Annotated in this window: 56 protein-coding genes (1 of these 56 cut by a window edge); 5 read left to right on the top strand and 51 right to left on the bottom strand. The window is 42.7% G+C overall.

Features of this window, described 5'->3' with window-relative positions; all coding sequences use genetic code 11:
- Positions 1-44: 44 nt before the first annotated feature.
- The 32 genes from J7I90_RS13730 to J7I90_RS13885 form a co-directional block, all read right to left on the bottom strand.
- Positions 45-521, bottom strand: a complete 477-nt coding sequence (locus J7I90_RS13730) for a NuoB/complex I 20 kDa subunit family protein (RefSeq protein WP_170946902.1) — start codon at positions 519-521, stop codon at positions 45-47.
- A 26-nt stretch (positions 522-547) separates the two neighbouring features.
- The gene (locus J7I90_RS13735) at positions 548-922 is read right to left on the bottom strand and encodes an NADH-quinone oxidoreductase subunit A (protein WP_057278185.1); all 375 of its coding nucleotides are present in this window, start codon (positions 920-922) and stop codon (positions 548-550) included.
- 340 nt (positions 923-1,262) lie between these two features.
- Complete coding sequence (locus J7I90_RS13740; protein ID WP_034315803.1) at positions 1,263-1,664, bottom strand: F0F1 ATP synthase subunit epsilon; 402 nt, start codon at positions 1,662-1,664, stop codon at positions 1,263-1,265.
- A gap of 25 nt (positions 1,665-1,689) precedes the next feature.
- Positions 1,690-3,087 (bottom strand): F0F1 ATP synthase subunit beta, encoded by a 1,398-nt coding sequence (atpD, locus tag J7I90_RS13745; protein WP_214772353.1) that lies wholly within the window; start codon positions 3,085-3,087, stop codon positions 1,690-1,692.
- Positions 3,088-3,174: 87 nt separating this feature from the next.
- On the bottom strand, positions 3,175-4,035 hold the full coding sequence (locus tag J7I90_RS13750) for a F0F1 ATP synthase subunit gamma (protein WP_034315808.1): 861 nt from the start codon (positions 4,033-4,035) through the stop codon (positions 3,175-3,177).
- Between the two features lie 37 nt (positions 4,036-4,072).
- Positions 4,073-5,581: a F0F1 ATP synthase subunit alpha gene (atpA, locus tag J7I90_RS13755; protein WP_034315812.1), complete on the bottom strand. Its 1,509-nt coding sequence runs from the start codon at positions 5,579-5,581 to the stop codon at positions 4,073-4,075.
- A 24-nt stretch (positions 5,582-5,605) separates the two neighbouring features.
- On the bottom strand, positions 5,606-6,142 hold the full coding sequence (locus tag J7I90_RS13760) for a F0F1 ATP synthase subunit delta (RefSeq protein ID WP_214772355.1): 537 nt from the start codon (positions 6,140-6,142) through the stop codon (positions 5,606-5,608).
- Positions 6,139-6,657, bottom strand: coding sequence for a F0F1 ATP synthase subunit B (gene atpF / locus J7I90_RS13765; protein ID WP_057278186.1), 519 nt, complete (start codon positions 6,655-6,657; stop codon positions 6,139-6,141). The genes J7I90_RS13760 and atpF overlap by 4 nt, the downstream gene beginning before the upstream one ends.
- A gap of 150 nt (positions 6,658-6,807) precedes the next feature.
- Positions 6,808-7,032 carry a F0F1 ATP synthase subunit C gene (gene atpE / locus J7I90_RS13770; RefSeq protein WP_034315818.1) on the bottom strand — a complete coding sequence of 75 codons (225 nt, stop codon included), beginning with the start codon at positions 7,030-7,032 and terminating at the stop codon, positions 6,808-6,810.
- A gap of 73 nt (positions 7,033-7,105) precedes the next feature.
- The gene (gene atpB, locus J7I90_RS13775; protein WP_034315819.1) at positions 7,106-7,822 is read right to left on the bottom strand and encodes a F0F1 ATP synthase subunit A; all 717 of its coding nucleotides are present in this window, start codon (positions 7,820-7,822) and stop codon (positions 7,106-7,108) included.
- A 22-nt stretch (positions 7,823-7,844) separates the two neighbouring features.
- Positions 7,845-8,213 carry an ATP synthase subunit I gene (locus J7I90_RS13780; RefSeq protein WP_214772357.1) on the bottom strand — a complete coding sequence of 123 codons (369 nt, stop codon included), beginning with the start codon at positions 8,211-8,213 and terminating at the stop codon, positions 7,845-7,847.
- A 285-nt stretch (positions 8,214-8,498) separates the two neighbouring features.
- Positions 8,499-10,724 (bottom strand): S8 family serine peptidase, encoded by a 2,226-nt coding sequence (locus tag J7I90_RS13785; RefSeq protein WP_285289430.1) that lies wholly within the window; start codon positions 10,722-10,724, stop codon positions 8,499-8,501.
- 86 nt (positions 10,725-10,810) lie between these two features.
- Positions 10,811-11,953: a non-hydrolyzing UDP-N-acetylglucosamine 2-epimerase gene (gene wecB / locus J7I90_RS13790; protein ID WP_214772359.1), complete on the bottom strand. Its 1,143-nt coding sequence runs from the start codon at positions 11,951-11,953 to the stop codon at positions 10,811-10,813.
- Positions 11,954-11,976: 23 nt separating this feature from the next.
- The gene (gene upp, locus J7I90_RS13795; RefSeq protein WP_034315825.1) at positions 11,977-12,606 is read right to left on the bottom strand and encodes a uracil phosphoribosyltransferase; all 630 of its coding nucleotides are present in this window, start codon (positions 12,604-12,606) and stop codon (positions 11,977-11,979) included.
- Positions 12,607-12,839: 233 nt separating this feature from the next.
- Positions 12,840-14,081 (bottom strand): serine hydroxymethyltransferase, encoded by a 1,242-nt coding sequence (locus tag J7I90_RS13800; RefSeq protein WP_053536892.1) that lies wholly within the window; start codon positions 14,079-14,081, stop codon positions 12,840-12,842.
- 362 nt (positions 14,082-14,443) lie between these two features.
- Positions 14,444-15,037, bottom strand: a complete 594-nt coding sequence (locus tag J7I90_RS13805) for a TIGR01440 family protein (RefSeq protein ID WP_214772361.1) — start codon at positions 15,035-15,037, stop codon at positions 14,444-14,446.
- Positions 15,038-15,096: 59 nt separating this feature from the next.
- Positions 15,097-15,543, bottom strand: a complete 447-nt coding sequence (gene rpiB, locus J7I90_RS13810) for a ribose 5-phosphate isomerase B (protein ID WP_034315832.1) — start codon at positions 15,541-15,543, stop codon at positions 15,097-15,099.
- A gap of 333 nt (positions 15,544-15,876) precedes the next feature.
- A complete protein-coding gene (locus tag J7I90_RS13815; protein WP_214772363.1) occupies positions 15,877-16,320 on the bottom strand; it encodes a low molecular weight protein arginine phosphatase in 444 nt (147 codons plus the stop codon).
- Positions 16,321-16,463: 143 nt separating this feature from the next.
- Positions 16,464-17,030, bottom strand: a complete 567-nt coding sequence (locus tag J7I90_RS13820) for a manganese efflux pump MntP (protein ID WP_214772365.1) — start codon at positions 17,028-17,030, stop codon at positions 16,464-16,466.
- A 74-nt stretch (positions 17,031-17,104) separates the two neighbouring features.
- The gene (locus tag J7I90_RS13825) at positions 17,105-18,154 is read right to left on the bottom strand and encodes an L-threonylcarbamoyladenylate synthase (RefSeq protein ID WP_214772367.1); all 1,050 of its coding nucleotides are present in this window, start codon (positions 18,152-18,154) and stop codon (positions 17,105-17,107) included.
- Positions 18,155-18,443: 289 nt separating this feature from the next.
- Entirely contained in the window at positions 18,444-19,328 is an 885-nt protein-coding gene (gene spoIIR / locus J7I90_RS13830; RefSeq protein ID WP_214772369.1) for a stage II sporulation protein R, read from the bottom strand.
- Between the two features lie 150 nt (positions 19,329-19,478).
- Complete coding sequence (gene prmC, locus J7I90_RS13835; RefSeq protein WP_214772371.1) at positions 19,479-20,333, bottom strand: peptide chain release factor N(5)-glutamine methyltransferase; 855 nt, start codon at positions 20,331-20,333, stop codon at positions 19,479-19,481.
- 7 nt (positions 20,334-20,340) lie between these two features.
- Positions 20,341-21,411: a peptide chain release factor 1 gene (gene prfA / locus J7I90_RS13840; RefSeq protein ID WP_048683507.1), complete on the bottom strand. Its 1,071-nt coding sequence runs from the start codon at positions 21,409-21,411 to the stop codon at positions 20,341-20,343.
- A gap of 164 nt (positions 21,412-21,575) precedes the next feature.
- A complete protein-coding gene (locus tag J7I90_RS13845) occupies positions 21,576-22,025 on the bottom strand; it encodes a hypothetical protein (protein WP_214772373.1) in 450 nt (149 codons plus the stop codon).
- 188 nt (positions 22,026-22,213) lie between these two features.
- Entirely contained in the window at positions 22,214-22,819 is a 606-nt protein-coding gene (locus tag J7I90_RS13850; protein ID WP_034315845.1) for a thymidine kinase, read from the bottom strand.
- 138 nt (positions 22,820-22,957) lie between these two features.
- Positions 22,958-23,158, bottom strand: a complete 201-nt coding sequence (gene rpmE, locus J7I90_RS13855) for a 50S ribosomal protein L31 (protein ID WP_034315847.1) — start codon at positions 23,156-23,158, stop codon at positions 22,958-22,960.
- A 149-nt stretch (positions 23,159-23,307) separates the two neighbouring features.
- The gene (gene rho / locus J7I90_RS13860; protein WP_034315849.1) at positions 23,308-24,597 is read right to left on the bottom strand and encodes a transcription termination factor Rho; all 1,290 of its coding nucleotides are present in this window, start codon (positions 24,595-24,597) and stop codon (positions 23,308-23,310) included.
- A 321-nt stretch (positions 24,598-24,918) separates the two neighbouring features.
- Positions 24,919-25,881 (bottom strand): class II fructose-bisphosphatase, encoded by a 963-nt coding sequence (glpX, locus tag J7I90_RS13865; RefSeq protein WP_034315852.1) that lies wholly within the window; start codon positions 25,879-25,881, stop codon positions 24,919-24,921.
- A 99-nt stretch (positions 25,882-25,980) separates the two neighbouring features.
- The gene (locus tag J7I90_RS13870) at positions 25,981-27,264 is read right to left on the bottom strand and encodes a UDP-N-acetylglucosamine 1-carboxyvinyltransferase (RefSeq protein ID WP_034315853.1); all 1,284 of its coding nucleotides are present in this window, start codon (positions 27,262-27,264) and stop codon (positions 25,981-25,983) included.
- A gap of 208 nt (positions 27,265-27,472) precedes the next feature.
- Positions 27,473-28,123 carry a fructose-6-phosphate aldolase gene (gene fsa / locus J7I90_RS13875; protein WP_034315855.1) on the bottom strand — a complete coding sequence of 217 codons (651 nt, stop codon included), beginning with the start codon at positions 28,121-28,123 and terminating at the stop codon, positions 27,473-27,475.
- Positions 28,124-28,284: 161 nt separating this feature from the next.
- Entirely contained in the window at positions 28,285-29,142 is an 858-nt protein-coding gene (locus J7I90_RS13880; protein ID WP_048683519.1) for a class II fructose-bisphosphate aldolase, read from the bottom strand.
- Positions 29,143-29,389: 247 nt separating this feature from the next.
- Entirely contained in the window at positions 29,390-29,761 is a 372-nt protein-coding gene (locus J7I90_RS13885; protein WP_034315860.1) for a response regulator, read from the bottom strand.
- A 311-nt stretch (positions 29,762-30,072) separates the two neighbouring features.
- On the opposite strand from J7I90_RS13885, the gene J7I90_RS13890 reads away from it, so the two are divergent.
- Positions 30,073-30,603 (top strand): DUF2529 domain-containing protein, encoded by a 531-nt coding sequence (locus tag J7I90_RS13890; protein ID WP_063595704.1) that lies wholly within the window; start codon positions 30,073-30,075, stop codon positions 30,601-30,603.
- Positions 30,604-30,857: 254 nt separating this feature from the next.
- On the opposite strand, the gene J7I90_RS13895 is transcribed toward J7I90_RS13890, so the two are convergent.
- The 10 genes from J7I90_RS13895 to J7I90_RS13940 form a co-directional block, all read right to left on the bottom strand.
- Complete coding sequence (locus J7I90_RS13895; RefSeq protein WP_214772375.1) at positions 30,858-32,465, bottom strand: CTP synthase; 1,608 nt, start codon at positions 32,463-32,465, stop codon at positions 30,858-30,860.
- 411 nt (positions 32,466-32,876) lie between these two features.
- A complete protein-coding gene (rpoE, locus tag J7I90_RS13900; protein ID WP_214772377.1) occupies positions 32,877-33,464 on the bottom strand; it encodes a DNA-directed RNA polymerase subunit delta in 588 nt (195 codons plus the stop codon).
- A gap of 205 nt (positions 33,465-33,669) precedes the next feature.
- Entirely contained in the window at positions 33,670-33,840 is a 171-nt protein-coding gene (locus J7I90_RS13905; protein WP_214772379.1) for a hypothetical protein, read from the bottom strand.
- A gap of 138 nt (positions 33,841-33,978) precedes the next feature.
- Entirely contained in the window at positions 33,979-37,245 is a 3,267-nt protein-coding gene (icmF, locus tag J7I90_RS13910; protein WP_214772381.1) for a fused isobutyryl-CoA mutase/GTPase IcmF, read from the bottom strand.
- Between the two features lie 30 nt (positions 37,246-37,275).
- Positions 37,276-37,908: a TetR/AcrR family transcriptional regulator gene (locus J7I90_RS13915; protein ID WP_095396251.1), complete on the bottom strand. Its 633-nt coding sequence runs from the start codon at positions 37,906-37,908 to the stop codon at positions 37,276-37,278.
- A 108-nt stretch (positions 37,909-38,016) separates the two neighbouring features.
- Positions 38,017-39,156 (bottom strand): acyl-CoA dehydrogenase, encoded by a 1,140-nt coding sequence (locus tag J7I90_RS13920; protein ID WP_034315870.1) that lies wholly within the window; start codon positions 39,154-39,156, stop codon positions 38,017-38,019.
- A gap of 26 nt (positions 39,157-39,182) precedes the next feature.
- Entirely contained in the window at positions 39,183-40,319 is a 1,137-nt protein-coding gene (locus tag J7I90_RS13925) for an acyl-CoA dehydrogenase (protein WP_214772384.1), read from the bottom strand.
- 35 nt (positions 40,320-40,354) lie between these two features.
- Positions 40,355-41,206: a 3-hydroxybutyryl-CoA dehydrogenase gene (locus J7I90_RS13930; protein ID WP_214772386.1), complete on the bottom strand. Its 852-nt coding sequence runs from the start codon at positions 41,204-41,206 to the stop codon at positions 40,355-40,357.
- 33 nt (positions 41,207-41,239) lie between these two features.
- Positions 41,240-42,430: an acetyl-CoA C-acetyltransferase gene (locus J7I90_RS13935; protein ID WP_214744521.1), complete on the bottom strand. Its 1,191-nt coding sequence runs from the start codon at positions 42,428-42,430 to the stop codon at positions 41,240-41,242.
- 197 nt (positions 42,431-42,627) lie between these two features.
- A complete protein-coding gene (locus tag J7I90_RS13940; RefSeq protein WP_214772613.1) occupies positions 42,628-44,757 on the bottom strand; it encodes a (Fe-S)-binding protein in 2,130 nt (709 codons plus the stop codon).
- A gap of 291 nt (positions 44,758-45,048) precedes the next feature.
- On the opposite strand from J7I90_RS13940, the gene cls reads away from it, so the two are divergent.
- Complete coding sequence (gene cls, locus J7I90_RS13945) at positions 45,049-46,251, top strand: cardiolipin synthase (protein ID WP_251025281.1); 1,203 nt, start codon at positions 45,049-45,051, stop codon at positions 46,249-46,251.
- Between the two features lie 28 nt (positions 46,252-46,279).
- A complete protein-coding gene (gene uvsE, locus J7I90_RS13950) occupies positions 46,280-47,233 on the top strand; it encodes a UV DNA damage repair endonuclease UvsE (protein WP_214772388.1) in 954 nt (317 codons plus the stop codon).
- Positions 47,234-47,282: 49 nt separating this feature from the next.
- On the opposite strand, the gene argS is transcribed toward uvsE, so the two are convergent.
- The 4 genes from argS to speE form a co-directional block, all read right to left on the bottom strand.
- Entirely contained in the window at positions 47,283-48,953 is a 1,671-nt protein-coding gene (gene argS, locus J7I90_RS13955) for an arginine--tRNA ligase (protein WP_214772390.1), read from the bottom strand.
- 3 nt (positions 48,954-48,956) lie between these two features.
- Positions 48,957-49,397 carry a YwiB family protein gene (locus J7I90_RS13960; protein ID WP_214772392.1) on the bottom strand — a complete coding sequence of 147 codons (441 nt, stop codon included), beginning with the start codon at positions 49,395-49,397 and terminating at the stop codon, positions 48,957-48,959.
- A 261-nt stretch (positions 49,398-49,658) separates the two neighbouring features.
- Positions 49,659-50,537, bottom strand: a complete 879-nt coding sequence (gene speB, locus J7I90_RS13965) for an agmatinase (RefSeq protein ID WP_034315888.1) — start codon at positions 50,535-50,537, stop codon at positions 49,659-49,661.
- 14 nt (positions 50,538-50,551) lie between these two features.
- The gene (gene speE, locus J7I90_RS13970; RefSeq protein ID WP_034315891.1) at positions 50,552-51,379 is read right to left on the bottom strand and encodes a spermidine synthase; all 828 of its coding nucleotides are present in this window, start codon (positions 51,377-51,379) and stop codon (positions 50,552-50,554) included.
- A 207-nt stretch (positions 51,380-51,586) separates the two neighbouring features.
- On the opposite strand from speE, the gene J7I90_RS13975 reads away from it, so the two are divergent.
- On the top strand, positions 51,587-53,656 hold the full coding sequence (locus J7I90_RS13975; protein ID WP_214772394.1) for a transglycosylase domain-containing protein: 2,070 nt from the start codon (positions 51,587-51,589) through the stop codon (positions 53,654-53,656).
- 150 nt (positions 53,657-53,806) lie between these two features.
- On the opposite strand, the gene J7I90_RS13980 is transcribed toward J7I90_RS13975, so the two are convergent.
- On the bottom strand, positions 53,807-54,316 hold the full coding sequence (locus tag J7I90_RS13980; RefSeq protein ID WP_054398584.1) for a YwhD family protein: 510 nt from the start codon (positions 54,314-54,316) through the stop codon (positions 53,807-53,809).
- 41 nt (positions 54,317-54,357) lie between these two features.
- On the bottom strand, positions 54,358-55,032 hold the full coding sequence (locus tag J7I90_RS13985) for a site-2 protease family protein (RefSeq protein WP_214772396.1): 675 nt from the start codon (positions 55,030-55,032) through the stop codon (positions 54,358-54,360).
- 139 nt (positions 55,033-55,171) lie between these two features.
- On the opposite strand from J7I90_RS13985, the gene J7I90_RS13990 reads away from it, so the two are divergent.
- Positions 55,172-55,357: a 2-hydroxymuconate tautomerase gene (locus J7I90_RS13990; RefSeq protein ID WP_034315897.1), complete on the top strand. Its 186-nt coding sequence runs from the start codon at positions 55,172-55,174 to the stop codon at positions 55,355-55,357.
- A 29-nt stretch (positions 55,358-55,386) separates the two neighbouring features.
- Here J7I90_RS13990 and J7I90_RS13995 read toward each other — a convergent pair whose 3' ends face one another.
- The 3 genes from J7I90_RS13995 to J7I90_RS14005 form a co-directional block, all read right to left on the bottom strand.
- Entirely contained in the window at positions 55,387-55,896 is a 510-nt protein-coding gene (locus tag J7I90_RS13995) for a YwgA family protein (RefSeq protein WP_214772397.1), read from the bottom strand.
- Positions 55,897-55,928: 32 nt separating this feature from the next.
- On the bottom strand, positions 55,929-57,236 hold the full coding sequence (locus J7I90_RS14000) for an HD domain-containing protein (RefSeq protein ID WP_214772398.1): 1,308 nt from the start codon (positions 57,234-57,236) through the stop codon (positions 55,929-55,931).
- A 235-nt stretch (positions 57,237-57,471) separates the two neighbouring features.
- Positions 57,472-57,671 carry the 3' portion of a YuzB family protein gene (locus J7I90_RS14005; protein WP_048683566.1) on the bottom strand. Its footprint extends 22 nt past the window's final position, so the window shows 200 of its 222 coding nt (coding positions 23-222); its start codon lies beyond the right edge, outside the window; the stop codon is at positions 57,472-57,474.

Raw genomic sequence — 57,671 nt, forward strand, 5'->3', positions numbered from 1 at the left:
GCTGCCGCCGCCTTTTGCTTCTCTAAGTCTTCCTTTTCACTCATCTATATCACCCGCTTTCCGGTTTTAGCCTCATAACGGATTTTTTCTTTTAATTTATTGATCCCGTAAATAAGTGCAGCTGGATTTGGGGGACAACCCGGTATATAAACATCGACAGGTACAATTTGATCTACTCCTTTGACCACTGAGTAAGAGTGGACATAAGGCCCGCCAGCAGTTGCACAGGAGCCCATTGCAATAACCCATTTCGGTTCTGGCATTTGTTCGTATAATCTACTTATTATTGGAGCCATTTTTTTCGTTACCGTTCCTGAAACAATCATGACATCCGATTGTCTGGGGGATGTTCGAAAAAAAGAACCAAATCGGTCCAAATCATAATGAGAGGAGCCGACACCCATCATTTCAATTGCACAACATGCCAAACCGAAAGTCATTGGCCAGAGTGAGTTACTTCTTGCCCAGCCTTTTATTTGTTCAAGTGTGGATAAGAAAATACTGTGGCGCATTTCTTCCATTTCTTTAGGGGTAAGTTCATCCAACTTCAATTCCACTTTAACACCTTCTTTTTCCAAGCATAGATTAGCCCTAGCATAAGGATCACGACAAAAAACAGCATTTCAATCAATGCAAACAGTCCGAGTTCATCATAGGCAACCGCCCATGGGTAAAGAAAAACCGTTTCTACATCAAATATGACGAACATCAATCCAAATAGATAATACCTGACATTGAATTGGACCCTTGAATCCTGAAAAGGTTCGATTCCGCTTTCATAAGTCGTATACTTCATATCTGTCGGTTTATAAGGCCTTAGCAGTCTACCAAGAAATAAAGCGATCACAGGTAATAAAATACCGAGACAAAGGAAAACAAATACAATTAAATAATTATTTTGGTAAATATGCAGCTGTCCCATGTTCATCTCCCTTTATGGATATATCATGTTAAATGGCTACAATTTAAGTTTGCTTGTCTTCATTTTGGATACGTTATAAATATTATGCAGGGTAACATTCTTTTAGAAGCAACGTGATAGGAGGGGGTATGAAGCAATAAATGTAAGCGTATACATTATATCATTAGGATAAAAACATGTCGACGAGTAAAGGTTTAAAATGGAAAATACTTTACTTTATAATTCGACATTTTTTTCCTAATTCCGATATTCCATGTCAATAATCCTCAAAAACCTTCAGGATAAAAAAACACCTGGTCTCACCACGAATGGTTTGATCAGGTGTTTTAATCAATTAAAGTTATCGCATTTCTGCAATTTGGATTCGGTTGATTGCACGTTTAAGCGCTAAATCAGCTCTTTTAGCATCATTTGATCCATCATTGTTCTGCAATCTTTGTTCAGCACGGGCTTTTGCTGCTTGAGCACGTGCAAGATCGATAGTTTCAGCTCTTTCAGCAGATTGAGCCAAAATGGTTACCACATCAGGGCGAACTTCCAAGAAGCCACCATTTACAGCTACATAGTCTGTGTTGCTTCCATTTTTAAGACGGACAGCACCGATGGTAAGAGGAGCTACAGTTGGAACGTGTCCAGCCATGATTCCAAGCTCACCGCTTTTAGCTTTAGTGCTTACCATTTCAACTTCTGCATCATATACTGGGCCATCGGGAGTAACAACATTGACTTTAATGGTCTTCATTTCATTCCCTCCTAGGTCCCTTTAATTAAGCCATTTCTTTTGCTTTAGCAACAACTTCTTCGATGCGGCCAACTAGACGGAAAGCATCTTCAGGAAGTTCGTCATATTTTCCAGCTAGGATATCTTTGAATCCTTGGACTGTTTCTTTAACCGGTACATAAGATCCTTTTTGACCAGTAAATTGTTCAGCCACGTGGAAGTTTTGTGACAAGAAGTTTTGAATTCTACGAGCACGGGCAACGATTACTTTTTCGTCTTCGCTTAATTCGTCCATACCCAAGATCGCAATAATATCTTGAAGTTCTTTATATTTCTGTAAAGTTGATTGAACTTGGCGAGCCACATTATAGTGCTCAGCTCCAACGACTTCTGGGCTAAGGGCACGAGAAGAAGAAGCCAATGGATCAACTGCAGGGTAAATACCCATTTCAGAAAGTTTACGCTCAAGGTTAGTTGTTGCATCCAAGTGGGCGAAAGTTGTAGCTGGAGCCGGATCCGTATAGTCATCGGCAGGTACATAGATCGCTTGAATGGATGTAACAGAACCTTTATTGGTAGATGTAATACGTTCTTGCAATTGACCCATTTCTGTAGCAAGGGTTGGTTGGTAACCTACCGCTGAAGGCATACGGCCTAGAAGGGCAGAAACCTCAGAACCTGCTTGTGTGAAACGGAAGATGTTATCGATGAAGAAAAGAACGTCTTGTCCTTGTTCATCACGGAAATATTCAGCCATTGTCAAACCACTTAGAGCTACACGCATACGTGCACCAGGTGGCTCGTTCATTTGTCCGAATACCATCGCTGTTTTCTTAATAACACCAGAATCAGTCATCTCGTAGAAAAGGTCATTTCCTTCACGAGTACGCTCACCTACACCAGCGAATACAGAGATACCGCCGTGCTCTTGTGCGATGTTATTAATAAGTTCTTGGATAAGTACAGTTTTACCAACACCGGCTCCACCGAAGAGACCGATTTTACCACCTTTGATGTAAGGAGCAAGTAAATCTACTACTTTAATACCAGTTTCAAGAATTTCAACTGTTGTTGATAAGTCCTCAAAAGTTGGTGCTTGTCTGTGAATTGGATCACGGCGCACCTCTGCTGCAAGTGGTTCGAATAGGTCAATGTTTTCCCCTAATACGTTGAAAACGCGGCCTAATGTTACTTCACCTACAGGAACGGAAATTGGAGCTCCTGTATCAACAGTCTCTGCACCACGGGTTAAACCATCAGTGGAAGACATTGCTACAGTACGAACTGTATTATCACCTAGTTGAAGGGCTACTTCAAGAGTTAGTCCTGTACCAGACGCTGTATTTTCGATTCTTAACGCGTTATAGATCTTAGGAAGTTGTCCGTCTTCGAATTTCACGTCAACAACCGGACCCATAACTTGAGTAACGCGTCCTATATTCATCGTTTTCCCTCCTAACGTTGCTTATAACGACAATCTAGTTTATGGAACGGCCAAGCATCGTCCGGTCCGACCGTCCCTTTAATAATTTTATTCTAAAGCTGCTGCACCGCCGACAATTTCCGTTATTTCTTGAGTAATTGCGGCCTGACGTGCACGGTTATATTGCAATGAAAGTGAATCAATCAATTCTTTAGCATTATCGGTTGCATTTTTCATTGCAGTCATACGTGCAGAGTGCTCACTTGCTTTACCATCTAACAAAGCACCATAAATTAAACTTTCTGCGTACTGAGGCAGTAATACCTCAAGAATTTCTTCTGCATTCGGTTCAAATTCATAAGAAGTCATTGCTGCATTGGAAGTATTGAAGTCAGCTAACGGAAGGACTTGCGTTTCCGTTACATCCTGCTGGATTGGGCTGACATAATGGTTATAGTACATGTAAAGCTCATCACACAGTTCATTTAGATACAAATTCACTGTTGATTTAGCAAGGGAGCTAATGTCAGCGAAAGAAGGCTGATCAGGAACTCCAGTTACTTCAAGCTCTACGTGCATGTTACGGCTGACAAAGAAATCACGGCCAACCCTTCCGATTGCGATAATGACGAACTCATCATTGGATTTATGGCGTTCAAGAATGGTTTTATGAACGTGGCGAAGGATACTACTATTGTATGCTCCCGCCAATCCGCGGTCCGATGTGATTACCAGGTAACCGGTTTTCTTCACTGGACGCGAGACAAGCATTGGATGAGATGCACCCGTACTTCCGTTCGCAATACTTGATACTACTTCTTGAATTTTATCCATATATGGAACATATGCTTTAGCATTAGCTTCAGCACGGTTCATTTTAGAAGCAGATACCATCTGCATCGCTTTTGTAATTTGACTCGTCTTTTTCGTTGAAGTGATCCGAGACTTAATATCGCGTAAAGAGGCCATTCATTCTCACCACCCTTTATAAATTAGTTAGACCTTATTATTCAGAAATAACGAAGTTCTTTTTGAACTCATTAATTGCAGCAACGATAGCAGCATCTTCAGGAAGACCTTTCGTTGTGCGAATGTGATCTAATAATTCCGGATGAGAACGATCTAGGAACACATAATATTCTTCTTCAAAACGAAGGATATCCGATACTGGAATATCATCTAAATGACCTTTAGTCAATGCATAGAAAATCATGACTTGTTTCTCAACTTTGATCGGTTTGTTTAGATCTTGTTTTAGAACCTCAACTGTACGAGCACCACGGTTAAGTTTTGCTTGAGTTGCAGCATCAAGATCAGAACCGAATTGAGAGAATGCTTCCAGTTCACGGTAAGAAGCCAAGTCTAGACGTAAAGTACCAGCAACTTTCTTCATCGCTTTAATTTGTGCAGATCCACCAACACGGGATACGGATAGACCAGCGTTAATCGCAGGACGTACACCCGAGAAGAACAAATCGGATTGCAAGAAGATTTGTCCATCAGTGATGGAAATTACGTTTGTTGGAATGTAAGCAGAGATGTCGCCTGCTTGTGTTTCAACAAATGGAAGCGCAGTGATTGAACCGGCACCTAAAGTGTCATTCAATTTTGCTGCACGCTCAAGTAAACGGGAGTGCAAGTAGAATACATCCCCTGGGAATGCTTCACGACCTGGAGGACGGCGAAGTAGCAAGGAAAGTTCACGGTATGCAGATGCTTGTTTAGAAAGATCATCATATACTACAAGAACGTGCTTGCCAGCGAACATGAACTCTTCACCCATAGTCACACCAGCATATGGCGCTAGGTATAAAAGTGGTGCTGGTTGAGAAGCTGAAGCAGATACAACGATTGTGTAATCCAATGCACCATTTTTACGTAGTGTTTCAACAGTTCCACGAACAGTTGATTCTTTTTGACCGATAGCCACATAGATACAGATCATATCTTGGTCAGCTTGGTTAAGGATTGTATCGATCGCAACTGATGTTTTACCAGTTTGACGGTCACCGATGATTAACTCACGTTGTCCACGTCCGATAGGTACTAGCGCATCGATTGCTTTAATTCCTGTTTGTAATGGTTCATGAACAGATTTACGGTCCATAACACCTGTAGCAGGGCTTTCGATTGGACGAGTTTTTGTTGTAGCGATCGGACCAAGGCCATCTAATGGTTGTCCTAGCGGATTCACGACACGTCCGATTAATTCTTCTCCAACTGGCACTTCCATGATACGGCCAGTACGGCGTACTTCACTGCCTTCTTGAATATCTCTGAATGGTCCAAGAATAACAACACCTACGTTATTTTGTTCAAGGTTTTGTGCCAATCCCATTGAACCATTAGAAAATTCTAAGAGCTCCCCAGCCATTGCATTGTCTAAACCATGAACGCGAGCGATACCATCACCAACAGTGATCACTGTACCTACATCGCTTACTTTAATTTCCGACTGATAGTTTTCAATCTGCTTTTTAATCAGCGCACTGATTTCTTCAGCTTTGATGCTCATGAATTTCACCCCTATCTGTGAATATTAACCTAATAGTTGTTTGCTAAGGCGATCAAGCTTCCCACGTATCGTTCCGTCATAAATACGGTTACCGATTTGAAGTTTGATACCGCCAAGAATATTGCTATCCGTAACATTAGTGATACGCAAATTACGTTTGCCGATCTTTGCAGCAAAAGCTGAAGACACAGCTTCCGCTTCAGCTTCAGTTAATGGATTAACTGTATAAACAGTCGCATCCGCAACTGAATTTTCTTCATTTGCAAGTTCAATGAACTCTTGTGCCATGGCAGTCACTTCACTTGTGCGATGACGCTCCACCATTAACATTACAGTGTTTCGAACGGAAGACGAAAGACTTGCAAATGCATTTGCAAGCATTGAATTTTTGGCATCTCTAGTCATTTTAGGATGAGCCAAGAAGCCAAATAGATCTTTATCATTTGTGAATACTTCATTCACTATGCGAAGCTCTTCTTCAAGTTGGTTAATGAGATTTTGCTCTTTCGCAATTTGGAAAAGAGCTACAGCATAACGTCCTGCTACAGTTATATCGCTCATTTACCTTCTCCTGCCTCTTGAATATATTCATTGATTAGTTTTTCTTGATCAGCTGATGAAAGTTCTTTCTCAATCACCTTAGAAGCGATCATGACAGATAATGAAGCTACTTGCTCGCGTAAGGCGGCAACTGCTTTTTCTCTCTCTTGAACGATTTCACGTTTTGCTGATTCTTTAACTCTTTCAGCCTCTGCACGCGCTTGATTAATAATATCTTCGCGTTGTGCTTCGCCTTGTTGCTTAGCATTCTCTATAAGTTGTCCCGCTTCAGTGCGAGATTGTTTTACGATTTCACGCTGTTCTTCTAAATATTTCAGTGCTTCTTTTCTGCTAACTTCAGCTGCTTCAATTTCATTCGCAACATGCTCTTCACGTTCTTTCATGATGCCCATTAGCGGACCCCATGCAAACTTCTTAAGCAACGCTAACAAAATAATAAAGATTACAAGCTGGTATATGATGTCCCCACCATTAAAGTGGACTGCTTGACCAAGAACAAAATTGCTTGTTAACACGCTCGGTTCACTCCCTTCATGAGATTCACTATTGAAGTTCTGTATTTTCGATTGACAGTATCACTGCCATAAATGTTCACTTTAACACAGAGCAATGGCGAAGGGTCTCCTTGGATCATCTTCGCCATTATTGAACTTTTTCAAGTTATCTTATTTACCCATTACAATAAACGCGATAACTACAGCGATGATTGGAAGTGCCTCAACTAATGCAATACCAACGAACATTGTAGTTTGAAGCATACCGCGAGCTTCTGGCTGACGAGCCATTCCTTCAATTGTACGCCCAACGATAAGACCGTTACCAATACCCGCACCTAGTGCACCTAATCCAACTGCGATAGCAGCAGCTATAAGACCTAAAGAACCTGTCATGATAAATTTCCTCCTTGAAATGTTGTTTTATTTTTTTCAACAATATAATGTTCTAAATGAACAATATTTATAATTAATGGTCGTCACTTACTTTATGGGAAAGATAAACCATCGTTAACATAGTAAAGATAAAAGCTTGAATGGAGCCGACAAAGATACTAAATCCTTCCCAAGCTAACATCGGTAATGCAGCAGTGGCTGCACCCACAACACCACTTGTTCCTAGTCCAGCAAGTAAAGTTAATAGTAACTCACCCGCATAAATATTCCCGTAAAGCCGCAATCCAAGAGTTAACGTATTAGCGAACTCCTCAATAATCTTTAACGGAAACAAGAAACCCATTGGCTGAACATAAGTTTTGGCATAATTTTTCATGCCTCTCATCTTGATACCATAATAATGAGTTAAACCCATTACCATAACTGCCAAAGTTAAAGTTATTGCCGGATCAGATGTAGGTGATTTCCACCAAAGTTCATGTCCTATTACAATCGAGAACGGCAATCCTAACATGTTTGAAACAAATACGTACAATATTAACGTCATTCCCAACATTAGGAACTGACCACCCGTACGCCAATCCATATTGCTGTTGATGATATTTTTCACAAAATCCATAACCCATTCGATAAAGTTTTGGATACCTGTTGGCTTCATCGCAAGTTTTCGAGTTGCTGCTACAGCAATAATGAAGACAATGAGACTTGCGATGGTCATCATAAGAACATTAGCCAAGTTGAAATGTATTCCGGTATTCATAAATTCCCACATAGGAGCTTCATGATTCAACAGTATTCACCTCTCTTCTTTACTACCTACGTATGTTTTGCATAAAATAATCTATCATAATGACAAAGTAAACTGTCATTAATCCCACAACCACGCAGACCACCTGAAACTCATCAGGATATCTCAATGCAATAATTGCAGCTAAACCCGCTACAGACATTCTAGTTAAACTACCAAGGGAGCGCGTTTTCTTACCTTCGGCAACCTCTTGGGCGAACTTCTTGTTCTTTTTGACCATTGACCAGAATATAAATAGGCTGAAAGCAGTTCCAAGCAAAAATCCTTGGAAGACTGAATCATGTGAAGTGAAAACCACCCCAAGTAGATAAATACCCATTAAATACAACATGTATTTTAACTGCCTATTGAACATTTTTTCCAATTCTAGCATTTTGTCATGTAATCTCCCTAGAAATATTGTAGTATCTTGTTTAGCTTAGAAGAATTTGCCCGTAACAAGTCCAAATAGAAGGTCAAAACTCACTTCTATTTGACACGTTATTAACGTATGAAACCCCTCTCATTCTACATCCTTTGTTAGCATACAATAGGCTAGAATCATTGTCAATGAGTGGTTAGTGAAATTTGTCACAGGTTTGTAATTATTAACGAATTGTTCACAAATTATCTTTTTTATACTATTGACATCCATTTTATTTTACTTATTGTCCTCTCTTCACTCGATAAGTAACGTCTTTTCTATCCGATCTTCCCTTCCGCCCCTTCTTGCAAAGATTATCGCTTTATACACTCCTTTAGGCGGCAAGTCCTTTTTCAATACATCTTTTTTTATCAATCCGGAAGGAGCCGATCTGGACCAATCCAAATATCCAGCGAATTTCAAGCTATCTTCCTCATAAAGCGCAATACCGAATTCTTCAGCCCCGCGCGGAAGATACATTTCGTATCGATATGTGCCTTCCTTGTCCCCTTGGCCAAAATCAAATCCCATTATCCTTGGATAATCAGGCTCTTCTTTTACATATAAATAAGGAAGGGATATTCTTTTGGTTCCTTCCATTATAATGAGGTATCCATCAAAGACTCCCTTTTTAAGCTTGGCTGGGTTGACCTGCAATCCGACTTTTATCCGTTTCTTTTCCTTCGGTTTCAAAGTAAGGGATTTCGGCAATTCCCAAGTTAGTCCCATCTCTTTTAATGGGACCATGAATGAGTACTTCCTCATTTCCGTTCCGGTATTTTCTATGATTATCGTTTCATGATGCTCTTCAATTCCCTCTTTTTTTGTATACATCCCAAAGGACAATGAGCTTGGATTCAAGAGCGTGTCCGCTTTTAACGCTTCGTCGACCTGGATGCGTCCAGCCCCCTGTTCATATGTGTGATACAATTGATTTGCTGTTTTCCTCAATGGCTTGGAAGTGCTCATCAATGCAGATTTCACTTGATCAGGAGTCCATTCCGGGTGTTTTTGCAGGATTAAGGCGCATGCTCCTGCAACATGCGGTGCGGACATACTTGTTCCATCCAGGGACATATATCCTTTAGGAATGGTGCTTTCAATTTCCACTCCCGGTGCCAATACGTCAGGTTTTATACCCCATGATACGGTTACCGGTCCCCTGGAGCTAAAATCCGCAAGCCTATCCTGCTCGTTCTTATAAACAAATTGAACGGTTTTGCTCTGCCCTTGCTCCATGATTTGCTTGAGCTGCAATCCATCTCTTCTATTAATAGAGGCAGCTGGGATGTTCATTTCTTTTTCCAAGCTTCCAGTAAAGGTCCCGCTCGTATTATTAAAAACAATTACACCCTTCGCACCTGCCTTTTCTGCATTGGATACTTTCTGCTGGAAGGTAAGTGTGCCACGTTCCATCAACACAATCTTATCCCGAACATTCTTCAGGTCCTTTTCATTACCCAGTCCTCCATATATGACATCCTCGGAGAACGTCAGGTTCCATTTTTTAGAGCCTTGAAACAAGGTTAAATGCGATTGATGCTTTTTTGATCCAAGTCCGTAAATCATATACGGCACCCTTAAGGGCGGAGTCGAAGCTCCAACGGATATCGCTTTTTCCGCTGTACCGGGTGAACCGACGGTCCATACAGCCGGTCCGGAATTCCCGTTTGATGTCACGGCAACGATGCCGCTTTCCACAGCCTTATTCAACGCGAGGGAGATAGGTAAATCAGGACCATTGACGTTATTGCCTAGAGAGAGGTTCAATACATCCACCTTATCCTTCATGGCTGACTCAATGGCCGTCAATACTTGATCTGTATCTCCGGAACCGCCTGGCCCCAAAGCACGATATGCATAAATCTCCGCTTCAGGTGCGACGCCTTTCATTTTTCCATTGGCTGCAATGATGCCCGCCACATGAGTGCCATGCAATGTATCCAGGTCGCCTTGATTTTTGGTTTCCATCGGATCTGCATCACCATCAACCAGATCCTTACCTCCTTTATAAGCTCGTTGCAAATCTGGATGTGTATAATCGATGCCAGTATCGATTATTCCTACCTTTATCCCTTTCCCGGTAATCCGGTGATTCTCCTTATCAAAGAAACCCCTGACCCTGTCTCCTCCTATGTATGGGACACTTTTATCCAACACGGCTTGATAAACGGATACTTCCGTTACAGCCTGAATTTCACTCTCCTTTTTAAGTTGCTCTATCTCATTCATTTTCCCATGAAGGGAAAATCCATTCAGGGCAACCGAATAAACATTCCGTAACTGAAGGGATGGATATTTTTTAAGCAATTTTTCAACCTTTTCTCGTTGAAACGCCTTATCCATCGTGACAACAACGGTTACTTCCTTAGATTCAGATAGTTTTGGTAAAGGCGGCAGAATGACGGATGCCCAGCCCTTTTCATTTTGATAAATAAATATAAAAAGGAAAACAAACACTATGAACGTTTTCTTTCCCAACATAATCATCCCCTTAGCAGTTAGCTTTTCTCAACAACCTTGGAGTATGCAAATAAAAAAAGGAAAAGCGCATGGCTTTTCCCTTTTTATGGTTCAAATCTATTTGGCGGCATATTCACTTGCTTGAAATAGTAACGGATGGCTTCAGCTATGCGGACCGAAGCATTTCCGTCCCCATATGGATTTGAAGCTTTCGACATTTTTTCGTGCACCTCTTGATCGGTGAGCAATTCATGTGCCAAATCATATATGGTTTGTTCATCAGTACCAGCCAATCTTAAGGTTCCGGCCGTAATCCCCTCAGGACGTTCGGTCGTATCCCTTAAAACCAGGACGGGTACACCAAGTGACGGTGCCTCTTCCTGGATTCCTCCAGAATCAGTCAAAATCAGATAGGCTCTAGAAGCGAAGTTATGGAAATCCAATACATCCAGCGGTTCGATCAAATGAACCCGCGGATCGTCCCCGAGAACTTCGTTTGCCAATTCTTGAACAAGCGGATTTAAATGGACAGGATATACCACTTGAACATCATCATGCTCAACAATGATTCTCTTAACGGCCCTGAAGATATTCCTCATGGGTTCCCCTAGATTTTCCCTGCGATGGGCGGTAAGCAAAATGAGCCTGTCTTCTCCAAGTCCATTTAAAACCGGATGGGAATATGTCGACCTTACAGTCGTTTTTAACGCATCCGTTGCCGTATTTCCCGTCACGAAGATATTATCCTTCTTGTTTTCGTTCAGAAGATTCTCCTCGGCTTTCGAAGTCGGCGCAAAATGCAAATCCGCCATCGTACCGGTAAGCTGTCGATTCATCTCTTCCGGATAGGGGGAATACTTATTCCATGTGCGCAGCCCCGCTTCTACATGCCCAATGACAATTTGATTATAAAAAGCTGCCAGACTGGCGACAAACGTTGTGGTTGTATCACCATGAACGAGAACAATATCTGGTTTAGCTTCCTTCATTACGGAATCAAGACCATTCAATGCCCTTGTGGTAATGTCAGCAAGCGTTTGCCTTTCCTTCATTATGTCCAAGTCATAGTCCGGCTTTATGGAAAATAGTTCAAGAACTTGATCTAACATTTGGCGATGCTGAGCCGTAACAGCAACGATCGGCTTGAAATATTCTGGGTGTTTTTGAAATTCGAGCACTAAGGGAGCCATTTTGACAGCTTCTGGTCTCGTCCCGAAAATGGTCATGACTTTAATCGGTTTGTTCATTCGTGACACCTCAGTTTCTTTCCTTATTTTGTGCCGAATAAACGATCTCCTGCGTCTCCAAGACCCGGAACGATATAACCATGTTCATTCAGTTTTTCGTCAAGGCCCGCAATATAGATATCAACATCAGGATGAGCTTCTTTTAAAGCTTCTACACCTTCTGGAGCTGCAATCAAACACATGAATTTAATATTGACTGCACCGCGCTTTTTAATGGAATGGATCGCTTCGATGGCTGATCCGCCAGTGGCTAGCATCGGGTCAACGACAATGCATTCCCTTTCTGCCAAGTCACTTGGCATCTTCGCATAATATTCAACCGGTTTCAATGTTTCAGGATCACGGTAAAGTCCAACATGTCCGACCTTTGCTGCAGGAATCAGCTTAATGATTCCGTCCACCATCCCTATGCCTGCACGTAAAATCGGGACGATCCCCACTTTTTTACCAGAAAGCATTTTCACTTTCGCTGTGCTTACAGGCGTTTGGATTTCCACTTCTTCCAGCGGCATATCCCTCGTGATTTCAAATGCCATCAATGATGCAACTTCATCCACTAGTTCACGGAATTCTTTTGTTCCTGTATTTATATCACGTATATAGGCTAATTTGTGCTGAATTAACGGGTGATCGAAAACATAAACTTTTCCCATTTGGCATCTCTCCAATTCCATTGCTTAGTTTTGCGCTTTTTTATGATTTCCCTAATCGAATAGAAAAATTTTCGTGTCTTTTAAAATTCACTTCAACCTATTTTACAGAAAAATGTTTCAATCTTCAATAAAGGTTTAGATGTCAGACCTATTTTCACTATTCGGATTCTTCTAACACACCGACCTTCCATAAATGCAAAAAAACCGCTCCCTTTAAAGGGAGCGGCCCGATATTACAATGAAGGATACAATTCAAATTTGTTCGCTAATGATTCAACACGCTGTTTCGCTTCTTCAAGCTTAGCTGCGTCTTCATTATTTTTCAATACTAGTCCGATGATGGCAGCTATTTCATCCATGTCTTCCAATCCGAAGCCACGTGATGTCACTGCCGCAGTCCCAATACGTATACCGCTGGTAACGAATGGTTTTTCCGGGTCATAAGGAATCGCATTTTTGTTAACGGTAATACCGATTTCATCCAAAACATGCTCTGCGATTTTACCCGTTAACCCTGTAGAGCGCACATCAAGAAGAATCAAGTGATTGTCCGTTCCATCAGAAACAAGAGTGAACCCTTCTTTCTTCAAACCTTCACCCAAACGTTTAGCATTGTCGATGATTTGTTGGGCATATACTTTAAAATCATCTTGAAGCGCTTCGCCGAATGCAACAGCCTTAGCTGATATAACATGCATCAAAGGACCGCCTTGAATTCCAGGGAAGATGGATTTATCGATCTTCTTACCGAATTCTTCTTTACAGATGATCATCCCGCCGCGTGGTCCGCGAAGTGTTTTATGAGTAGTTGTCGTTACAAAGTCAGCATAAGGAATTGGACTTTGATGTAATCCAGCCGCAACTAAACCTGCAATATGCGCCATGTCGACCATTAAATATGCCCCGACTTCATCCGCAATTTCACGGAATCGCTTGAAGTCGATTTCCCGTGGATATGCACTTGCACCCGCTACGATCAATTTAGGTTTGTGTTGACGCGCTTTTTCCAATACATCATTGTAATCGATACGGTGATCTTTTTCGTCTACACCATATTCAACAAAATTGTAGTTAACACCACTGAAGTTTACTGGACTTCCATGTGTTAAGTGACCACCATGCGAAAGGTTCATCCCAAGCACTGTGTCGCCAGTTTGAAGCACTGTAAAGTAAACGGCCATATTGGCTTGAGCTCCAGAGTGAGGCTGTACATTCACATACTCGCCTCCGAAAATTTCTTTCGCACGCTCACGCGCTAGATCTTCAACGATGTCTACATACTCACATCCGCCATAGTAACGTTTTCCAGGGTATCCTTCTGCATACTTATTAGTCAAGACAGACCCTTGAGCTTCCATGACAGCTTCACTCACGAAGTTTTCAGAAGCAATAAGCTCAATTTTACTTCTTTGACGCCCTAATTCCAGTTGAATTGCGTTAAACACTTGCTCATCTTGCTTTGCTAAACGATTCATTCCGTAATTCCTCCTTAAATTGTGCGTGATTCGCTTTTTAGTATTTATGTGCAACATGCCTTCAAAAAGCATGAAAAAGCCATATCAATAATTATTAGAAAATTCTACTCCATTTTAACATGTCTAATTTAGAAGTGATAGTCTATTTTTATCGAACATTAAATGTTTTTTCATTAAAAAATGTTCGTATTTAACATCGAAATTGTGATAAATAGCTCTTTCACCCTATATTACACGAGCGAAATCACCATTCTATTAGCAAAAAGTTTTTTTCTAATCCTTCACCTTGAGCGTTACGATTTTTGCCCGCCTCAATTAAAAAACAGCATTCCCCACCCGAGAAATGCTGTCTTACTTACCCATTAAGTACAACTTTTGTTTTCAGAGAGGTCCCGATAAACTGCACGCTCCCCGCCAATCAGTTTCGGGCGGGTTTTTGCCATGGTCACATGTGCATGACCTATTTCTTTAATGGCAGAGCGAATCGGAACCGCAACATGCTTCAGATGCATACCAATGAATGTGTCTCCAATATCTATCCCCGCATCCGCTTTGATATGTTCAACGACGACTGAATCTTTCCATTGCTGATAGGCGTACGTCGCCATCGATCCCCCAGCTGTTCTTACAGGTACGACCGACACTTCTTCATAACCATACCGAATCGCGGTTTCCCTTTGTAAAACCAAGGCCCTGTTTAGATGCTCACAACATTGATATGCAACCTGAACACCCGTTTTTCCTTGAAAATCCCTCACTACGGAAAAAATCATCCCAGCAACATCGAGTGTCCCTTCAGTACCGATCCTTTTCCCGATCACTTCACTTGTACTGCAGCCGATAACCAGTAGCTGTTTCTCTTTTAAAGCCGTCTGTTCTTGGAACTCGTATAAAAGTTCCCGAAACTGGTTTTCCCATATCTCAAGCTCATTTGAAAATGTAGCATCACTTGTCATGAAAACGCATCCTTTCAATAAGAAAACTTACTATCGGAACTCTCCAAAAACCAAAAGAATTAACTGTGCTTACCTTCGTACTCCGCAATCTTACCAATCCTGTTTTGATGGCGCCCGCCCTCAAATTCCGAAGTCAGCCACGTTTGGGCAATTTCCCTGGCCAGACCCGGGCCAATGACACGTTCCCCCATCGCTAACATATTGGTATCATTATGCTGACGGGTCAATTTCGCACTATAGACATCATGAACCAATGCACATCGTATTCCTTTGACCTTATTGGCAGCAATGCTCATTCCGATTCCAGTTCCACAGATTAAAATGCCCCGATCGAACTCACCCCGTGCCACTTTTTCAGCAACCGGCAAGGCATAATCAGGATAATCCACCGACGTACTGCATTCACAGCCAAAGTCCTCAAATGGAATCTGTAACTCATTCAATAAATTCTTTATTTCTTCACGGATATGTATACCACCATGATCCGAAGCAATCGCAACTTTCATCATAATCCTCCTCTAGCTTTTTCATTTGATTTTATTGTGTCACAAAATTATGAAAAGATAAAGGATGTCCATCCTTTTCCCCGCAAAGAAGCAGGAAACCAACTCTGGTTTCCTGCTAGCGGGTAATGGTCCTGTTCAACTTTTCCGCTTTCGCTTTAAGTTCCATTGCCGATTTTTCGACATTTTCCATGACTGCCCCTTGTTCGCTTGTGACAGCCGTCACTTCTTCCGCTCCAGCAGATGCTTATTCTGCAATGGCAGCCAATGCTGCCTTGATCCTATACCAAGCTTAGTAATATCTTTTACCCCAGCGTCCACATTATGTACCCCAGTTCAATTTTTAAGCCTTTTGACTAATTCATCTATCAATTCCTGCAGCTCTCTGAACGTTTCCCGATAAATGCCTTCAGAACCGCCGAACGGATCCATTATATCTCTATCATATTTATCTCCGAGAATGAATTCTTTTAAAGTAAAGGTCTTATCGATCATTTGGGGATATGAACGGGTAATGGCCGATTTATGCCCTTCCGTCATGGTGAAGACATGAGTCGCCCACTCCATTTCCTTCGCGGATAAAGGCGTTGAATGATGATTATGCACTATGTCATTTTCAACCAATACATTTTTAGCATGCATTGAAGCATCCTGACCTGTCGAAGCATACACGCCTGCGGACTTCACTTCAACACCCGCAATATTCTTGTTTTTCAATATCGCTTCTGCCATCGGGCTTCGGCATGTGTTACCTGTACATACAAATAATACCCGGATCATTTTAACGCCTCCTTTTTTATTCATTATAAACTATCGCCCGTTTATTATAGTCAAAAAATCACTGTCATTGTGTCCGAGGAAAAAATAAAAACCGCTCCGTTAATCGGAACAGTTGAGGTAGGAATGATATGAATTCAGGCGGATCAAAAAGAGAACAATAATTTCAATCCAAACGCACACAGGATGCTTCCGCCAAGAATCTCACTATACACGCCAAGCAAACCCTGCATTTTTCTACCCAGTAAAAGCCCCGCCCACGTTAATAGAGTGGCGGCAAACCCAAAACAAAGAACCGTTAAAATCGTTTTGGCACCGTAAATCCCCAGAGTCAACCCTACCGAGAAGCTATCCAGGCTTACCCCTAAAGCAAAAATGATTAAACCTTTCCCGACAGGAGCCAGCATCTTATTTTGCATGGCACCAGCGTCATCCTTTTTACCAGGAATAAACATCTGTATACCAAGAATGATCAACAATAGACCGCCGGCGTATGTAGCGAAGGTCCCGAATTTTTCTGAAATGAAACGGCCTGCCCCCATTCCAAGCAAGGGCATCCAAATATGAAAAATGCCTACTGTCAAACCTATAAACAGAATTTGCCTCAACCTTAGCTTAAACATTCCCATTCCAAGGCCCACTGAAAAGGCATCCATTCCCAAAGCGAAGGCCATTAGCAATAAGGTGATGATTTCTCCAGCAAATGTATTCATTCCAATCCCCCTCGGACGTGCCTACTACATGTTATGCATGTCCGAAAAGAAATAGAAGGATAAATCAGTCCTTATTACACATGTTCCTTGATGATTTGATGACCTGCAGCCTTCTCAAGCCGGTTCATGACCGCAGCCCCTATTCCATGGTCAGGAAACATTTCACTAAAAATGACATCGACCTCCAGCTCATCAAACTGTCTTAAGGCATCATATAAGCCTGTCGCAACTGTATGTAAATCGGCTAATGAACCTGGTACAACCACATAATCCGCCTTATAATCCTGTTGATGTTCATAAGCCGTAATGATGCCCACCTTTAACCCGTCGCTTCTTTTTTCATCCACAAGCTTCTGAAGGAAAGCTTGATTACCCTTAACTAAAAATAGAGGGGCCTTCGGAGCATAGTGGGTATATTTCATGCCCGGGGCTTTTGGCGCCGTTTCCTGATTCTTCAAAGCGACATCTTGCCTGACTTCCCCAATTACCGCTTCCAGCTGTTCCAGGGTCACCCCGCCAGGCCTTAAAATAACAGGGACCTCCACAGTGCAATCCAGTACTGTGGATTCCACGCCCACACCTGTATTCCCGCCATCGACTATACCTGCAATCCGGCCCATCAAGTCATCTTCAACATGTTTTGCTGAAGTGGGGCTTGGTTTCCCGGAAGTATTTGCACTTGGAGCCGCAATGGGCAAATCACTCGCACGAATAAGGCCAAGGGCAACCTGGTGATCCGGCATCCTGACAGCCACCGTGTCCAATCCAGCTGTCACAAGATTCGATAGCTGGCCCGGTTTCCGTTTCATGATCAAAGTCAAAGGACCCGGCCAAAATTCTGCCATTAGCTTCCGGGCCCGTTCCGGAATCTCTTCTACAATACCCGACAACTGGTCATCGGAGGCTATATGAACGATTAAAGGATTATCACTCGGACGCCCCTTTGCTTCGAACACTTTTTTGACCGCCTCGTCATTTTTGGCATTCGCGCCGAGTCCATAAACGGTCTCTGTAGGAAAAGCAACCACTTGATTAGCCTTTAATAATTCAGCTGATTGTGTAATCTGGGGATAACTTTGTAAATTATCCACATTTTTATCCACTGACCAAATTTTCGTTTTCATCTTGAACACCATCGCCTTTTAACATTTCTTATTTTATATAATCGCTTTAATATGAACGGTATTTTCATCTTAACGTACGAATTTCACTTAAAAGATACTTTGAAAGTATAAAAGAAGTATACACATAATTCAAGTGTTATCCACAAATTGGGGATAACCACATCAAATCCGTGGATAAGTTTGTGGATATTAATGATTAATGACAGACTTTTTTGATTTTTTGTTAATAACCCTGTGGATATGTTTTTAAAATTATCTGAATTTAAAGAAGAGGTACTCTGCCCCCTCCTTAAAATAGATCATTGAAGATTTCTGCAAACAAGGACTTCACTTCCACCTCGGGCTCCTTTTCCCCTTCATATAATTGTTGACCTTTTTCATTGGATGCCGCAAGTTCAACCTTGTTTTCCCCAACTTTTCCTTCCATGACTTCCTCTGTCACTTGTTCCTTATCTTTCACTGCCACTTCTTCTTTTACCTCTGGCTCTACAACCTCTTCTTTTACCGTTACTTCCGGTGCTTCCTCTTTTACACTCTCCTCGATTACCTCTTCTTCAACCACTTCCTCCGCAACAGGTTCACTCTCTTCATTCGTTGCAGCATACGCCGTTCCTTCCGAAGCCAAGGAACCTTCCTCTTCATCCTCGACAATCGGACTTTGACTTACAGCCGTCCCATTTGAAAAATCCAAGAAACACAATGGGGGAAATAACACACACCACCAATTAGCGCCGTCCCCTTCACCAAGCGTGATAATCACTGCTTCATATTCCCCTGCCGGATATAAATACTGCCCGTACAGCTTTGTCGGAAATTCAGCTTGTCCAAAATCCACTTTCACCGACTGCTCCAAACCCTGTTCCTTTATTACCGCCTCAGCCGTCGCCTGGATATCCGGCAGATGCGAGGTGATTACATCCCTCGCTTCATCCAAAGAAGTAAGCTCAGCGACCCACTTTGTGATATCTTCATTTACCTTATCCCTAATCAGCCGTTTAACCGCTTGGTCCTCTTCTTTATCACTATTGGCGAGTATCCGCAGCCGAATCGCCTCATCCGGGATTACCTTCGTATCTTCTGCACCGACCATCTCCGCTTTAGGCATATATATACTTACGATCGTTCCTATAGTTAAGATTAATAGATAAATAATGGCTAAATGTTTAGTTTTCATCGCCTTCGCCCCCTCACATGAATCAGTCTCACCATTTTCCAGCTATCTTAAACTAGTAAAAACAAAAAAAGTTGATAGCTGGAAATATAGATTCCAAAGGTTAATGAGGGTGCGGTCCCTAAAAAACCCGTCTCACATAAGGGAGACGGATCATTTTAATTCAGCAAAGACCATTCGATCTTTTTCATTAATATCATTTATGATGGATACTTCCGCGGCAGGAAAGGTTCGCTTCAATAAATCGGCAACCGCGGCCCCCTGTCCTGCACCCACTTCAAAACCGATCAGTCCAGGCACCTTCATGACTAAAGGTAACTGTTCCATAAAGCGGCGGTAAAAATCCAGCCCATCGATACCGGCAAACAACGCACGATGTGGTTCATGACCAGTCACGACCACTGACATGGATTCATGATCATCTTCTGGTATATATGGCGGATTCGATAAAAGAATGTCCACCTTCTCGTTTATATTCATGAACGGCGAAAGCAAATCACCTTGCATGAACTCCACTTCGGCACCAAGTGATTCGGCATTTTTCCTCGCCACCTCAAGCGATGGTTCCGCTATGTCTGTGGCCGCCACCATCAGGTTTGATTTTTCAAGTTTCATCGTTATGGCAATTGCGCCGCTGCCAGTCCCAATATCAACTAAACGGAGCTTCTGTCCCTCCATAAAAATGGCCGGGAGTTTACGTAATGTATAATAAATCAATTCTTCCGTTTCCGGTCTCGGTATGAGCACTTCTTCATTCACAAAAAAGGTCCGTCCATAAAATTCTTCACTACCGATTATATATTGGATGGGCGTCCCCTCAGCATGCAGCTCAATAGCGTCCTTAAATCTCCCAAAATCCGCTTCACTAAGCTCATCATGAAGGTTTGCCAGCATTTGGGAGCGAGTTTGTTTTAAAAAGTGCTGTAACAGGATTTCCCCAGCATTGGCATCACGATCATTTTCCTTTAAAAAAGAAGAAGCCCATTTAAGGGCTTCAAAAACTTTCACGGCAGAATTACTCATCTGCATTTTCCAGCCTTGAAGATTGGTCTTCCATGATTAATGCATCAACGACTTCATCCAGTTTACCTTCCATGATTTGATCCAGTTTTTGAATCGTTAAACCAATGCGGTGGTCGGTAACGCGGTTTTGCGGGAAGTTATAAGTCCGAATCCTTTCAGATCGATCACCCGTTCCAACGGCCAGCTTCCTGTTTTGATCATATTCCGCCTGTATTTCGCGATTGATTTTATCGAACACCCTGGCACGCAAAACCTTCATTGCCTTTTCTTTGTTCTTGATTTGTGATTTTTCATCTTGACAGGATACAACCGTATTAGTCGGAATATGAGTCAAGCGCACCGCTGACATTGTCGTATTGACACTTTGCCCTCCAGGACCGCTTGATGCAAAGGTATCGACACGAATATCCTTATCATGGATTTCAACTTCCACTTCCTCAGCTTCAGGTAAAACGGCAACCGTGGCTGTAGATGTATGAATCCGACCGCCTGATTCCGTTTCAGGTACTCGCTGAACGCGATGTGCTCCATTTTCGAATTTCAACTTTGAATAAGCGCCATTGCCATTAATCATGAATATGATTTCCTTGTAGCCGCCAAGCCCAGTAGGATTTGCTTCAATGACTTCAGTCCGCCAGCCCTGCACCTCGGCAAAACGGCTATACATCCGATATAGACTGCCTGCAAATAAGGCCGCCTCATCTCCGCCAGCCGCACCGCGGATCTCCATGATTACGTTTTTATCATCGTTGGGGTCTTTCGGAATAAGCAATATTTTCAGCTTATCCTCAAGGCCTTGTATGGTTTCATCAAGTTCATTGATCTCTTCTTTTACCATTTCACGCATTTCCGCATCAAGTTTCTCCTCCAGCATCGCCTTCGCTTCCTGAAGTTGCTCACGAACCGCTTTATATTCTTTATAAGTCGACGCGGTCTCTTGAATGCTGGATTGCTCCTTGGAATATTCCCTTAGCTTCTTGGAGTCATTAATGATCTCCGGGTCACTTAATAGTTCATTCAATCTTTCATATCTATCTTCTACTGCTTGCAAACGATCAAACAAATTATTCACCTCATAAATTTTCCAAAACATCTGAAACGAATTGGAAGTAATCCATCTCTTATTACTATAAATAAGTAGCTCAGTGCCCCAGCTCAGTTCACTTCTAGGTTAATTATAGTATAGGTGAATAATCAACGTCAAAGAGATTCAAAAATGTCGTGCTTTTACTTGTTTATTTTGACATCTACATTATATTGAGGCACAACCCTGTTTATCATGCCTTGTATTCGCTGCATTTCCTTATTTCTTTCTTTTTCGGTCTTGATTTTGCCTTTATCATGGACCGTAACGTGTATGGTATTTCCATTAAACCACACGGAACCGGCCTCATAATTAGTTTCCGATTCGATCACCCCGCGGATTTCATCAATTTGCTGACCCATGGATGGAGAATTATTGGATGTATGATGCGGTGTGTTAAGGAGCTGATCTGATGGTCGTTCCGCTTCATTATCCCAATCATTATTGGATACTTGATTTAAACCATTGCCAACCCTGCCATCCCGGGATTGATCTCCATATTCCGAATCATTATTTATTGCATTGTCATTTTGACCGCATGCCGTTAGTGCAGCAAGCAGACAGGCCGTCATGATAAGCAGTTTTGATTTCATATTTTTTCCCTCCATTTTGGCTGGTTAAAAAGAACATTTCCTCGTTAGCCTACCCAAAATGGGGCAATATTTATCTTTTATTTCCCTTCCATGTATTGGTCAGGCCACCTGAATAACTCGACAGTTTTTCCACTTTTCCGCATAAAAAAAGCACCCTGTGATCTCATTGGATCATAGGGCACCATCATTCAAATATGTTCTTTAATCCCAACAGCCTGCTTACCCGGAACTTCGTGATGATGGCGGCAGCGGGGCTCGTACGATTCCGATGCACCCACAAGGATGATCGGCTCATCATAGGAGGCCGGCTCCCCATCTATCAAGCGCTGTGTCCTGCTCGCAGGTGATCCGCATACTTCACACACTGCCTGCAGCTTAGTCACAGATTCTGCAAGCGATAATAGAACAGGCATAGGGCCGAATGGTTCACCTCTGAAATCTTGATCGAGTCCAGCCATAATCACTCGATAACCGCTGTCCGCAAGATGCTGGGCAACCCCGATAATTTCATGATCAAAAAATTGCACTTCATCTATTGCAATGATATCCAAGGGCTTGTCCAAATACTTAAAAATATCCGTTGAATGGGCAATCGGTTTTGCCATCACAGAAGAGCCATTGTGTGATACGACAGCCTCTTCCGCATAGCGATTATCAATAGCTGGTTTAAATACAGCTATCTGCTCTTTAGCAAATTGAGCACGGCTGACTCGTTTAATCAATTCTTCAGATTTACCTGAAAACATGCTTCCGCAAATAAGCTCGATCCAGCCTGTTTGTTTCATTACATACATGGAAACAGCTACTCCCTTCCACCTGTCGATCCATTGGCCATAATTGAAGTCGACCTGGCTTTGTATAAATTCTTACTTGTTTATGGAAAAGAAAAAACAGGCAAGAAAAATACTTGCCTGTTTTTTAAAAAGTCCGGCTTATTTAATACCGTATTTTTTGTTGAAACGATCAACACGTCCGCCAGCTTCAGCGAATTTTTGACGACCAGTATAGAATGGATGGCACTCTGAACAAGTCTCAACTTTGATCTCTTCTTTAACTGAACCAGTTTCAAAAGTGTTTCCGCAAGAGCAAATTACTTTTGAAAGCTTATAATTTGGATGAATTCCAGTTTTCATTCTTTTCATCTCCTTATGCCCTGAATCATTCGAAACAGAGTTATATACTTCAAGTTGAGGGAAAAGCACCCTCACATTTATTGTAAAAACACATGAACTCATTATAACAACTTAAGACTAGTTGTGCAACTGTTTGTTTCTTACAGGGTTTAAGAACGTTTTACGCTCGCTGGACCCTTTTTCATTTCTGACATCTCTTCATCCAGCTTACTGAAAAATTCTTCATTGCCTTTTGTCTGTTTTAGACGGCGAAGGAATTTCTCCGAGAAATCAGGCGAATCTGACATCGTTTTCCTAATGGCCCATAGTTTATCCAGGCGATCTTTCGGAATTAACAATTCTTCTTTACGCGTGCCTGAGCGACGAATATCGATTGCCGGGAAGATCCGTCTTTCGGCAAGGGCACGATCTAGATGCAGCTCCATATTGCCCGTACCTTTAAATTCTTCATAAATGACATCGTCCATTCTTGAACCTGTATCAACCAAGGCTGTAGCAAGGATCGTCAGGCTGCCGCCTTCCTCGATATTCCTCGCCGCACCGAAAAAGCGTTTCGGACGATGGAATGCAGCAGGGTCAATACCCCCTGATAGTGTACGCCCGCTCGGCGGAATGACAAGGTTGTAAGCACGGGCTAGGCGAGTGATGCTGTCCATCAAAATGATGACATCCCGTTTATGCTCCACAAGGCGCATGGCTCGTTCCAACACCAGCTCAGCCACCTTGATATGGTTTTCCGGCACTTCATCGAAAGTTGAACTTACCACGTCTCCGGCGACGGAACGTTCAATGTCTGTCACTTCTTCCGGGCGTTCATCGATCAACAGCACAATCAATTCCGATTCGGGATGGTTTGTGGTTATCGCATTGGCAATTTCCTTGATGAGCATCGTTTTACCGGCTTTTGGCGGTGCAACAATCAGACCACGCTGTCCAAAACCGACCGGTGCAAGGACATCCATGATCCTGGTCGATAAGTTCTTCGGTGTCGTTTCCAGTTTAATTTGCCTATTAGGATACAGCGGTGTTAAACCTGGAAAGTGGACACGCTCTTTAGCTGATTCCGGATTATCGCCATTGACCGCTTCAACATGCAGCAATCCATAATAGCGCTCGTTTTCTTTTGGAGGCCTTACCTTACCGGACACTTTATCTCCATTTCGCAAATCGAATCTGCGGATCTGTGAAGCCGAAATATAAATATCCTCCGAGCTTGGAGAGTAATTAATTGGACGCAGGAAACCGAAGCCCTCTGAAGGGATGATCTCTAAAACGCCCTCCATGAATAGGAGACCATCCTGCTCAGCTTGCGCTTTCAGGATAGCGAAAATAAGTTCCTTTTTGGAAAGTTTGCTGTAATAGGAAACTTTATATTCACGAGCGTGCTCATAGAGATCCTTAAGTTTCATGTTTTCTAAATTAGAAATAGTTAAATTCATTATGACACCACACTTTTATTAATTAAACGTTTTCACCCATACTGAAAAAGAATTGGTTTGTTAGATGGAAGAAAAACCGCAATCCATGTACCCGACCAGAGTTTTCTTAGAAAGGATGATACATTTTTACATGTAAAGAAGAAAATTATTTGAAGGCTTCTTGAAGTTTGGAGTGAAAGGGCAGATTTTAAATAATTAATAGTAGACCAAGCTTTATTTTACTTTTTTTATTTTAATTATTCAACTTAAATTTTTTTAAAGAGAAAGCGAGCGATTAAACCGCTCGCTTTTTAAAGAAGTGATTTTTTCTAAAAATCGCTATCAGTCAATCAAACCATTCGGTTTAATCTTAAGACTGTGACGCCCATCAATGAATCGAACGGTACCAGATTTAGCACGCATGACTACGGATTGCGTTTCGCCGTAATGCCCTTTAAATTGTACACCGCGTAAAAGTTCCCCGTCAGTCACACCCGTTGCCGCAAAAATTGCATCATCTCCGCGAACAAGATCTTCCATTCTGAGGACTTTTCCTAATTCAAGGCCCATTTTCCCACAGCGCTCCACTTCTTCATCAGTATGAGGAACGAGCTTACCTTGAATTTCCCCTCCAAGGCACTTCAAGGCAACGGCTGCAATGACTCCCTCTGGAGCTCCGCCAGATCCGAATAAGATGTCAACACCGGTAAGATCGAAGGCCGTATTTATCGCTCCTGCGACATCTCCATCGTTGATCAACTTGATACGTGCCCCTGCCTCACGAAGTTCATGAATGATCTTCGAATGACGATCGCGGTTCAATACTGTTGCAACCACATCTTGGATATCTTTATTTTTTGCCTTGGCTACCGCTTTCAGGTTGTCCAACACGGAAGCATTAATATCAATCTGACCAACCGCCTCGGGTCCGACAGCTATTTTATCCATATACATATCCGGGGCATGAAGCAAGTTCCCCTTATCGGCTATCGCCAATACAGCCAATGCATTCCAGCCGCCAGATGCAACGATGTTCGTTCCTTCTAATGGATCAACCGCAACATCCACTAGTGGCCCAAGACCAGTGCCAAGTTTTTCGCCGATATAAAGCATTGGCGCCTCATCCATTTCCCCTTCACCGATTACAACCGTCCCTTGCATGGGAATAGTATTGAAAACATCCCGCATCGCAGTTGTAGCTGCATCATCCGCTTCGTCTTTCTTTCCTCTTCCCATCCAACGAGCTGAATTTAGTGCCGCCGCCTCTGTTACGCGGACTAGCTCCATCGATAAACTTCTTTCCATTTCCGGTTCCCCCTCATGTACACTAGCATGATTTATTTATATATTAGTATAACACATTATATCATATATAGTAACACAATGAGGTAACAAGAAAAGGGATCAGCTTTTAAGCTGCTCCACTTCTTCCTGCGTCATTTCTTCACGCCAAATCGTCGCTCCCAAACCTGAAAGTTTTTCAACAAGATGGCTATATCCGCGATCTATATGTTCAAGCCCGGTCACCTCTGTAATCCCTTCTGCCATTAAGCCGGCAATTACCAGAGCTGCTCCGGCACGTAAATCGCTTGCCTTCACTTTTGCCCCATGAAGTTGGACAGGACCATCGACGATGCCTGCTCTGCCCTCGACTTTGATCTTAGCATTCATGCGTCGCAGTTCATCAATATGCTTAAATCGTGCCCCGTATATCGTATCGGTCACCATGCTAGAACCGCTTGCTTTTGTTAAAAGGGAAGTGAAAGGTTGCTGAAGATCTGTTGGGAAGCCAGGGTAAACCAACGTCTTGATATCAACGGATTTATAATTTTCTCCCGGTGAGACAAATATCTGGTCATCACCCGCTTCAATATTGATCCCCATTTCCCTCAATTTGGCAGTCAATGACTCCAAATGCTGGGGAATGACATTATCGATCAGAATCCCTTCACCGACAGCAGCGGCTAAAATCATGAAAGTACCGGCTTCAATCCGATCCGGTATGATCGTATGCTTGCAACCATGCAAACTTTCCACACCATCAATACGAATGATATCCGTTCCAGCACCCTTAATTTTCGCTCCCATATTGGTCAACAATGTGGCGACATCGATGATTTCCGGTTCTTTCGCAGCGTTTTCAATCACAGTGCGGCCTTTCGCCAAAACGGCGGCAAGCATGATGTTGATCGTTGCCCCTACACTAACGACATCCAAATATATGCGTGCTCCCCGGAGCTCGTCCGCCCTAAGGTAAATGGCTCCTTGTTCATTCGTCACTTGTGCGCCAAGTGCTTCGAACCCCTTAATATGCTGATCTATCGGACGGGGTCCTAAATGGCAGCCTCCTGGCAAGCCGATCACTGCCTTTTTGAATTTACCAAGCATTGCCCCCATTAAATAATACGAAGCACGTAACTTCTTGACCCTGCCATTCGGAAGAGGCATTGAAATCATCCTGCTGGGGTTGACTGTCATCTGTCCTTCGTCAAAGGACACCTCACCGCCAATTTCCTCCATTAACTCTTTCAGCATCTGTACATCCGAGATATCAGGCAGGCCTTCAATCGTTACGGGAGAGTCCGCCAAAATTGTTGCCGGAATAAGGGCAACCGCACTATTTTTTGCTCCGCTGACACGAATGCTTCCCTTTAGAGGATAGCCACCGGCAATTTTAAGTTTTTCCATAATAAACTCCCTTCCACGCTAAGCACTTAGAAGCTACTTCCAAAAAGTAATATTTTACCACAAGAAATTTGCATAATCCGACAACATTTACTATCTAGTTCTTTAGTTTACACAAAAGTAGAAAATTCATGTAAAAAAAGATAAAAATTTCTAATTTATGTTAATTTTATTAAAACAGTGCAATCTATAGCGACTTAGCGGCAAGGCATTATGCTTCTGTACGTGAATTCCAATCATTCAAGAAAGCTTCAATCCCTTTATCCGTTAATGGGTGGTGGAATAATTGCATTAAAACTTTATAAGGAATCGTTGCAATATGTGCTCCTTTAAGAGCCGCTTCTGTAATATGCATCGGATGGCGGATGGAAGCTGCAATGATCTCAGCATTGATATCATGGATTGCAAATATGTCAGCAATATCCGAAATTAAATCCAAACCATTTTGGCCGATATCGTCCAAGCGTCCTAAAAATGGCGATACATAAGTTGCTCCTGCCCTAGCTGCCAATAATGCTTGGTTGGCACTGAAAATAAGCGTGACATTTGTTTTAACACCTTGTTTTGTAAGTGCTGAAACAGCCTTCAAGCCATCTGGAGTCATTGGCACTTTGATCGTGATATTAGGTGCAATCGCAACAAGCTCCTTGGCTTCTGCCATCATTCCTTCAAAATCAAGCGCAATGACTTCAGCAGAAACGGATTCCTTAACAAGGCTTGTGATTTCTTTTAACCGGTCATGGAAAGAAACTCCCTTTTCCCTGGCAACAAGAGATGGGTTAGTCGTAACACCTGCTAGAACGCCAAGTTCGTGCGCTTGTTTGATTTCTTCCATATTTGCTGTATCTATAAAGAATTTCATAAAATATCCTCCGTATGTAATCGATTTTTTATTTCTCTATTGAATTCTAATTGTTCGAAAAATAGAGATCGGATTAAGCCTGCATCTAAAAGAAACCATTAGGGGGGAGCCCCCCAATGGGAATATTGCCTTACATTTAAAGGGATGGAACCCTTTTGGAATTATGCTTTGCCGTTTGAACCGAATTCACGAATTTTGCCGATGACCGTTTCTTTAATAGCTTCACGGCCAGGAACCATGTATTTACGAGGATCGTACACTTCAGAATCGTTATTCAGGATTTCACGAACCGCTTTTGTGAACACAATTTGATTTTCCGTATTCACGTTGATTTTTGATGTTCCAAGAGAAATCGCTTTTTGGATATCTTTCGTAGGGATGCCTGTACCGCCATGAAGAACAAGAGGTTTGTTCGTTAAATCCCGTACTTCTTCCATTTCTTTATAGCCTAGGTTAGGTTCACCTTTGTATGGTCCGTGAACGGATCCCAAAGCTGGAGCAAAACAGTCTACATTCGTTTCTTTAACCAACTGCTCACATTCTTGAGGGTCTGCATATACGACTCCATCAGCGATTATATCATCTTCTTGTCCGCCAACCGTGCCCACTTCCGCTTCAACCGAAACGTTCCGTGCGTGAGCGAATTCGACAACCTTCTTGGTTGTTTCGATATTTTCTTCAATTGGATGATGTGAAGCATCGATCATTACTGAAGTGAATCCCGCTTCGATGGCTTCCTTACATTTATCATAACTTGAACCATGGTCAAGGTGAATGGCCACAGGAACAGTGATTTTCATGTCTTCCAACAAACCTTGAACCATCATGACAGTCGTTTTAAAACCACCCATATGACGGGCAGCACCTTCGGAAACACCAAGGATGACTGGAGATTTTTCTTGTTCAGCAGCAGCTAGGATAGCTTGAGTCCATTCAAGGTTATTGATATTGAATTGACCTACTGCATATTTTTCATCAAGAGCTTTATTCAGCATATCTTTCATAGAAACTAAAGGCATTTGATTTCCTCCTACTAGTGGATGTTTATTTTTAAAGTTAATTCTTTCTAGATATTCCCTAAAACCAAAGTAGCATACGCTTTATAATTCAGAATATCTCTTCTCTTTTAGCATATCAATACATCAAAAAAACAGCAACAATTACAACTGTACCATGTCTCAAATTTTATTCCAAAAAAACACGGCCCATCTAAAAAAAGATAGCCGCGGCAATTTCCCCGTCAATAATATTAAATTTTCAAGACCGTTAACTGGATTGAATCGGTAAGTATTCACGAACGGCTTTTCTAATATCATCAATATCAAACGGCTTTGCAAAGTGTGTCATTGCCCCTAAATCCTTTGCTTCTTGAATCATATCAAGTTCACCATATGCCGTCATGATTATGACCCGGATGTCCGGATCGACGACTTTCATCCTTTTCAAGATTTCAATGCCATCCATTCCCGGAATCTTCATATCCAGCAATACAAGATCGGGTGAATGATTATTTAGCACTTCCAAGGCTTGAATGCCATTAGCTGCTTGAAATGTTTCATACCCTTCTTTATGTAACACCTCGTTCAATAAAATACGAATCCCGAATTGATCATCAACAATCAATATTTTCCCTGGCATTTTATCACCTCTCCCCTTCCCGATTCATCCATTAAATATATTAGCCTATTCGGCCATATTACCCGAAAAAGGGTAGTTACATAGATTGCGTTAAATTACTTGACCAACGCATTTATTCATTCATGATATCTATGTTCATATTCGATAATTGTAACAAAATTCCTGCTGTATGGCTAAAAGGAATTTTAATTTTTTTGTTTTTTCGACCGATTTAGTCAATTCAGCCCTTTGGACCAAAAGCCCTGAAACCTGTCAATGCAAAGGAAAGTCCTTTATAATAAGTATATTATTTTTTAAAGGAGTCCCTGATCATGTTAAAAATTTTCTCGACACAGATAAGCGGTTTATTTAAAAAAATGATTGAAAATGAAGCCTTTGAAATGGAGGATGCCGGACGCCTGCTGGCTCAGGCTGTGGTTGGGGACGGTTCTGTGTTCATTCACGGTTTTGGTGAAATGCAGGGCGTCACTGCCGAGGCATTGAATGGGGAAGAACCCTTTCCTAAGGCAAAAAGCTATGATTTAAGTGAAACAATTTCCAAGGAAGATCGATTTCTTATATTCAGCCGCCATTCGGACGATTCAGAAGCATTGATGCTGGCAAAACAACTCAAGGAAAAAGATATCCCATTTGTTGCGGTTTCTACATCCGTCCCTTCCGAAGAAGATTCTCTTTTGGAGTTGGCTGACGTACATATTGATTTACGCATCCAACGGGGATTGATTCCCGATGAAACCGGAAATCGATATGGGTACCCTACCCTCCTTACCGCTCTTTTCGCTTATCATGGAATTAAATTCACTCTTGAAGAAATCATAAAAGAATATGAAGATGAAGAATGATGAATTCATCCAAAAAAGGTTCAAAAAAAATAACCTTTATCAAATGATGTTCCCGAACCCACTGACCACTCTCTAAATGTTAAAACAAATTTGATTGGAGCGGGTGTGCGGGACTCATGCGGGAAAGCGCGTAGCAGAGCTTAGAGGGGCCATCAACATCCTAAGTACAATCCATAAAAAAACTGCAGGCAAACTCGATTTTCTTCAAGTTTGCCTGCAGTCTGAAACAGCCACATGGGCTGTTTTTTTGTTTATTATCGATTTTCGCCGTTCTTTAATGACATACCGACAAAATCGCGGAATAGCGGCTGTGGACGGTTAGGACGTGACGTGAATTCCGGATGGAATTGGGAAGCCACAAACCAAGGATGATCTTTCAGTTCAATGATTTCGACTAGACGACCATCTGGACTTGTACCGGAGAACACGAATCCTGCCTCTTCCATAGCTTGACGGTAGTGGTTATTGAATTCATAACGGTGACGGTGACGTTCATAAACAACCTCGTCATTATAAGCTTCGTATGCTTTAGTACCTTCGATAAGCTTACATGGATACAGACCAAGACGCAGTGTTCCGCCTAAATCTTCTACATCCTTCTGCTCAGGAAGAAGATCGATGATTGGATCAGGAGTATCCTCCTTAATTTCAGCTGAATGTGCTTCTGGCAATCCCAGGACGTTGCGTGCATACTCAATGGACGCCAACTGCATGCCTAAGCAAATTCCGAAGAATGGTTTTTTTGTCGTGCGGGCAAATTCAGTCGCTGCAATTTTCCCTTCGATTCCACGATCTCCAAAACCTCCAGGTACAAGGATTCCATCTGCATCTTTAAGAAGTTCTGCAACATTTTCTTTAGTTACATCTTCGGAATTCACCCAGTCGATTTCAACATCTGCATCAAATGCGTAACCAGCATGCTTAAGTGCTTCCACTACAGAAAGATAAGCATCTTGCAATTCAACATATTTTCCGACTAAAGCGATTTTCGTTTTCTTTGATAAAGAAGTAACCTTTTTGACTAGTTCCTTCCAATCTTCCATATCCGCTTCGCCACAGTCCAATTGCAAGTGATCACAAACGATTTGGTCCATATTTTGTGCTTGAAGCGCTAGAGGGATGGAGTAAAGTGTATCTGCATCAAGACATTCGATAACAGAATTTTTATCGATATCGCAGAATAAAGCGATTTTATCCTTCATATCTTGTGAAATCGGGCTTTCTGTACGTGCAACGATGATATTTGGCTGAATGCCAAGACTGCGTAATTCTTTAACACTATGCTGTGTCGGTTTTGTTTTCATTTCACCTGCAGCTTTGATGTAAGGAACCAGTGTACAGTGGATATACATAACATTATTGATGCCGATATCACTCTTGATTTGGCGAATCGCTTCAAGGAATGGAAGAGACTCGATATCCCCTACAGTACCGCCAATTTCAGTGATGACTATGTCGGCATTCGTTTCATTGCCTGAACGGAAAACCCGTTCTTTAATTTCATTCGTGATATGGGGAATGACTTGAACCGTTCCACCTAGATAATCGCCGCGGCGTTCTTTTCTCAGGACGGTCGAATAAATTCTGCCTGTAGTCACATTGCTGTGTTTACCAAGGTTGATATCGATGAAACGCTCATAGTGCCCCAAATCCAAATCCGTTTCAGCACCATCATCCGTTACAAACACTTCACCATGTTGATATGGACTCATCGTACCAGGATCCAAGTTGATATAAGGGTCAAACTTCTGGATCGTAACATTCAATCCCCTATTTTTTAATAATCTGCCTAAAGAAGCGGCCGTAATCCCTTTTCCCAAGGAAGAAACTACTCCACCTGTCACAAAAATATATTTTGTCATCTTATATCCTCCTAATAGAATGTTTTCTTCCAATTCAGTTCTTCACATCATTAGATCGGAACCTGAATCAAATCTTCCGCCACATGAGCGGTTAAAAGCTAAAAACCGTAACCAGTACAAACCATTAATCACTTAAAGGTCTTTAGTGAGAGTCATGCAGGATACATGAACAAGAATAAACTTCCTTAAATGACAGTTAACATAAATATGTTCTCTATAGTTTTTACAATTCTACGAGAAATCATTTTTAAAAATAAAAAAATGATGTCATTTATTCATTCCATCATTAAAAACAAAAACGCTCCGCTTACAAAAAAGTAAGGGAGCGATATAATTTAATCATTGTGTCCTTTTTTAAGGAGCCCAAAAATGATTCTACAAATTTCGCCTTAAAAAGTCAAGGGCGATTATTTATTTCTCATCCTCTTCATTCAAGTCATCCAAGTCATCTTCGTCTTCATCCTCATCATCTTCCAGGACAAATGCATCATCTTCGATTATTTCTTCTTCCAGATCGTCGTCATCATCCACGTCATCATCCAAAAGCACTTCGTCGATGACTGGAGAACCTAGAATATTATCATCATCGTCGTCATCTTCATCCTCGTCCAGATCATCGATATCTTCTTCAAAGTCAAGGTCTTCGTCTTCGAGTTCATCGAAATCATCGATGACGACAGCAGCCTTTTTGGCTTTCTTTTTCTTTTTAGGTTTTACAACATGTACGACTTCTTCTTCGATTTGGTCAACCGGGTACCATGTTTTCAATCCCCAGCGGTTGTCTCCAAGTGAAGTGAAACGGCCGTCCACATTTAAATCCGTATAGAATTGGGCAATTTTCTTTTCCACTTCCGCTTTGGATAAATGGTGCAGTGAAGCTAATTCACTAATTAAGTCTTTAAATGGAATCGGTTCATTTCTTTCAACTAACAAATCATATGCCATCTCTATTAAGGACATTTCCAATAATTGCTCTTTTGAGTATTGTTTTAAACTCAAATTCCGCACTTCCCTTCTCTATTCAAACACTGAATTCCATGTTTTTTCACATAAAAAAATAATCTAAAACAGTAGTTCGATAAAATAACGACAATTCCTGCTAGACATATACTCCATTATAAACAATCTAAATGGGTTTATGCTAGTTCTATATGATACTTTCACAGATTTACCTTATTGTCTATCATTCACAGGAAACCAAAAGCTAAAGATCATTCCTTTTTTTCTTTTTCGATTTCTGACGATAGGCTGCCGCAAAAAAGACAACAGTCAGGATAAAAAAAGAAATGGCTCCCAATTGATGCTCATACAGCTCAAATAAAAAAATGATGGCAAGAATGTAACCTATGATCAACCCAATCATTTTCAGGTTCATTTTCTCAACTCCAGTAGGGCTGATTCTTCATTTTTGCCCCTTTTCCAAATAATTATAAGGTAAAATCTTCATTTTGTTAAAAAAGACGGAAATTATATAAAAAAAGGGCCCCTAAACGTTCGGAGCCCCCTTCTAAGTTTACATATTTCTTCGATATTGACCGCCTACATCATATAACGCCCTCGTTATCTGACCCAGACTGGCCACCCTCACGCAGTTCATGAGCTCAGCAAAGATATTTTCCCCATTCATGGCTGCCGATTTCAGTTTAGTTAACGCTTCATCCGTGAACTCCTTATTCCTTTCCTGGAATGCCCGGAGATTTATGATTTGCCCTTCCTTTTCTTCCTTGGTTGCACGGGCAATTTCCATGCTGTTCACCGCTTCTTCGGAAGGAGGATTTGGATTCAAATACGTATTGACACCGATGATCGGCAATTCTCCCGTATGCTTTTTCATTTCGTAATGCATCGATTCATCCTGGATTTTCCCGCGCTGATACTGCGTCTCCATTGCACCCAGCACACCGCCACGATCATTGATGCGATCGAACTCTTGCAGGACGGCCTCTTCGACTAGATCCGTCAATTCCTCCACGATGAAGGCACCTTGCATCGGGTTTTCATTTTTTGAGAGACCATGCTCCTTCGTAATGATCATTTGGATGGCCATTGCCCGGCGCACGGATTCTTCAGTAGGCGTCGTAATGGCTTCATCGTACGCATTTGTATGCAGGGAATTACAGTTGTCCTGCAGGGCCATTAAAGCTTGAAGTGTCGTTCTGATATCATTAAAATCAATTTCTTGGGCATGAAGCGAGCGCCCGGAAGTCTGTATATGATATTTGAGCTTCTGGCTGCGGTCGTTCGCACCATATTTATCCCGCATGACTGTCGCCCAGATCCTTCTTGCCACCCTCCCGATCACCGTATATTCCGGGTCGAGCCCATTTGAGAAAAAGAATGACAAATTCGGGGCAAAGTCATCAATATTCATTCCGCGGCTTAAATAATATTCGATGTAAGTAAAGCCATTCGCTAATGTAAAAGCCAGCTGTGAAATTGGGTTGGCACCCGCTTCTGCAATGTGATAGCCAGAAATGGATACAGAGTAATAGTTCCTGACTTTCCGATCAATGAAATAGGCTTGAATGTCGCCCATTAACCTTAGAGCAAATTCCGTAGAGAAAATGCATGTATTCTGGCCTTGGTCCTCTTTCAGAATATCCGCCTGAACAGTTCCGCGTACCGTCTGAAGCGTATAAGCCTGCACTTCTTCAGCTTCGGCGTCTGTAAGGGGACGGCCTAGCTCTTCTTCTTTCCGTTGAATCTGCTGATCGACTGCCGTATTCATATACATGGCCAAAATGATTGGTGCCGGTCCATTGATTGTCATGGATACAGAGGTTGAGGGGTGGCAAAGATCAAAACCTGCATACAGCTTTTTCATGTCATCCAACGTGCAGATGCTGACTCCGCTTTCCCCTACCTTTCCATAGATATCAGGGCGGTGATCAGGGTCCTCGCCATATAAAGTTACTGAATCGAAAGCCGTGCTTAGCCGTTTAGCAGTATCATCCTTTGATAAATAATGAAAACGCCTGTTGGTACGGTCGGGCGATCCTTCACCGGCAAATTGCCGCTTCGGGTCTTCCCCTTCACGCTTGAATGGAAAGACTCCCGCTGTGTAAGGGAAGAAGCCCGGAACGTTCTCACGAAATACCCATCCCAAAATCTCTCCATAATCCACATATTTCGGCAGTGATACTCTCGGAATCATTAACCCTGATAAACTTTTCGTTTTCAGCTTTGTGACGATTTCTTTATCCCTGACTTTCGTTACAAACTGTTCTCCTGCATACTTTTCTTTTAAATCCATCCATCCAGAAAGGATTTTTTTAGATTCAGGTGATAAATTCGAAGCGGTTTCCTTTTTCAGTTTTTCTAAAGAAGCCACCATATCGCCATCATTATCATTTTCCTTAACCGCATCAATGGCTCCTTCAAGCTGGAAAAGCCTCCGGGCAATACGCACTTGTTCAGCGGCACGCTTATGATACGATCTGACCGTATCACTGATTTCACGTAAATAATACCGGCGGTCAGTGGGAATGATGACATTTTGCTTGTAAACATCCGCTTCTTTCGAAAAGGCCGTACTCCAAGCCGTTCCTGATTTTTCATTAAGCTTTTCAATCAGTGCAGCGAATAATGCATTGGTGCCTGGGTCATTGAATTGGGAAGCGATTGTACCGTATACTGGCATTTCAGATGGATCTTGATCAAAAAGCGTACGGCTTCTTTGGTATTGCTTTTGCACTTGGTTTTTTGCATCCTCGGAACCTTTGCGCTCGTATTTGTTAATGACTATCAAGTCTGCATAATCAATCATATCAATTTTTTCAAGTTGCGAAGGGGCACCGAATTCACTCGTCATTACATACATGGATACATCGCATATTTCGGCGATTTCTGCATCGCCCTGACCGATCCCGCTCGTTTCAACGATGATTAAATCGAAGCCTGCTGCCTTCACGACGGAAATGGCATCCTTTATCGCCAAAGACAGCTCACTTTTTGAATGGCGCGTGGCTAGGCTCCGCATATAAACACGCTCTGAAAAGATCGAGTTCATTCTGATCCTGTCACCAAGCAGGGCACCTCCCGTTTTCTGTTTGGTCGGGTCTACGGATAGAATGGCGACTCTCTCGTCCGGAATTTCGTTAATGAACCTCCGTATCAATTCATCAGTCAATGAACTTTTTCCAGCTCCGCCAGTCCCCGTGATTCCCAGAACAGGAACTTTCTTTTCTGAAGTCTTGATCTGCTCAAAAAGACTCTCCACCGCTGCCGCTGATTCCTGTGAAACATCGAGTCTATTTTCGGCAAAGGTAATGAATTGGGCAATGGCATTCGTTCCCCCGGCAATCAATTCATCAAAACGTTCCTGTAAAGATGGTTTGACTGTCGAGAAATCACACTCCTCCATCAAAACGTTTATCATTCCTTGAAGCCCATATTCCCGCCCTTCATCAGGTGAAAAGATACGGGCAATCCCATAATCATGGAGTTCTTTAATTTCCCTAGGGATGATGACCCCGCCACCGCCGGCAAAAATCCGAATGTGCCCGGCTCCCTTTTCCATCAGCAGGTCATACATATATTTGAAATATTCCACATGTCCGCCTTGGTAAGATGACATGGCTATGCCTTGGACATCTTCCTGGATGGCCGCATTCACGATTTCTTCCACCGAACGATTATGACCTAGGTGAATAACTTCCGCCCCGCTGGACTGAAGGATTCTCCTCATTATATTGATGGATGCATCATGTCCATCAAATAAACTCGAAGCTGTAACGAATCTAATATGGTTCTTCGGTTTATACACCTCAACTGTACTCATTTAGCTCCTCCTTATTGAAACTTATTTATATCAGTGCTTTTTGGAACCCGATACATTTTGAATCAATAATTGCGTCTGCAGTTCAACATACTCTTGAAGCGTGTACTGTTTATGCAAAGCCCATCTTCTAAAACTCCACATCTGTCCCTGTACGAAAATATTATGTGAAACAAGGCTTATTTGTTTTTCCGTTAATGATAGCTCCCCATTTTCGACACATTTCGTTATCACTTTTTCGAACATGCCCACCATCCGAAGTTCTTTGTTCAGAACATATGGTAAAGCATCTTTCGTCAGGGCTTTCACTTCCTGATACATGACAAGAACTTCGTCCTGCATATCATCCATCACTTTATAAAAATAGGCGATCGTCAACTTCAAGCTTTCAAGTGTCCCATCACTCTGTTCTATTTCCTTCTGAAGCTTTTCCTGGACTTCATCATAGATAAAGTCACAAACGAGATATAAAATATCTTCCTTGGTCCGGATATACTCGTATAATGTGCCAATGCTAAAGCCTGCCGCTTTGGCAATTTCCCTGGTAGTCGTACGATGAAATCCCTTTTCTTTAAAAAGGGTCACCGCTCCTTTAATCATTTGAGTACGCCTTTTTTCAACCAGCCGCTCATCCTTTACAGATGCAAGAACCTCTCTTTTTTCCATTTCCAAACTCCTTTTGAAAGCCCATCATTCAACCATTGATATTCTGAAGAAATTGAAAAGGGAATTCCGGTAAAGGCAGAGCCTCATCGGAAAACCGCAGTTTCAACCCTATTTAGTAACCATCCGTGAGATGACCAGCTTTTGAATTTCCTGTGTACCTTCATAAATCTGCGTTATTTTCGCATCGCGCATATACCGCTCCACCGGATAATCTTTTGTATATCCATAGCCCCCGAAAACCTGTACGGCCTCCGTCGTCACTTTCATTGCTGTATCTCCTGCAAAAAGTTTGGACATGGCCGACTCTTTCCCATAAGGAAGGCCCACTGATTCCAACCAGGCAGCCTGATAGGTTAATAGCCTTGAAGCCTCAACACCCGTTGCCATATCCGCCAATTTAAAACCGATTCCTTGCTGTGCAGAAATTGGCTTGCCGAATTGGACGCGCTCTTTTGCATAATCAACCGCGGCATCCAATGCACCTTGGGCTATCCCTACAGCCTGGGCTGCAATTCCATTACGGCCGCCATCAAGCGTCATCATCGCGATTTTAAAGCCTTCCCCTTCTTTTCCAAGGAGATTTTCTTTAGGAACACGGCACTCATCAAAGATGATTTCCGTAGTCGGTGATGAACGGATTCCAAGCTTCTTCTCTTTTTTACCAACACTGAAGCCCGGGAAGTCCTTTTCAATGATAAAAGCACTCGTTCCTTTTTGCTTCGATTCAGGATCTGTCAATGCAAAGACGACATATGTATCCGCAATCCCGCCGTTCGTAATGAAGATTTTGGAACCGCTGATAACATATTCATCACCCACAAGCTTTGCAGTCGTTCTCATCCCTCCGGCGTCTGAGCCTGAGCTAGGCTCAGTCAGGCCATATGCACCGATTTTTTCACCCTGTGCCATCGGGCGAAGGTATTTTTGTTTTTGTTCTTCAGTGCCAAACTTATATATCGGCCATCCTGCGAGCGAAGTATGGGCTGATAAAGTCACCCCAGTAGAAGCGCAAACGCGGGAAAGTTCCTCAACCGCTATGCAATACGCTAAGTAATCACTTCCAATTCCGCCGTATTCCTCAGGCCACGGAATCCCGGTCAATCCAAGTTCAGCCATTTTATCGAAGATTTCACGGTCGAATCGTTCTTCTTCATCCCTCTCGGCAGCAGTCGGAGCCACTTCATTCTGGGCAAAGTCGCGCACCATTTTCCTGATCATTTCATGTTCTTCCGTTAGTTTGAATTGCATGGCAATACCTCCTAAATTTCTCGTAATTATAGACTTTTACTGATGACCATTCTCTGTATTTCGCTTGTACCCTCATAAATTTCAGTTACCTTTGCATCCCTGAAATATCGTTCGACAGGATATTCCGTCGTGTATCCATAGCCTCCGAACACCTGGACTGCTTCTATCGCCACATCAACAGCCGTCCTCGAAGCGAATAGCTTAGCCATTGCCGCCTCTTTACCGCACTTCAATCCCTGTGAGCGTAAATATGCCGCTCGATAGACAAGTAACCTTGAAGCTTCTATACTCGTTGCCATTTCGGCCAGTTTGAAACCGATCCCTTGCTGTTCTGCAATTGGTTTTCCGAATTGCTCCCTGCTTTTTGCATATTGGACAGCATGTTCCATAGCACCCTCAGCAATTCCCAGCGCTTGAGCGGCAATCCCGATCCTTCCAGCATCCAAGTTGGCCATGGCGATCTTAAAACCTTCACCTTCTTTGCCAAGGAGATTGGCTGTAGGGACTTTCATATCTTCAAATGTTACCTGCACGGTGCTCGAGCCATGAAGGCCCATTTTACGTTCGTCTTTACCGATGATTAGGCCTGGCGTCCCTTTTTCTACGACAAAAGCAGAGATTCCCTTGCTTCCCTTTTGTGGGTCGGTTGAAGCAAAAACAATGAACACATCCGCTTCCCCGCCATTGGTGATGAAAACCTTGGACCCATTTATCCGATATTGTCCGCCTTCCTTTACTGCTACTGCCTTCGATTTCAAACTCGCAGCATCGGAACCTGAGCTTTGCTCAGTCAAACAAAAGGCCCCTAAATTTTTACCAGCGGCTAACTTAGGCACATACTTCCGCTTCTGCTCTTCCGTTCCAAAATAAACGATTGGATTTGTGCCAACAGATGTATGAACCGACAGTATGACACCGAGAGTGGGACTTACTTTGGAAATCTCATTGATGGCAATGATATATGACATGAAGTCCATACCCGCGCCACCGTATTCTTCTGAAATCGGAATTCCCATCAAACCAAGCTCACCCATTTTTTGCAGAATCGTTTTTGGAAACACGCCTGTTTCCATTGCCTCGATATGAGGAGTGATCTCTTTCTCCGCAAAAGCGCTTACCATTTTCCGCATCATTTCATGTTCTTCGGTAAACTTGAACTCCATCCTTCATCCCTCCCTGGCTGCACATCTTTCCAAGATTAGTTATATTCATAAAAGCCCCGTCCTGATTTCTTTCCTAACCACCCAGCCTTTACATATTTCCTTAACAGCGGACACGGCCGGTATTTATCGTCTCCCAGTCCGTGGTGAAGGGTTTCCATTATATACAAGCATGTATCCAGGCCGATGAAGTCAGCTAGCGTAAGCGGGCCCATCGGATGGTTCATTCCCAGTTTCATTACGTCATCGATCGCTTCTTTAGTAGCGACGCCCTCATAAAGTGTAAAGATGGCCTCATTGATCATCGGCATTAAAATCCGATTCGCTACAAAACCTGGAAAATCATTGACTTCCACAGGTACCTTATTCAAGGATTCCGCCATCTTTTCAACCTCTTGATAAACTTCATCCGCCGTAGCAAGGCCGCGGATGACCTCAACCAGCTTCATGACTGGAACGGGGTTCATGAAGTGCATGCCAATTACCTTTTCCGGCCTTTTCGTGGCAGCGGCTATCTCGGTAATCGGAAGCGAAGAAGTATTGGATGCAAGAATGACGTGACGGGGCGTGATTTCATCCAACTCGGCGAATATTCTTGTTTTAATTTCCATGTTTTCCACTGCCGCTTCAATCACTAAATCTACCGCAGCTGCATTTTTCAAATTCGTTGAGGAAGTAAGCCGGGAAAGGATTGCATCCTTCTCCTCGGATTCCATTTTCCCTTTTTCAACCTGCCGGGATAGGTTTTTGGTAATAGTCCCTAACCCCTTTTCTACATACTCATCTTTTAAATCGTGTAAAAGAACTTCATAACCGCTCATTGCACAGACCTGGGCAATGCCAGATCCCATCTGACCCGCACCAATGACCATCACTTTTTGAATGCCCATGGGAATATCCCTCCTCATTTATCTATGAAACTATTATCCTTGCTTAGGCACTTCTATTAAAATGGCATCTCCCTGACCGCCGCCACTACAGATCGCTGCGATGCCCAATCCCCCTCCGCGGCGTTTCAGTTCATGCATCAGCGTAATGATGATGCGGGCACCACTCGCCCCGATTGGGTGGCCTAAAGCTACAGCCCCTCCGTTTACATTCACTTTTCCCGGCTCGATGTTGGCAATTTTGCCACTGGCCAATGCAACCGCTGCAAATGCTTCATTCACTTCAAACAAATCAATTTCCTCTATCGATTTACCTGTCTTCTTCAGAAGTTCATTTATGACCAGACCTGGCGTTTTAGGGAAGTCCTTTGCTTCCACTGCCACTTCTGCATGAGCTAAAATATAGGCAAAAGGCGTCTTCCCTTCTTTTTCCGCACGTTCCTCGCTCATCAATACGAGTGCACCCGCCCCGTCATTGACACCTGGTGCATTACCCGCCGTAATGGTCCCCTCATTATTGAAAGCCGGACCTAGTTTAGCCAACTTTCCGGCAGATGTATCTTTTCTTGGGGCTTCATCATGTTCGATGGTAATTGGTTCGCCTTTTCGGACCGGCACCTGTACGGAAATGATCTCTTCTGCAAGAATTCCGCCATCGATTGCTTTTATCGCTTTTTGGTGACTCTCGTAAGCCCAGCTATCTTGTTCCTCACGGGTGATTTCAAGATCCTCGGCTGTACTGTTACCGTAAGTCCCCATATGGACACCCGTAAAACTGCAGCTAAGTCCATCCGATATCATCGTATCCTTCAGTTCCCCATCACCCATCCTTAGGCCCCACCTTGCTTTCGGAAGAATATAAGGTGCATTGCTCATCGATTCCATACCGCCGGCAACAATGATTTCTTCTTCACCCAAGCGAATGATTTGATCAGCCAATGTGACACTGCGAAGTCCTGATGCGCATACTTTATTAATAGTTTCCGTTTTCACTTCCCAAGGCAATCCAGCATGACGGGCTGCCTGGCGGGACGGTATTTGGCCTTGGCCTGCTTGAAGCACATTCCCCATGATGACCTCGTCCACTTGGCTGCCTTCAACCCCTGCCCGAACAAGTGCCTCTTTGATTGCTATTCCGCCAAGTTGTGAAGCCGTCAAACTGCTAAGGCCACCGCCGAATTTACCAAAAGGTGTTCTCACACCGCTAATAATCACTGTTTTCGCCATCATTATTTCCCCCTATAAGTAACATTGATTGAACGCTCGCTCAATTTGGAGTTAAAAAAATAGTGTTGTAAGCGCTTAATATTATATTATATTACACATTTTTCTCAAAAATGAAAATATTTAGTTTGTAAATATTGAAAATATTGCCTGCTTCCATTTGAATCTCATTTAGAGGAAGCAGGCAATTCCATTTAAAATTAAGAGGCAATCGATTTATTTTCACCAATGACCGCTTTTTCGAGTAGTTCAGCTACATCATACGTTTTAACATTTTCCTCAACTTCTTTTGCCTTCGTCCCATCAGATAGCATGGTCAAACAATAAGGACATCCTGAGCTGATCACTGTTGGACTGACGGCCAGCGCTTGTTCGGTACGGGCCACATTAATGCGGTTTCCAGTTTCTTCTTCCATCCACATCAAACCGCCTCCAGCTCCGCAGCACATACCCTTCTCACGGTTACGCTCCATCTCAATAAGTTTCACTCCATCAATGGATTGTAAGATTTCACGCGGCGGACTGTAAACTTCATTGTACCTTCCCAAGTAACAGGAATCGTGGAATGTAATCGTCTCATTCACCGGATACTGCGGCACCAGCCTGCCTTCACTGACAAGTTTGGCCAACAGCTCAGTATGGTGATACACTTCCGCTTCCAAACCAAAATCCGGATACTCATTCTTAAAGATATTGTATGCATGCGGATCGATCGTCACGATTTTCGTTATTTCATTCTTCTGGAATTCTTCAATATTTTTCATGGCAAGTTCCTGAAACACAAACTCATTACCCAATCGCCGTGGAGTATCCCCTGAGTTTTTCTCCTTATTTCCGAGAATTGCAAATGTGACGCCCGCTTCATTCAATAATTTAGCAAAGGAAAGGGCAATCTTCTGGCTTCGGTTATCGTAAGACCCCATTGAACCCACCCAAAATAAATACTCGAATTCTTCGTCTGCCTTTTTTAATTCCTTCACGGTTGGGACGCTGACATCTTCCCGAAGGCTTCGCCAATCTTCTCTCTCTTTACGGTTCAATCCCCACGGGTTCCCTTGACGCTCGATATTCGTCATGGCACGCTGTGCATCGGGATCAAGTCTGCCCTCAGTAAGAACTAGATAACGGCGCATATCAATGATTTTGTCGACATGTTCGTTCATAACCGGGCATTGATCTTCACAGTTCCGGCATGTGGTGCAAGCCCAAAGTTCTTCTTCCGTAATGACTTCGCCAATCAGGCTCCGACTGTAAGCTTCTGTTGCTGCAGCTGATTCCTGCGCCCCCTGCGCGGCACCAGCCAAAGCGATCTTATTTCCCTTCGTATTTCCAAAAACAAAAGACGGCACCCATGGCTGCTTCGTTGTAACGGCAGCGCCTGTATTTGTTAAATGGTCACGCATCTTGATTATGATGTCCATCGGGGACAGCATTTTCCCGGTACCTGTAGCAGGGCACATATTCGTACAGCGACCGCACTCCACACAAGCATAGAGGTCCACCATTTGATATTGCGTCAAGTCCTCGATATATTTGGCACCGTAATATTGATTGCCTTCTTTGTCGAATATCTCTTCTTCCAAATCAACCGGTTTCAATTTCCCCGGATTATCCAGACGATTAAGGAATACATTTATAGGACCGGCAATCAAGTGAGCGTGCTTAGATTGCGGGATATAAACAAGGAAAGATAATATGATCAGTAAATGCAGCCACCAAGCTACATAAAAAACGACGGTTGCCGCTGTTGTCCCCATCCAGCCGAATAGAAATGCGATGCTCGATGCGACTGGCTCTGACCAGGTTGCATCGTGTCCATGCCAGATCATCCCCATTCCATTCCCCAGCAATACGGTGATCATGATACCGGTAATGAAGATGACAACCAAACCTGCTTTGAAATCCCTTTTCAAGCGAACAAGCTTTTCGACATAACGGCGGTATGCCGCCCATAGGATTGCAACAAGAACGGTAAGCGTCACAATTTCCTGGAAGAATGTAAAGGCCGGATAAACAGGGCCAAACGGTAAATGCCACCCCGGTCTTAAGCCTTTAACGAAAAAATCAAGTGCGCCAAATTGCACTAAGATGAAACCATAAAATAACAGAGCATGAATGATCCCGCTCTTTTTATCTTTAAAGAGCTTCTTCTGTCCAAATACATAAATCCCTATTTTGACAAGACGATCTTTCACACGGTTATCGAATTCCACTTTTTTGCCAAGTTTTATATAAGCAATACGAGTCTTTATCAAATAGACAAACAAACCGGCGGCGTAAGCGGTTACAAACAGGAATGCAACTAAGTTGATCCACAGTAAACCATTCATTTCCATGCAGTCTTTCCCCCTCTTTAGTAAATTGCAAAATGCCAGGTATCATTATGGGAAATTTGGCATTTTTCTGAAATTTGATTAATTCCATTATATAATGAATGAGCATTCAGTCAACTTTTTTCTTTTAAAAACCATTTAATTTTTCTGCCCCTTAACTATATAATTCGACAAATCCATGCATTACCCTTCTGCATTATAAAAAAATGAAGGCCCTTTCCCACTTTTTAATGGTTACTGACAGGGAATTAGAGCCAAACTAAATATAATCATTTAGGGGGGGTTTTTTTGAAGATAATCACTACGATTGCCTCTATATTTTTATTGATCTTCACGTGGTGCTGGGTTGATCTTAAGGTAGGGCATAAGCGTTATTTGAAGCACGCAACCAACATTAAATATCCGCCTCGTAACAGCGAAATGACTGTATTCACATCAGGGGAAATCCTGTTTGAAGATTATATCAAGGAAGTCAGGCAAGCTCAGGATTCCATCCATATCCTTTTTTATATAGTGAAAAATGATAAATTCAGCAAGGACTTTTTGAAGTTACTGCAGTCAAAAGCGGAAGAGGGCGTGGAAGTGCGGCTTTTAGTCGATTGGATAGGGAGTAAAAAGATGTCCCGCCAGACCATTCAGGAGCTGACTGAAAGCGGCGTTCACTTTTCTTTCAGCTTTAAACCGAAACTCCCCTTCCTTTTTTATACTATACAAAAAAGAAATCACCGTAAGATCACGGTGATAGATGGAAAAATCGGCTATCTTGGCGGCTTTAATATCGGTAAGGAGTATATAAACCAAGGGGAGAAGTTGAACCCATGGAGGGATTACCATTTAAAAATGACCGGGGAGGGTGTAAAGGACCTTCAGGAAGTCTTCCTCTCGGATTGGTTCTATGATACAAATGAGGATTACAGAGGAACACCTTCCTATTTTCCGACATTGACTCCCGGGACGCAGGCCCATCAGTTTGTCGTCACGAATGGCAGTGATCTTGAACAGTCACTGACACACATGATTCGTCAAGCGACTAAAAAAATCATTATCGGGACTCCATACTTCATTCCCAGTGAAACTTTATTTCAGGAATTGAGGGAAGCCCTTGCACGCAATGTTTCCGTTACGGTCATCGTACCTGAAATTTCAGACCATGCCCTTGTAAAAGAAGCTTCTTTTCCCTACTTTCGGGCACTAATAAAAGACGGGGCTGAAATCATGCAATTTCAAAGAGGGTTCTACCATTCTAAAGTGATACTGATCGATGATATAATGTGTGATATCGGTACGGCTAATTTTGATAAACGCAGTTGTTTTTTAAATAGTGAAATGAACTGCACCGTATTTGACCGGACATTTATAAAAGATGTTGAAAGGGAATTGGCAGTGGACCTGGCCGAATCCAAGCCGCTGAACGGGGATGCTCTTTCCAGCATGAATGTAGTCCGTTCAGCAAAAGAATCGCTGGCTTCCATCCTTTCTCCTTTTCTTTGACAACCCTTTGCTCAAGGAGAAAAAAATAATGAAAATAAGATTTGGGTTCGTATCCAATGCCACCTGTTTATGGGAGGCTTCTCCGGCTAAGACACTTACTTTCAAGCGATATAGCATACTTGGCGCAGAAAAAGGAATGGAAAAGCTCCTGGATGTGACAAGGCAGAACATTGAAAATACCTTAAGGGTCCTTCAATATAACACGGCACACCAAATAGAAGTATACCGGATGTCCAGTTCCATTGTTCCTTTAGCCACACATCCCGAAATCGAATGGGATTTCGTCACTCCTTTTAAGAAAGAGTGGAAACAGCTTGGCGATTGGGCCACAGCACACAAGATGAGGCTCAGCTTTCATCCCAATCAGTTTACGCTATTCACCAGCCCGAAGCCCGAGATCACACAAAATGCAGTGAAAGATATGGAGTTCCATTATAAAATGCTTGATGCAATGGGCATTGCGGACACCTCTTTCATCAATATCCATGTCGGTGGGGCCTATGGTGATAAAGAGTCCGCCCTAGTAAGGGTTCATGACAACCTTAAATCGCTGCCTATGCACATCAAGGAAAGAATGACTTTGGAGAATGATGATAAAACCTATACAGCATCTGAAACCCTCGGTGTATGTAAAAGGGAGGGCATTCCACTTGTATTCGATTATCATCATCATCTCGCAAACCTTTCAGATGAGCCGCTTAACGAGCTGCTCACCGAGGTGTTCACGACTTGGAATCAAGCAGGAGCGGTACCAAAGATCCATATTTCATCCCCAAAATCCGCAGGTGAATTTCGCTCGCATGCAGATTATATCGATTTGGACTTCATCATGCCCCTTTTTAAAGTGCTTAAGGATCTTGGACAGGACGTGGATTTCATGATCGAGGCCAAGATGAAGGATCGGGCAATGTTGCAGCTGATTGAAGATATGGCTAGGATTCGAGGTGTAAAAAGGGTGAGCGGCGGAGCCATTGAGTGCTAATTAACCCAAAAAAAGCGGCTGTTTCGCTAGAAACAGCCGCTTTTTTCCATTACATTTTTTCCGGTGCCGAAACCCCGATGATGGCCAATGCATTCTTTAACGTAATTTGGACAGATTTGACCAGTCCAAGTCGCGCCTTACTTCTTTCCATTTCTTCAACATCCAGAACCTTATCTGCATTGTAGAAACTGTGGAATGTAGAAGCCAGGTCGAATATATAATTCGTCATACGGTGAGGCATCCGTTTTTCGGCTGCTTCCGCTATTGCCTGCGGGAATTCTCCTAATTTCTTCAAAAGCTCCACTTCTTTTTCAGTTGCTAGGGCAGAGAAATCAGTGACTCCTTCATAGCTGATCCCTTGTTCCACACCTTGGCGTAAAATGCTGGAAATACGGGCGTGGGCATACTGTGCATAATAAACCGGGTTTTCATTGGATTGTGATACTGCAAGATCCAAATCGAAATCCATATGGGTATCCGCACTTCTCATTGCAAAGAAATAACGTGTTGCATCCAGACCCACTTCATCAGTCAGGTCACGCATCGTAACTGCTTTACCGGTACGTTTACTCATCTTCATTTTCTCGCCATCCTTGTACAGGTGAACAAGCTGGATGATTTCCACTTCAAGCTGATCGCGGTTATACCCTAATGCTTCGATCGCCGCTTTCATGCGAGGTATATACCCGTGGTGGTCTGCACCCCAGATATTGATCAGCGTTTCAAAGCCACGCTCCAATTTATTACGGTGATAGGCAATATCCGGTGTCAAATATGTGTAAGATCCATCCTGCTTAATAAGCACCCGGTCTTTATCATCGCCTAATTCCGTAGAGCGGAACCATGTAGCCCCATCTTCCTCGTAAACATGGCCCCTTTCCCTCAACACTTTAAGTGCTTCATCAATTTTACCGTCTTGATAGAGGGATGTTTCGGAGTACCATACATCAAATCCGACACGGAAATTACCCAAGTCCGTTTTCAGTTTTTCCATTTCATATTTCAAGCCGTACTCACGGAAAAATTCAAAACGTTCCTTCTCATCGGCATTTACATATTCATCCCCATATTCACTTGCAAGCGTCTTACCGATGCCAATGATATCTTCGCCATGATAACCGCCCTCAGGCATATCCTTTTCGAGGCCAAGCGCCTGGAAATAACGGGCTTCTATGGAAATGGCCAAATTATTGATTTGGTTTCCAGCATCATTGATATAGTATTCACGTGAAACATCATAACCTGCTTTAGAGAGGATATTACATAGCGTATCACCTACTGCTGCACCACGGGCATGACCAAGATGGAGATCACCGGTCGGGTTTGCGGAAACGAACTCCACTTGGATTTTTTCGCCTTTACCAAAGTCACTTTCCCCATATGCTTCATCCACTTTCAAAATGACAGGAACCAATTCCGTCAAATAGGCATTATTCATGTAGAAATTGATAAAACCCGGTCCTGCTATTTCAATTTTTTCGATGGATGCTTTTGAGTTGTCAAAGTTTTCGATGATTGCCTCTGCTATCATCTTTGGCGCTTTCTTTGCAATCTTCGTTAATTGCATGGCCATATTCGTGGAATAATCTCCGTGTGTCTTATCTCTTGGCAGCTCCAATACAACATTCGGAATTTGCTCTTCCGTTGCTAAACCAGCTTTAATGACTGCCGCTTTAATCTCTTCTTTCAGTTTTTCCTGTACCTCATTAACTATATTCATGTGTTATGTTTCCTCCTTGTAGGAAATAGTCATCTCATATTGACCGGGTTCGCTTCCCTGCATATGTAACGTATATTTAAGGACAAGTTTCCCTTGTTTGGACTGCTCATCCCATTGATGATGGATCTTCTTCGCGGTCGTCCGTAATCCTAACCTGCCATAGATACTTTCGTAATGCCCATTTGTCGCTTCCTGCAGGCGGAAAAGCTGCCTCATTTTAATGGCACCATTTCTAAGCAGGATCGTTTCATCCGGTTTGTGCTTGATGGTCGTTTGTGTTTGACCGGTTTCATTTTCCTCTTTATATTGCAAATATAAATCTGCACCTTTATACATTTTTGTACCAAATGTGACCAGCTCATACGTTTCCGTTTCTGGACCATGCTTGATTTTTGTCTGTAAAGTCACTTTAATAGCATGCTTATCTATATCATGAAGAGTCAAAGCTACACTTCCTTCATCATGTCGTTCTTAACTTTATAAGTATAAATATTCTTCAAGGAAGTTTCAACTTGGAGCGGAAAATAAAGTGTTAATCCAAAATTGTGAGGATAATCTGTCGAAATCATGTTGTTGCAATCCATTTGATTTTAACGCAATAATGACTCATTGGGCGGAAATATTCAAAAAGAGCCTCAATTCTTATCCATGGATAAAAAAAGACCATTCCCGCTAAAAAAACAGGAACAGTCAAGTCTTCCATCATTAACCTTTTTGAACCCACCCTAGAATCATTTCGCGAATCAGCTTGCTCGCCGTATTCGCAGTTTGCTCGGATGGATCATAGATCGGTGCCACTTCTACTAAATCGCAGCCGACCACATTAATTTCAGACCGTGCTATCTCATGAATCGAAGCTAAAAGCTCTTTGGAAGTGATGCCTCCGCAATCTACGGTGCCTGTTCCCGGCGCGTGCGCAGGGTCAAGAACATCGATGTCGATCGTCACATATACAGGACGGCCAGCTAACTGCGGCAGTACTTCTTTCAAAGGTTCAAGTACTTCAAATTTAGAGATGTGCATGCCATTTTCTTTTGCCCATTGGAATTCTTCCTTCAGACCGGAACGAATGCCGAAAGAGTATACATTTTTCGGGCCGATAAGTTCTGCGGATTTACGGATGATGGACGCATGGGAAAGCGGCTCTCCCTCATAATCCTCACGTAAATCTGTATGGGCATCCATATGGATGATGGCCATATCGGGATACTTTTTGAACATGGCTTTGATGACAGGCCATGTGACAAGATGTTCCCCTCCCATACCCATTGGGAACTTACCTGCATCCAACAAGCTGTCGACAAATTTTTCAATCATATCGATACTGCGCTGCGGATTGCCGAATGGTAATGGAATATCCCCGGCATCAAAGAATTTAACTTCCTCTAATTCACGATCTAAATACGGGCTGTACTCTTCCAAACCAATCGAAACTTCACGAATCCGGGTAGGGCCGAAGCGGGAACCCGGACGGAAACTTACCGTCCAGTCCATCGGCATGCCGTATAGCACAGCTTCAGATTCCTCAAAAACAGGGTGGCTTTTAATGAATACATTGCCTGAATAGGCTTCATCGAATTTCATGGTCCATGCCTCCCTTATTTCACTAAATCTTGAACGAATTTAGGCAGAACGAATGCTGCTTTATGAAGTTCTTTTGTATAATACTTCGTTTCCATTTCATGGAAACGGTCTTCAGTCACTTCTAACGGATTATATTTTTTCGATCCGATCGTGAACGCCCAAAGGCCGCTTGGATACGTCGGGATATTCGCTAAATACAGGCTCGTGATTGGGAATATCTCTTTCACATCACGTTGTACATCGCGAATCAAGTCCGCTTTAAACCAAGGGTTGTCGGATTGTGCCACAAAAATCCCGTCTTCTTTCAAAGCTTTGGAAATCCCGGCATAAAAACCTTTTGTGAATAAATTGACAGCAGGTCCGACAGGTTCAGTTGAGTCAACCATGATCACGTCATATTCATTTTCACTTTTGGCGATGTGCATGAAGCCATCCCCAACTTGTACGTCTACACGCGGATCTTCAAGCATGCCTGCAATTTCCGGCAGGTACTTCTTTGAGTATTCGATGACTTTCCCATCGATATCCACCAATGTAGCTTTTTTTACGCTTGGGTGTTTAAGGATTTCACGGATAACTCCTCCGTCCCCTCCACCTACAACCAAAACGTTTTCTGGATTAGGATGGGTAAATAAAGGAACATGGGCTACCATTTCATGGTAAACGAATTCATCGCGCTGTGAAGTCATTACCATGTCATCCAGCAATAGCATATTGCCCCACTCTTCCGTTTCAATCATATCAAGCTTTTGAAACTCAGTTTGCTCCGTATGTAAAGTACGATTCACTTTCATCGTAATACCAAAGTTCTCTGTTTGTTTTTCAGTAAACCAAATGCTCATTTATTAACGCTCCTTTTCCATTTCATATTGTCAGTCACCTTATAGGTTCCCCAAAATCGGTATAGTCATTAGCTAGAAAAATTATAGACGAATCTAGCAGAATTGCAAGATAAATTTCTTAAATGCAGTTCTTATGTTTAAAATTTTCTTTTTTTTCCATAATAGTAATAGATACTAGATTCTTACCTGATAAGAGAGGTGAAAGCAATGGAATTGATTCCAAGCGAACGATTTAAAAGGACAACTAAATATGTACGGGCCTTCATCATCCTTGCCACAATCGGGCTGACAATACTCTTTGTATTGCTTCTCTCTTTACTGATTTATGCAAAAATATTAGGTCCGCCTCCTTTGGTCGTGCCGCAGTCCACTCTCTATTATAGTGATGATGGAAACGTGATCGGTGAAACAGATAATGGCCAGAAGCGTTATTGGGCCGGAATGGAGTCGATTTCACCACAGCTCATCAAAGCGACTGTCGCCGTTGAGGACCGCCAATTTTACACACATTATGGATTTGATATAAAGCGGATCGGCGGTGCCATCCTTGCCGATATTAAGGCAATGTCCAAGGTCCAGGGAGCAAGCACCATTACCCAGCAGTATGCCCGGAACCTGTTTCTTGGGCATGACAAAACGTGGTCGCGTAAACTTAATGAGGCCTTTTATACGATACGTTTAGAAATGAACTACTCCAAAAAGGAAATTCTAGAAGGCTATTTAAATACGATTTACTATGGCCATGGCGCATATGGAGCCCAAGCTGCAAGTCAATATTACTTTGGCAAGGATGCCAAGGATCTGACTCTTCCTGAAGCGAGCATGCTGGCCGGAATACCAAAAGGGCCGTCAAACTATTCTCCATTGGATAACTTTGAAAAAGCGAAATCCAGGCAGAAAGTTGTCCTGCAATCCATGAAAAGCAAAAACTACGTTTCAGACAAGGATATCGCGGAAGCGCTGCGAACATCCCTTACATTAAAAGGGGAACACGGAACGGTCACCAAGAAGACCGCTCCCTATTTCCAGGATGCCGTCAAGCAGGCTTTAAAATCTCAGCTTCATTTAGATGACCGGACGATCGAGCTCGGCGGCCTTAAGGTGTATACGACACTGGACGAAACCCAGCAGGATGCTGCCGAAGAGGTCCTTTCCAGTACCGTACCCAAGTCTTCAGGCATTCAAGCCTCGATAGTGGCAATGGATCCGGATACCGGGGAGGTCCGTGCACTGGTCGGCGGTAAAGATTATTCCGAGTCGCCATTCAATCGGGCCACACAGGCCGTTCGCCAGCCTGGTTCAACCATGAAGCCATTGCTATACTATTCAGCGCTGGAGAATGGTTTCACACCGTCCACCACCTTAAAAAGCGAGACAACTACATTTTCTTTCGATGGTGGTCACTCATCTTACACACCGCATAATTACAACCATCAATATGCGGAAGGCGAAATCACGATGGCTCAGGCCATTGCTCTTTCCGATAATATCTTCGCCGTAAAAACACATTTGTTCCTTGGGGAACAGTCATTGGTCGATACGGCGCGTCGATTCGGAATCACGGCAAAGATGGATGCGGTCCCTTCCCTGGCACTCGGTACGTCAGGTGTTAGGGCGATTGAAATGGTGAACGCATACAGCATTCTGGCTAACGGCGGCAAGAAGGTTGAACCCGTGTTTATCAAAAAGGTGGAAAATCAAAAAGGTGAAGTGATTTTTAATGAAAAGGAGAAACCGGAACAGATTCTGGATAAGGACAAGGCATTTGTCATGACCCAGATGCTTACAGGTGTTTTCGATGAAACGTTAAATGGTTATACGAAAGTGACCGGCAGCACCATCAGTTCCAAGCTGACCCGCCCATATGCCGGCAAATCAGGCTCCACCCCGACGGATAGCTGGATGATCGGTTACACACCCGAGCTTGTAGCAGGAGTATGGACTGGATATGATCAAGGCAAAAAGATCGAAATCCCTGCCGAAAAAGGCTATGCAAAAAAAATCTGGGCTTCCTATATGGAAAAGGGTCTAAAAGGTAAACCGGCAAAATCATTTAAGGAAACCGAAAACGTAATCGGGGTAAACGTGAATCCCGTAAGCGGAAAATTGGCCACAAAAGATTGTCCCGTCTCAAGAATGACTTATTATGTTAAAGGAACCGAGCCTGTCGAATACTGTGCCGAGCACTTTAAGGGTGAGAATCCGAAACATGCCCCAAAAGAAGAAGAACATAAAAAGGCCCCGTGGTACAAGAAAGTCTTAAAACCTTGGGGATAACGAAAAACCCCCGAAGCCTGCAGCGGCTTCGGGGGTTTTTCTGTCCTAGTTCCACAGTGACTAAACTGCTGTCTTTAAGTTTACTGATTTTATCGCTTTCCTACAAGTGCATTTTTCACTAAACTTAACATTTCATCCATCAAACGAGATTCAAACCGTCAATGACTCCTTCAGCTGATCTGAAGAACGCTCCCACATTCCCGCATCATGGTTTTTCAGAAAGTCTGCAAGCACACGTTTTGATTTATCGTCCATGTCCTCAACGATGATCTTTCGTTTTAGCGATTTATCCATCCGGTTAACATGCTCCGGGAGCGATTTGTAACCGCGTCTGATTGATCTGTCGACCGTCATTTCACATGCTGTCACACCTGCATAGTGCGGACCATTTTGAGTGGCCTCAATGGTCACCCAAACAAGCCAGTAAGGTTTGGCATTCGGGACTTCCTCTTTAGTCTTTAAAAACTTGATCCCTTTTTCCACAGCACTCCTTGCATGCATCGCACCGATATCGACCTCTGCTTCACCTGCATCCACATCGATGATGACCGGAGAAATATTATCGAGCGTCAATACCCCTGCCCCATATCCGCCATGGCCTTCTGTCGGGTCATTTTTTATAATATTGAAGCCTACCTTTTTCTTTGGTTGTTCTTCCATGTTCATATCCCCCTTCATCGTTTGTCATTCCTTATTATTGGTTAAAAAAACAAAAGTGAAAAAATTTGACTCAAGATTTCTCCCACAAACTTAGTACCAGTATCCAAAATCGGGCTGATTGTATATTGACTCAGCGGTGTGATGATCAAAATCAAAAAAATAAGGGAACCATATTGTTCATACTGGGTCATTTTTGCCCGCAAGTCTACTGAAACAAGATCCTGAACGATCCTATAACCATCGAGCGGCGGCAGCGGTAACAGATTAAATACAAATAGAAGGACATTTAAATTTATAAGTATATTTAAGAAGGGCTCGACGAAAAACGGTAACTCAGGTCCAACGCCTGCCGCCAGCAACCCGTAAAAAATCAAATACCCCAAAATTGCAACAAGCAAATTACTGAACGGACCGGCAAAAGAGACGAGCACTCCTGCCAATTTTGGGTTCTTGAAATGAAAACGATTGACAGGTACAGGTCTCGCCCAACCAAATCCGGCTATTAATATCAGCAACGTCCCGATCGGATCCAAGTGGGAAATCGGATTCAATGTGACTCTTCCCTCATTTTTTGCAGTCGGGTCACCGAACTTATAGGCCACATAAGCATGGGAAAATTCATGAACCGTAAATGCGATCAACAGTGACACAATGACATATGGAAGTTCTTCCAAACTATAAGCCAAAAACGGTTCTATTTGCTCAAAAAATTGCATCGATAGCTTCTCCCCCATTGTTTATTACCGTTAGTATACATCAAAAGTTCAAGAAGTGAAAAAACTCTGACTTCCGTGTCTTGCAATTCTTTTTCCATTGTGAAACACTACAAGATAAGAGAGGAAGGGGGGAAAAGAGATGCCATATGTAACAGTCAAAATGCTTGAAGGCCGTACAGACGAACAAAAAAAGGCTTTAGTCGAAAAGGTGACTGCAGCCGTGACGGAAACAACTGGAGCACCAGCTGAAGCCGTGACGATTTTCATTGAAGAAATGTCAAAAAACCATTTAGCAGTAGCCGGTGTCCGTAAAAGCGATCTATAAGATTTACATAATGGGGAAAAGCTAAGCCATCAATTCGGCTTAGCTTTTGTTTTTAACTGCTCAATATATTCATATGCCTCATCGATTTCTTCAAGGGTATATTTTTGTTTGCTTTTCAGCGTGAAAATTTTCTCGGTGACTTCCTCTTTTTCAAGCGTGTCGAAGTATAGCACCGTTGAAACCAGCTCCAAAAACCTGGCATTCTGTCCGTTCATATCCTGTAAGCATGCCTCAAGTGCCGGCATCTCCACTTCCTGTATGGATAGGAAATCCCTGCCGGCATCCGTTATCGAATAACAATATTGATAATAGCCTGCTTTTTTTTCCCTTACTTCATTCAAGTAGCCCATTTCGCAGAGCTCTTCAATCCGTAAGGTCAACTCCTCCGAATACGGTCCATAAAAGTGAAACTGAAACTTTTCATGAAATGGGAAGGACAGCTTCTTCGCGATATAAACGATTTTTTGTAACTTTTTCCGACCCGAGATTTCACCGGCAGTAGAAATTGCATTGATAATGTTTGCATGATCCTTAAACAAGGCCCGTCACTCCTCACCAAAAATGTACCACTTTAATCCGATAGCTCCAAAAGCTTGCGGATCTGTTTTTTAATATTTTTCTTCGTAGATTCATCACGCAATAAATCCGCTGGATAATACAACTTATGATCCGTTCTTCTTTTCCCTGAAATTGCATCGACAATTTCGGATTCACGTGATAATTCACGAATTTCGCCATTATTTTTAAGCAAGTGAATCGGAAGTCTCTCCTCTTCCTCACCTGGCCGGTAAAAATCATACGGCAGATCTGATGAGGAATCGACGACAAGATAATAATCCGGATCGATGCCTGCCTTCTTGAATAGCGTCCTTAGTTCCATCAATCTGTTCATTTGACTATTCGACGGATGGAATTCCACATATTTAAATAGTTTACGGTTAACGAAGCGAGTGCATAAATCTTTTAAAATCGCATCGTTTTCCTCTTCCCATGCTTCGAAATAATAGAGCATCACCGATTCATCCATTTTCAAATAGTCCGTTAAAGTCACTTCTCCCTTGAACAATGAATAAAAATGGTGCGGTTCTTGCGCAAACTCATAACCGGATTCATATAAATGTTTTGCCCTATGCAGGATCTTGGTAAGTATGACCTCCGCACTTCTCGTAACCGGATGGAAATAAACCTGCCAATACATTTGGTAGCGACTCATGATATAATCCTCAACCGCATGCATCCCGCTCTGCTTTATTACGGCATGTTCTTCCCTTGGCCTCATCACACGCAAAAGCCTTTCCATATCGAAATGTCCATAACTCACGCCAGTGAAATAAGCATCACGCTGTAAATAGTCCATTCTATCAGCATCGATCTGACTTGAAATCAGGCTGACTACTAATTTGCCTTTATAGGTTTTCGCGATGACTTCTGCCACTTTTTTTGGAAAATCACGCCCAACTCTAAGGAGGATCTTATTCACTTCCGTATCGCCTATGATTATCTGCTGCGTGAATTGCTCATGATCCAGATCAAACACTTTTTCAAAAGAATGAGAGAAAGGACCATGACCCAAATCATGCAGGAGGGCTGCGCACAAGGATAGTAACCGCTCCTCCGGTTTCCATTCCGGCCTGCCCTCGAAAACATCATCCACGATTCTCCGGACAATCTCGTATACTCCAAGCGAATGGCTAAGCCGACTATGTTCCGCACCATGAAAGGTTAAATAAGTCGTTCCCAGCTGTTTGATCCTACGAAGCCGCTGAAATTCCTTCGTCCCTATTAAATCCCATATAACCCGGTCACGAACATGTATATATCGGTGCACCGGATCCTTGAATACTTTTTCTTCTTGTAATTTTTCGCCGGAATATCCCATGAACTACCCTCTTTTTCATAATCTCGATGCACTCATTATAGCGTATTTTGACAAAAAACCCTAACTTCCACCTTGCTAGTAAGAGGTGGAATTTTGTAAGAAAACGGAAGTTCCGGTCTGGTTTTGTCTCGAAAATAAGGAAATAAAAAATCACCGCAGTGTGTCGAATCTGGGTGATGATTACTGGTTCCATATATCATAAGAAACAATCCACTCTACCTATATATCATGGATCCTACTTTAGTTTTTTATTGATTTTATCTAGTAACTCGTCTTCTGTCGGTGCAGCAACCGGACGGTTATTGACAAAGGCAAAAGACTTCTTTCTGCCAGGACCGCAGTAGGATTGGCAGCCCACTTCAATTTTCGCGTCGGGATCAAGCTTTTCAAGACGCGGGATCAATGTTTTTATGTTTACCGCCAAGCAGTCATCGC

The sequence above is a fragment of the Bacillus sp. ISL-57 genome (assembly GCF_018613135.1).
GTDB lineage: Bacteria > Bacillota > Bacilli > Bacillales > DSM-1321 > Peribacillus > Peribacillus frigoritolerans.

Bases quoted from the DNA above. Each gene is read 5' to 3' on its own strand.
- J7I90_RS13730 (WP_170946902.1), bottom strand. From the start codon at position 521: ATGGAAGAAATGCGCCACAGTATTTTCTTATCCACACTTGAACAAATA.
- J7I90_RS13735 (WP_057278185.1), bottom strand. From the start codon at position 922: ATGGGACAGCTGCATATTTACCAAAATAATTATTTAATTGTATTTGTT.
- J7I90_RS13740 (WP_034315803.1), bottom strand. From the start codon at position 1,664: ATGAAGACCATTAAAGTCAATGTTGTTACTCCCGATGGCCCAGTATAT.
- atpD (WP_214772353.1), bottom strand. From the start codon at position 3,087: ATGAATATAGGACGCGTTACTCAAGTTATGGGTCCGGTTGTTGACGTG.
- J7I90_RS13750 (WP_034315808.1), bottom strand. From the start codon at position 4,035: ATGGCCTCTTTACGCGATATTAAGTCTCGGATCACTTCAACGAAAAAG.
- atpA (WP_034315812.1), bottom strand. From the start codon at position 5,581: ATGAGCATCAAAGCTGAAGAAATCAGTGCGCTGATTAAAAAGCAGATT.
- J7I90_RS13760 (WP_214772355.1), bottom strand. From the start codon at position 6,142: ATGAGCGATATAACTGTAGCAGGACGTTATGCTGTAGCTCTTTTCCAA.
- atpE (WP_034315818.1), bottom strand. From the start codon at position 7,032: ATGACAGGTTCTTTAGGTCTTATAGCTGCTGCTATCGCAGTTGGATTA.
- J7I90_RS13780 (WP_214772357.1), bottom strand. From the start codon at position 8,213: ATGCTAGAATTGGAAAAAATGTTCAATAGGCAGTTAAAATACATGTTG.
- wecB (WP_214772359.1), bottom strand. From the start codon at position 11,953: ATGAACAAACCGATTAAAGTCATGACCATTTTCGGGACGAGACCAGAA.
- upp (WP_034315825.1), bottom strand. From the start codon at position 12,606: ATGGGAAAAGTTTATGTTTTCGATCACCCGTTAATTCAGCACAAATTA.
- J7I90_RS13800 (WP_053536892.1), bottom strand. From the start codon at position 14,081: ATGAATCGTTTAGCAAAGCAAGATGAGCAAGTGTTTAACGCAATTCAA.
- J7I90_RS13805 (WP_214772361.1), bottom strand. From the start codon at position 15,037: ATGACAAGTGATGCTACATTTTCAAATGAGCTTGAGATATGGGAAAAC.
- rpiB (WP_034315832.1), bottom strand. From the start codon at position 15,543: ATGAAAGTTGCGATTGCTTCGGATCATGGTGGTATACATATCCGTGAA.
- J7I90_RS13815 (WP_214772363.1), bottom strand. From the start codon at position 16,320: ATGATCCGGGTATTATTTGTATGTACAGGTAACACATGCCGAAGCCCG.
- J7I90_RS13820 (WP_214772365.1), bottom strand. From the start codon at position 17,030: ATGAATACATTTGCTGGAGAAATCATCACCTTATTGCTAATGGCCTTC.
- J7I90_RS13825 (WP_214772367.1), bottom strand. From the start codon at position 18,154: ATGAAAACGAAAATTTGGTCAGTGGATAAAAATGTGGATAATTTACAA.
- spoIIR (WP_214772369.1), bottom strand. From the start codon at position 19,328: ATGAAAACTAAACATTTAGCCATTATTTATCTATTAATCTTAACTATA.
- J7I90_RS13845 (WP_214772373.1), bottom strand. From the start codon at position 22,025: ATGAAATCAAAACTGCTTATCATGACGGCCTGTCTGCTTGCTGCACTA.
- J7I90_RS13850 (WP_034315845.1), bottom strand. From the start codon at position 22,819: ATGTATGTAATGAAACAAACAGGCTGGATCGAGCTTATTTGCGGAAGC.
- rpmE (WP_034315847.1), bottom strand. From the start codon at position 23,158: ATGAAAACTGGAATTCATCCAAATTATAAGCTTTCAAAAGTAATTTGC.
- rho (WP_034315849.1), bottom strand. From the start codon at position 24,597: ATGAATTTAACTATTTCTAATTTAGAAAACATGAAACTTAAGGATCTC.
- glpX (WP_034315852.1), bottom strand. From the start codon at position 25,881: ATGGAAAGAAGTTTATCGATGGAGCTAGTCCGCGTAACAGAGGCGGCG.
- J7I90_RS13870 (WP_034315853.1), bottom strand. From the start codon at position 27,264: ATGGAAAAACTTAAAATTGCCGGTGGCTATCCTCTAAAGGGAAGCATT.
- fsa (WP_034315855.1), bottom strand. From the start codon at position 28,123: ATGAAATTCTTTATAGATACAGCAAATATGGAAGAAATCAAACAAGCG.
- J7I90_RS13880 (WP_048683519.1), bottom strand. From the start codon at position 29,142: ATGCCTTTAGTTTCTATGAAAGATATGCTGAATAAAGCTCTTGATGAA.
- J7I90_RS13885 (WP_034315860.1), bottom strand. From the start codon at position 29,761: ATGCCAGGGAAAATATTGATTGTTGATGATCAATTCGGGATTCGTATT.
- J7I90_RS13890 (WP_063595704.1), top strand. From the start codon at position 30,073: ATGTTAAAAATTTTCTCGACACAGATAAGCGGTTTATTTAAAAAAATG.
- J7I90_RS13895 (WP_214772375.1), bottom strand. From the start codon at position 32,465: ATGACAAAATATATTTTTGTGACAGGTGGAGTAGTTTCTTCCTTGGGA.
- J7I90_RS13905 (WP_214772379.1), bottom strand. From the start codon at position 33,840: ATGAACCTGAAAATGATTGGGTTGATCATAGGTTACATTCTTGCCATC.
- icmF (WP_214772381.1), bottom strand. From the start codon at position 37,245: ATGAGTACAGTTGAGGTGTATAAACCGAAGAACCATATTAGATTCGTT.
- J7I90_RS13915 (WP_095396251.1), bottom strand. From the start codon at position 37,908: ATGGAAAAAAGAGAGGTTCTTGCATCTGTAAAGGATGAGCGGCTGGTT.
- J7I90_RS13920 (WP_034315870.1), bottom strand. From the start codon at position 39,156: ATGCAATTCAAACTAACGGAAGAACATGAAATGATCAGGAAAATGGTG.
- J7I90_RS13925 (WP_214772384.1), bottom strand. From the start codon at position 40,319: ATGGAGTTCAAGTTTACCGAAGAACATGAAATGATGCGGAAAATGGTA.
- J7I90_RS13930 (WP_214772386.1), bottom strand. From the start codon at position 41,206: ATGGGCATTCAAAAAGTGATGGTCATTGGTGCGGGTCAGATGGGATCT.
- J7I90_RS13935 (WP_214744521.1), bottom strand. From the start codon at position 42,430: ATGGCGAAAACAGTGATTATTAGCGGTGTGAGAACACCTTTTGGTAAA.
- J7I90_RS13940 (WP_214772613.1), bottom strand. From the start codon at position 44,757: ATGAATGGTTTACTGTGGATCAACTTAGTTGCATTCCTGTTTGTAACC.
- uvsE (WP_214772388.1), top strand. From the start codon at position 46,280: ATGAAAATAAGATTTGGGTTCGTATCCAATGCCACCTGTTTATGGGAG.
- argS (WP_214772390.1), bottom strand. From the start codon at position 48,953: ATGAATATAGTTAATGAGGTACAGGAAAAACTGAAAGAAGAGATTAAA.
- speB (WP_034315888.1), bottom strand. From the start codon at position 50,537: ATGAAATTCGATGAAGCCTATTCAGGCAATGTATTCATTAAAAGCCAC.
- speE (WP_034315891.1), bottom strand. From the start codon at position 51,379: ATGAGCATTTGGTTTACTGAAAAACAAACAGAGAACTTTGGTATTACG.
- J7I90_RS13975 (WP_214772394.1), top strand. From the start codon at position 51,587: ATGGAATTGATTCCAAGCGAACGATTTAAAAGGACAACTAAATATGTA.
- J7I90_RS13980 (WP_054398584.1), bottom strand. From the start codon at position 54,316: ATGGAAGAACAACCAAAGAAAAAGGTAGGCTTCAATATTATAAAAAAT.
- J7I90_RS13985 (WP_214772396.1), bottom strand. From the start codon at position 55,032: ATGCAATTTTTTGAGCAAATAGAACCGTTTTTGGCTTATAGTTTGGAA.
- J7I90_RS13990 (WP_034315897.1), top strand. From the start codon at position 55,172: ATGCCATATGTAACAGTCAAAATGCTTGAAGGCCGTACAGACGAACAA.
- J7I90_RS14000 (WP_214772398.1), bottom strand. From the start codon at position 57,236: ATGGGATATTCCGGCGAAAAATTACAAGAAGAAAAAGTATTCAAGGAT.